This is a genomic window from Duncaniella sp., assembly GCF_029054785.1.
In the GTDB taxonomy this organism is placed as follows: Bacteria; Bacteroidota; Bacteroidia; order Bacteroidales; family Muribaculaceae; genus Duncaniella.
The window spans coordinates 1-47,862 of the sequence record NZ_JAIDEN010000028.1 but is presented as its reverse complement, the minus strand read 5'-3'; the positions used below and the strand labels follow the sequence as shown (position 1 = coordinate 47,862).

General features: G+C 55.0%; 36 protein-coding genes. 9 read left to right on the top strand and 27 right to left on the bottom strand.

Annotated elements, in window-relative coordinates; all coding sequences use genetic code 11:
- Positions 1–89: 89 nt before the first annotated feature.
- The 3 genes from K2H17_RS01900 to K2H17_RS01890 all read left to right on the top strand — a co-directional run bounded on the left by K2H17_RS01900 (position 90) and on the right by K2H17_RS01890 (position 2,902).
- Positions 90–713, top strand: a complete 624-nt coding sequence (locus tag K2H17_RS01900; RefSeq protein WP_300130739.1) for an HAD family phosphatase — start codon at positions 90–92, stop codon at positions 711–713.
- A gap of 287 nt (positions 714–1,000) precedes the next feature.
- Positions 1,001–1,933, top strand: coding sequence for a riboflavin biosynthesis protein RibF (gene ribF / locus K2H17_RS01895; RefSeq protein ID WP_300130738.1), 933 nt, complete (start codon positions 1,001–1,003; stop codon positions 1,931–1,933).
- 696 nt (positions 1,934–2,629) lie between these two features.
- Positions 2,630–2,902 (top strand): hypothetical protein, encoded by a 273-nt coding sequence (locus K2H17_RS01890; protein WP_300130736.1) that lies wholly within the window; start codon positions 2,630–2,632, stop codon positions 2,900–2,902.
- A 179-nt stretch (positions 2,903–3,081) separates the two neighbouring features.
- Here K2H17_RS01890 and K2H17_RS01885 read toward each other — a convergent pair whose 3' ends face one another.
- From K2H17_RS01885 to K2H17_RS01850, 8 genes are all read right to left on the bottom strand, one after another.
- The gene (locus K2H17_RS01885) at positions 3,082–3,726 is read right to left on the bottom strand and encodes an O-methyltransferase (protein WP_300130733.1); all 645 of its coding nucleotides are present in this window, start codon (positions 3,724–3,726) and stop codon (positions 3,082–3,084) included.
- Positions 3,723–4,145 carry a type II 3-dehydroquinate dehydratase gene (locus tag K2H17_RS01880; RefSeq protein ID WP_300130730.1) on the bottom strand — a complete coding sequence of 141 codons (423 nt, stop codon included), beginning with the start codon at positions 4,143–4,145 and terminating at the stop codon, positions 3,723–3,725. Before K2H17_RS01880 ends, K2H17_RS01885 begins: the two co-directional genes overlap by 4 nt.
- Before the next feature lie 39 nt (positions 4,146–4,184).
- Positions 4,185–4,472, bottom strand: a complete 288-nt coding sequence (locus tag K2H17_RS01875; protein WP_300130728.1) for a hypothetical protein — start codon at positions 4,470–4,472, stop codon at positions 4,185–4,187.
- A 4-nt stretch (positions 4,473–4,476) separates the two neighbouring features.
- Positions 4,477–5,511, bottom strand: a complete 1,035-nt coding sequence (locus tag K2H17_RS01870) for an NAD(P)-dependent oxidoreductase (protein ID WP_300130727.1) — start codon at positions 5,509–5,511, stop codon at positions 4,477–4,479.
- Positions 5,512–5,539: 28 nt separating this feature from the next.
- Positions 5,540–6,883, bottom strand: coding sequence for a glycosyltransferase (locus tag K2H17_RS01865; protein ID WP_300130725.1), 1,344 nt, complete (start codon positions 6,881–6,883; stop codon positions 5,540–5,542).
- A complete protein-coding gene (locus tag K2H17_RS01860; protein WP_300130724.1) occupies positions 6,880–8,295 on the bottom strand; it encodes a TIGR00341 family protein in 1,416 nt (471 codons plus the stop codon). The genes K2H17_RS01865 and K2H17_RS01860 overlap by 4 nt, the downstream gene beginning before the upstream one ends.
- Positions 8,296–8,327: 32 nt before the next feature.
- Positions 8,328–10,145 (bottom strand): Na/Pi cotransporter family protein, encoded by a 1,818-nt coding sequence (locus K2H17_RS01855; RefSeq protein ID WP_300130722.1) that lies wholly within the window; start codon positions 10,143–10,145, stop codon positions 8,328–8,330.
- A 108-nt stretch (positions 10,146–10,253) separates the two neighbouring features.
- Positions 10,254–10,679: an HIT family protein gene (locus K2H17_RS01850; protein WP_300130720.1), complete on the bottom strand. Its 426-nt coding sequence runs from the start codon at positions 10,677–10,679 to the stop codon at positions 10,254–10,256.
- Positions 10,680–10,972: 293 nt separating this feature from the next.
- On the opposite strand from K2H17_RS01850, the gene K2H17_RS01845 reads away from it, so the two are divergent.
- The gene (locus K2H17_RS01845; protein ID WP_300130718.1) at positions 10,973–11,644 is read left to right on the top strand and encodes an Abi family protein; all 672 of its coding nucleotides are present in this window, start codon (positions 10,973–10,975) and stop codon (positions 11,642–11,644) included.
- Positions 11,645–11,673: 29 nt separating this feature from the next.
- Here K2H17_RS01845 and K2H17_RS01840 read toward each other — a convergent pair whose 3' ends face one another.
- The gene (locus K2H17_RS01840) at positions 11,674–12,582 is read right to left on the bottom strand and encodes a helix-turn-helix domain-containing protein (protein ID WP_300130716.1); all 909 of its coding nucleotides are present in this window, start codon (positions 12,580–12,582) and stop codon (positions 11,674–11,676) included.
- A 193-nt stretch (positions 12,583–12,775) separates the two neighbouring features.
- Between K2H17_RS01840 and panB the strand changes: the two genes are divergently transcribed.
- Entirely contained in the window at positions 12,776–13,597 is an 822-nt protein-coding gene (panB, locus tag K2H17_RS01835; RefSeq protein WP_300130715.1) for a 3-methyl-2-oxobutanoate hydroxymethyltransferase, read from the top strand.
- Between the two features lie 642 nt (positions 13,598–14,239).
- On the opposite strand, the gene ftsZ is transcribed toward panB, so the two are convergent.
- From ftsZ to rsmH, 12 genes are all read right to left on the bottom strand, one after another.
- Positions 14,240–15,589 carry a cell division protein FtsZ gene (ftsZ, locus tag K2H17_RS01830; RefSeq protein WP_300130741.1) on the bottom strand — a complete coding sequence of 450 codons (1,350 nt, stop codon included), beginning with the start codon at positions 15,587–15,589 and terminating at the stop codon, positions 14,240–14,242.
- A gap of 167 nt (positions 15,590–15,756) precedes the next feature.
- The gene (locus K2H17_RS01825) at positions 15,757–17,277 is read right to left on the bottom strand and encodes a cell division FtsA domain-containing protein (RefSeq protein ID WP_300130713.1); all 1,521 of its coding nucleotides are present in this window, start codon (positions 17,275–17,277) and stop codon (positions 15,757–15,759) included.
- Positions 17,278–17,294: 17 nt separating this feature from the next.
- Positions 17,295–18,245 (bottom strand): hypothetical protein, encoded by a 951-nt coding sequence (locus K2H17_RS01820; protein ID WP_300130710.1) that lies wholly within the window; start codon positions 18,243–18,245, stop codon positions 17,295–17,297.
- Between the two features lie 85 nt (positions 18,246–18,330).
- Positions 18,331–19,716: a UDP-N-acetylmuramate--L-alanine ligase gene (gene murC / locus K2H17_RS01815; RefSeq protein ID WP_300130707.1), complete on the bottom strand. Its 1,386-nt coding sequence runs from the start codon at positions 19,714–19,716 to the stop codon at positions 18,331–18,333.
- Entirely contained in the window at positions 19,713–20,831 is a 1,119-nt protein-coding gene (gene murG / locus K2H17_RS01810) for an undecaprenyldiphospho-muramoylpentapeptide beta-N-acetylglucosaminyltransferase (RefSeq protein WP_300130704.1), read from the bottom strand. Before murG ends, murC begins: the two co-directional genes overlap by 4 nt.
- 59 nt (positions 20,832–20,890) lie before the next feature.
- Positions 20,891–22,231, bottom strand: coding sequence for an FtsW/RodA/SpoVE family cell cycle protein (locus K2H17_RS01805; RefSeq protein ID WP_300130701.1), 1,341 nt, complete (start codon positions 22,229–22,231; stop codon positions 20,891–20,893).
- Between the two features lie 44 nt (positions 22,232–22,275).
- Positions 22,276–23,634 (bottom strand): UDP-N-acetylmuramoyl-L-alanine--D-glutamate ligase, encoded by a 1,359-nt coding sequence (murD, locus tag K2H17_RS01800; RefSeq protein WP_300130698.1) that lies wholly within the window; start codon positions 23,632–23,634, stop codon positions 22,276–22,278.
- Positions 23,635–23,707: 73 nt separating this feature from the next.
- Positions 23,708–24,973 (bottom strand): phospho-N-acetylmuramoyl-pentapeptide-transferase, encoded by a 1,266-nt coding sequence (mraY, locus tag K2H17_RS01795; protein WP_300130695.1) that lies wholly within the window; start codon positions 24,971–24,973, stop codon positions 23,708–23,710.
- A gap of 71 nt (positions 24,974–25,044) precedes the next feature.
- On the bottom strand, positions 25,045–26,517 hold the full coding sequence (locus K2H17_RS01790) for a UDP-N-acetylmuramoyl-L-alanyl-D-glutamate--2,6-diaminopimelate ligase (protein WP_300130692.1): 1,473 nt from the start codon (positions 26,515–26,517) through the stop codon (positions 25,045–25,047).
- A gap of 78 nt (positions 26,518–26,595) precedes the next feature.
- Positions 26,596–28,680, bottom strand: coding sequence for a penicillin-binding protein (locus K2H17_RS01785; protein WP_300130688.1), 2,085 nt, complete (start codon positions 28,678–28,680; stop codon positions 26,596–26,598).
- Positions 28,681–28,743: 63 nt separating this feature from the next.
- Positions 28,744–29,058 (bottom strand): FtsL-like putative cell division protein, encoded by a 315-nt coding sequence (locus K2H17_RS01780; RefSeq protein WP_300130686.1) that lies wholly within the window; start codon positions 29,056–29,058, stop codon positions 28,744–28,746.
- Between the two features lie 43 nt (positions 29,059–29,101).
- Positions 29,102–30,016, bottom strand: coding sequence for a 16S rRNA (cytosine(1402)-N(4))-methyltransferase RsmH (gene rsmH, locus K2H17_RS01775; protein WP_300130684.1), 915 nt, complete (start codon positions 30,014–30,016; stop codon positions 29,102–29,104).
- 303 nt (positions 30,017–30,319) lie between these two features.
- On the opposite strand from rsmH, the gene K2H17_RS01770 reads away from it, so the two are divergent.
- From K2H17_RS01770 to K2H17_RS01755, 4 genes are all read left to right on the top strand, one after another.
- Complete coding sequence (locus K2H17_RS01770) at positions 30,320–30,898, top strand: non-canonical purine NTP diphosphatase (protein ID WP_300130681.1); 579 nt, start codon at positions 30,320–30,322, stop codon at positions 30,896–30,898.
- Between the two features lie 39 nt (positions 30,899–30,937).
- Positions 30,938–33,397 carry a hypothetical protein gene (locus K2H17_RS01765; protein ID WP_300130678.1) on the top strand — a complete coding sequence of 820 codons (2,460 nt, stop codon included), beginning with the start codon at positions 30,938–30,940 and terminating at the stop codon, positions 33,395–33,397.
- A 180-nt stretch (positions 33,398–33,577) separates the two neighbouring features.
- On the top strand, positions 33,578–34,102 hold the full coding sequence (locus K2H17_RS01760) for a hypothetical protein (RefSeq protein ID WP_300130677.1): 525 nt from the start codon (positions 33,578–33,580) through the stop codon (positions 34,100–34,102).
- 86 nt (positions 34,103–34,188) lie between these two features.
- Positions 34,189–35,154, top strand: a complete 966-nt coding sequence (locus K2H17_RS01755) for a type I phosphomannose isomerase catalytic subunit (RefSeq protein ID WP_300130675.1) — start codon at positions 34,189–34,191, stop codon at positions 35,152–35,154.
- Between the two features lie 537 nt (positions 35,155–35,691).
- Here K2H17_RS01755 and K2H17_RS01750 read toward each other — a convergent pair.
- From K2H17_RS01750 to K2H17_RS01725, 6 genes are all read right to left on the bottom strand, one after another.
- Positions 35,692–36,618 (bottom strand): hypothetical protein, encoded by a 927-nt coding sequence (locus K2H17_RS01750; RefSeq protein WP_300130672.1) that lies wholly within the window; start codon positions 36,616–36,618, stop codon positions 35,692–35,694.
- A gap of 162 nt (positions 36,619–36,780) precedes the next feature.
- Positions 36,781–39,033 (bottom strand): TonB-dependent receptor, encoded by a 2,253-nt coding sequence (locus tag K2H17_RS01745; RefSeq protein ID WP_300130670.1) that lies wholly within the window; start codon positions 39,031–39,033, stop codon positions 36,781–36,783.
- Positions 39,034–39,292: 259 nt separating this feature from the next.
- Positions 39,293–40,690 carry a pectate lyase gene (locus tag K2H17_RS01740; protein ID WP_300130668.1) on the bottom strand — a complete coding sequence of 466 codons (1,398 nt, stop codon included), beginning with the start codon at positions 40,688–40,690 and terminating at the stop codon, positions 39,293–39,295.
- 120 nt (positions 40,691–40,810) lie between these two features.
- The gene (locus K2H17_RS01735) at positions 40,811–42,811 is read right to left on the bottom strand and encodes a RagB/SusD family nutrient uptake outer membrane protein (protein WP_300130666.1); all 2,001 of its coding nucleotides are present in this window, start codon (positions 42,809–42,811) and stop codon (positions 40,811–40,813) included.
- A 19-nt stretch (positions 42,812–42,830) separates the two neighbouring features.
- Entirely contained in the window at positions 42,831–46,097 is a 3,267-nt protein-coding gene (locus K2H17_RS01730) for a TonB-dependent receptor (protein WP_300130664.1), read from the bottom strand.
- A 324-nt stretch (positions 46,098–46,421) separates the two neighbouring features.
- Positions 46,422–47,862, bottom strand: a 1,441-nt coding sequence (locus tag K2H17_RS01725; RefSeq protein ID WP_300130661.1) for a hypothetical protein, incomplete at its 5' end; no start/stop codon positions are given.

The window sequence follows — 47,862 nt, the reverse complement described above, 5'->3', positions numbered from 1 at the left end:
TATGCTCCTTCAATTCAGATCCATATCCACCTCAAAACTTTCGCTCAGATTTTAACTATTGTTATTAAACAACCTCTTATAATATTGCGATGATAAAGAATCTTCTTTTTGATCTTGGCGGTGTGATCATGGATCTTGACCGCAACTGTTGTGTGGAAGCGTTCAAGCGCCTTGGCATGAAAGATCCTGATGAATTCCTGGGTCTCTACGGCCAGAAAGGCGATTTTCTGGCTCTGGAGTCAGGCGAGATCGATGCCGATGAGTTTCACCGTCGCATACGTCCGCTTTTCGGGACCCCTTCACCCACCGACGCTCAGATCGACGAGGCTTTCAATGAGTTTCTCATCGGCATTCCCGTCGAGCGCCTCAAAGCCCTGCGCGACCTGCGCCGCGACTATCGCATCTGCCTTCTCTCAAACACCAACCCCATAATGATGGAAAGCAAGATCGCCGAAGAGTTCCGCAAGGAGGGTCGCGAGCTTGCCGACTATTTCGACGGAGTTGTGACCTCCTATGAAGCCCGTTGCTGCAAGCCCGGCAAGGAGATTTTCGACTATGCCGAGCGCACCTGCGGACTCGTCCCCGCTGAAACTCTGTTTTTTGACGATTCGCAGGCCAATGTCGACGCTGCCCGTTCCTACGGATTCAAGGCTGTCCTCGTCAGACCGGGCGACGAATTCTCCGATCTTCTGCGCGATTTCTGCGCTGAGTAGGGTGAATGTTGCAACACCAGGCATTCCCCCCCCGTAGGGACGCTTTTTAAAGCGTCCTCCGTCAGCTGAGAAACAACCGATTACAATGGAGTGGTTGTTGCAGAACTTGCCGCAATTGCCTTGGAATCAATTGCCTGAAAGAGGACGCTTTGAAAAGCGTCCCTACCGGACCCAATTATGGCGGTTTTGCAACATCCACCGAAGGCAATGGTGACAGAACATGCGGTCGCGCTCAGACGTTAAGTAACAAAACGAACAAACCCATCATCACCCCGATATATACTGAAATGAGAATCATAACCGGAAGTGACAGATCGACCCGACGCATCGCAGCCGTCGGGATGTATGACGGCGTCCATCTTGGCCATAAGTTCCTTATCGACTACCTCAGGCTCGAAGCCGCCTCGCGCGGACTGACTCCGTCGGTGATCACCTTTTCGCGCCATCCGCTGTCGCTCGTGCGTCCGCTTGAGGCTCCCGGTCTGCTCACTCCTCTCAACGACCGTCTGCATCAGCTCGGCGAAGCCGGAGCTGAAGATGTCATCATGCTGACTTTCAATGACAGTCTGCGCCGGAAGAGTGCCCGCGAGTTTCTCAATATGCTGCGGCGCTCCTATGGGATCGAGACTCTGGTGCTCGGTTTCAACAACCGTTTCGGCCATGACCGACCGGGTGCGTTTGAGGATTACAAGGCGATAGGTGCCGAACTGGGCATTGAGGTTGTGGCTGCGCCTGAATACCGTGGGGCGGGTTCGCCCGTAAGCTCGTCGGTCATCCGCCACCATCTGCTCAGCGGATCTCCAGAGAAAGCCGCTGAGGCCCTCGGACATCCTTACAGACTGCGCGGCATCGTCACCCACGGTGAGAGTCTTGGCCGCACCATCGGTTTCCCGACTGCCAATGTCAGTCCTTCCGATGCTGATTCACTCATCCCGAAGGCCGGTGCTTATGCGGCTTTTGTGACTACTCCTGACGGAGTTCGCCGTCAGGCTATGGTCAATATCGGTTTCCGGCCCACGGTCTCCGATCCCGATGCTCAGGGTCGGCTCTCGATCGAGGCCAATATCTTTGATTTCATCGGTTATCTTTACGATGAGGAGCTTTCGGTGGAATTCATCTGTTTCCTGCGCCCCGAAAAGCGCTTTTCGTCACTTGAAAAGCTGACCGAACAGTTGAAAGCCGATGCGGCCAAGGCCCGGAAAATCCTCTCCCGCACCTGAACCTTGTCTTTAAAACAATGCCGATTTCCTCCGTTTTTAGAATGATTCGTAAATCGGTGTCCTCAGCCGGACACCGCAACGGGGTTAACTGACTTCCCCGCGACACCTACGCTAATCGCTTCGGTGTCACGGGCTACGAAGAAATCGACGTCCTGCCGGACGTCCCATTCGCGATTCATCAGATCCGCCCTGGCGTCCGTGAGGACGCTGGTTTACTCATAGCCCCCGACACCGTGCGTTAGCGCATAGGTGTCGGGGGTAAATATGTCCCCAACAAATAAGATGTCCGTCAGGACATCGGTTTACCGTCGCGCCCCGCCAGTTTATTTCCTTGTATTTGCATTTGTTAATTTATTGATTGTTAAGCTTGCTATTTAATGCGAATTTAGTTATATTTGCGTTAAATTGTTATGCTTGACAATTCGTGCTTATGCTGTTAGTTGATTTGGCAACAGGAGCACAAGCTGCAATCAACAGTGTATTATTCTGGAACCAATTTGAATTGTAATGATAGAAGGAATTCTCCGGCTCATGACATACTTTATAGTAAGTGATTCGGCCGAAAAGCAGATAAAAAGGACGACACCAAACAAATACCTGCGTTTCTTCTTATGGCTGATTGCCGGAATGGGCATTCTTTATCTGTTTGATTTTATTGCAGGCTTGATTAAAAGATTTATTTAACCTATTCCTAACATGCTGGAACTTATACTCGTAGCTGTGCTTGCCACGGTCGCTTCTCTATTCATCGTTTATCACATCGGATGGCGCTTGTCTTCAGCTTTTGCTAAAAAGGCGCTTTTGCATGTCGTGTTTATAAGCACCTTCCTGGCATTTTATGTGCTGTTTGAAAAAACATTGTTTGAGTCCGTTGAAAGCGGCTGGTTGCACATTGATCTGTGGTCCTTGTTCGACAGATCGGATATGCCGGAGGCTTATCCGGTTAAAGGACCGCTCAAGCCTCTGTGAAGCTGTTGATTGAGACGTTTTTCGGCGGAGAGTCATACTGCGTCATCCGCCGTTGCCGGATACGAAAAAAGCTGTCATCCCGACAGCTTTTATTCGTTTTAAACCAATCATTATCACATTTCTTGTATATATGTTAAACACATGGGTGACGGAATGGTTCACGGGATAGCAAAATTTTTTTATTTCCTCTCCGATTTTCTGATCAGCGTCAGGCCGTCGCGCAGGGGGAGTATGACGGTTTCGAGGTCACTCCGCGAGGCCACATAGCTGTTGAATCGGTCGAGGGCGAGGGTCTGGGCATCGTGGTTTGTCTCCGTGTCGGTGACTTTGCCGTCCCAGAGAGTATTGTCGGCGATGATGAAGCCCCCCTGGCGCAGGCGAGGGAGGACTGCGTCGAGATATTCGATGTAGCGGCGCTTGTTGGCGTCGATATAGATCAGGTCCCAGGTCTCGTCGATGCTCTCTACGATCTCTTCCGCATCACCGATATGAAGCGTGATTCTGTCGCCGCCGGGAGCCGAGCCGAACAGTTCGGTCAGTTCCTCCTCCATCTCGTCGTCGATCTCGACGGTGTGCAGACGGCCTCCCTCGCGCAGACCTTCGGCCAGACACAGGGCGGAGTAGCCGGTGTAGGTGCCGAGTTCAAGGATGCGGTCAGGGGAGACCATTGCCGAGATCATCGACAGCAGGCGTCCCTGAAGATGGCCGGAACACATGCGGGGATAGAGATGACGCAGGTGGGTGCGGCGGTAGAGTCGGCGCAGATGGTCGGGTTCGGGCGAGATGTGGGAGAGGATATAGTCGTCTAAGGAATCTGTCTTCATTTCACGTGGCCCATGACAAAGGCCTGTGCGGCCAGGAAATAAGAATTGAGACCGAAGCCGGTGATTGTCCCGCGGCAGACGGGGGCGATCAGTGAGGTGTGGCGGATTGCCTCGCGCGAAGCGGTGTTGGAGATATGGACCTCGATGACCGGTGTGTCTATTCCTGCAATGGCATCGGCGATGGCCAGAGAGGTGTGGGTATAGGCTCCGGCGTTGAGGATCACTCCGTCAGCATCGGTGTGGTGGAGGAAGTCAATGATGTCTCCTTCGTGGTTTGACTGGAGGTATTCGATTTCGTCTCCTTCAAGCATTTCGCGGAGTTCGATGAGATATGACTCGAAAGTGCGCGAACCGTAGATCTTCGGCTCACGGGTCCCTAAGAGGTTGAGATTCGGACCGTTGATGATAAGAAGTTTCATAGGGGTGGTGACGGTTGTTTACAGATGGTTTGGCGGCTGTCAGAGGGCGGCAGCGGCTGGGTTTAGCACAAGGGTCCAGACGGCGGCTGTCGAGAGGGCCATGAGCAGCAGGAGGATCCAGCTGATGTATGATCTGCCTGGGTAGGCGCTCCATGCGAGCCAGCCAGACAGGAGCATATAGAAGGGATAGAGCCAGACGAATGTCTTGACAGCCTCATTGCCGGCGGGGATGTTGGCTGCGAGGACCGGAAAGGAGAAAGCCGGAAGGAGGAAGAGGATGATCAGCAGCGTCATCCACAGCGGTGGTCTTTGCTTGGTCGGACTCATGGCGTCAATTGTTTTTTCTCTTTTTTTCTTCTTTTTTCAGCCGTTGCTGCTCTTCGGTTTCAGTGCGGTAGGCTCTGACTGTGCGTCTGATGCCCTCGCTCAGGTCGATCTGCGGGTCGAAACCGAAATCGCGCCGGGCCTCGGAGATGTCACATGACCAGTTGCGCTGGGCCATGATGTTGTATTTGTCGGAGTTGAGAGTGACTGGCTGCATCTTGGCGGCGCCGTATTTCTCGGAAACCTTGCAGGCTATTTTGAGCGCCCAGAGAGGCAGACGTACAGGGATCACCAGGCGGCGTCCGAGTTCCCTGGCCACTATGCGGCGGAATTCTTTCTGCGAATAGGCTCTCGGTTCGGAGATGATGTATTTTTTGTGGACCGGAGCCTTTTCGATGGCGTCGAAGATGGCGCGGGCAAGGTCTTCGACATAGATGAATGTCAGCATCTGGCGGCGGAAGCCCACGCCGAAGTCAAAGTGGGAGTCGATGCTCTTGATCATCATCAGATAGTCCTGCTCGTGGGGGCCGTAGACACCGGTGGGACGCAGGATGATCCAGGGAAACTCCGCCGGGAGGGTCTGGAGGAGCGTTTCGGCCTTGATTTTCGAAAGTCCGTAGCGGGTGTTGGGCTGCGGGATCATCGAATTGGTCAGCGGGCTGTATGTTTTCTCATCGCCGGGACCGATGGCCGAGAGCGATGACATGTAGATGAATTTGGCGGGATGCTGGTTGTTGGTGATCAGCGCTTCGCAGAAATTGCGCAGATAGATGTAGTTGATCTGGTTGAAGTCGCTGAAGTTGACACACTTCGTGGCGCCGAGATTGTAGACGATATAGTCCCACGTATGATCCCTGAGCTGCTCGGTGAGCTTCTGAGGGTCATCGTAGTCAAGCGTAATGAATTTTAGCGCCGGATCTGTGAGATAGCGGCGCGAAGTGCTTTCGCGCACTCCACACCAGGTTTCATAGCCTCTTGAAAGGGCTTCACGGGCGATGAAGCCCCCGATGAAACCTCCGGCTCCTACGATCAGTACTTTCATCTTTTCGTTGATTGTCTAATACATTATATTATTTCTCCGGGCTGTCTGCCTGCTGTCCTCCGACTATCTCGGAGAAGAGGTCGATGTAGCGCCGGGCTATTACCGGAGAGGCGAAGCGTTCTCCGATCGACTCATGGAGTTTCTGACGCGGAATGTCGGCTTTCAGAGCCCACATTATGCCTTCGGCCAGATCTTCCGTATCCTTGCAGCGGGCGATGTAGCCGTTTTTCAGATGCTCGACCACATCGTTTCTGCCGTCGCCTCCGAACGTCACCGGAATTGCGCCTCCGGCCTGTCCTTCGACCAGTGTGCCCCCAAGAGTCTCGTAGAGCGAGGAGGAAAGGACCACTTTCGCATTGGCACACAGGTAGCGGATGGTCTTGAAATCGTTGACCATTCCGAGCCATCGGTGTGAGAAGCGCAGACGGTCGAAAGCATCCTTGTTCTTGAGGTGGCCGAAAAAGTAGACCGCGGTGGTCGAGGCAATTTCAGGATAGTTGTCAAATATGTGGTTCAGCGCGTCGATCGCGTAGTCAAGCCCCTTGATGGGATCGTCGAGGCGGGCGGCGCCGAAGATGATTATATTCGGTTTTTCTTCTGTGAACAGGCTGTAAAGCTTCCGGTCGCTCGTATGGTAGAACTGTTCGATCGGGAAGGGGTTGTGGATGGTGAGCACTCGCCTGTCATGGAGCAACGAGGAGTTGCGCGCGCATTCTTCGAGCCAGTGGCTGACGGTTACATAGGTTATGGGTACGTCGGACAGCAGTCGGTGTTTCTTTTTCCAGCAGCGGTGCGAGAGGTCGTCGGGCTTTCCTCCGCCGGCCAGGAACTGACAGTCGCCGCATTCACGCAGATAGTGGTCACAGCCGTGGGCATGGTGGCAGATTCCGGTCATGGCCCACATGTCGTGGAGGGTCCACACGATCTTTTTGCCGGCCTCATGGAGCTTGCGTATGCCGCGGACACCCATCAGCCCCTGGTTGATCCAGTTGAGGCAGACGATGTCAGCTTCCTTTACCCAGGGATGGTGGTGTACGTTGAGGGCGAATGATCCGGTGGAGACCTTGAAGAGCTGTCCGTAGTCAAAGCCTACTGCCGGAAGAATCCGCAGACGTTCGAGGCAGAAGGACATCGAGCGCAGGAAACGGGTGTAGATTGAGTCGACGGTCTTTTCATCGGAAGTTTTGGTGTAGACCACCATCCTGGCGTCGATTCCCTGCTGGCGCAGAGCCTGCATGAGTCTGAACGTGACAATGGCGGCACCGCCGAGAGTGTCGGAATGGTTGACAAGAACCACCTTCTTGCCTTTAAGGTTGTCAGGGAGTCTCCAGCCGTTGTCCTGGGGGAGCTCAGTGCTGTTGGTTTGTGTCATTTCTTATTTGAGGCAGTCTCTGAGTCCTTGGCTTTTCGGCCGGCGCGGAGAGAGGGGAAATCTATCTGATTTCCGACGTTGATCAGGGTAATGTTTTTGTCGCGCAGACGTGCTTTGAGGTAGTTTTGGAATTCAGTCTGCTTTTCGGCTGAGAGCGGACGGCTGTATTTTACCAGAGCCATGCTGACGGTGTCGAGCTTCTCGGTCGCGATGTTGCCGAAGACGGCCCGCGTGATGGCTATCTCCTCGACCTGCGGGAAGATCACCTTGAGTTCCGGAGCCATGCGGCCTGAGATTGTGTCGTTGATGCGCGCCAGGGATATCACGCTTCTGAGCGAGTCGATTGTCTGTTGCTGGGCTGTGAGAGATGTGCGGGCGAATTCATAGATGTCGCTCATGCTCGGCAAGCCGTTCCTGAGTTCCGACAGGTCGGGGGAATCGCCCTGGATTATGTTGAGTTTAGCCCCTTCGAGACCGTAGTTCTTGAGCTGTGAGGCCATTGCGAGCTGAAGGGAGTCGGCAGGAAGCACCTTGCCGATAAGGGTGACGGTGATGCTCTTCTCGCCGTGGCTGATCTCTGCGCTCTTGCTGAGTACCTGGGTTGAGGGGAAGTTGAACTGCTGGGCTATGAAGCGGTCGGCGTTGGCCGAGAAGCGCGACTGGCGCAGCATGTTATAGGTGAGGTAGAGCGAGGGAAGGAGTGTGAGGATGGCTACGGTGTAGACGATGCGGCGCACCCGGCGGGAGCGTTCGGGGTTGAGGGAGACCACGGGGTGGTAGTGCATCAGCTTGACACCGATGAAGGTTGCCAGGCCGATGAAGATCGAGTTGATCAGGAAGAGGTAGAAGGCGCCGAGAAAATAGTTGAGCTGGAGAGTGGCGAGCCCGTAACCGGCGGTACAGAGCGGGGGCATGAGGGCGGTGGCGATTGCCACACCCGGAATCACGTTGCCTTTCGATTTTGAGCCGATGGCGACGATGCCGGCACCTCCGCCGAAGAAGCCGATCAGGACGTCATAGATTGTCGGAGAGGTTCGGGCCAGAAGTTCGCTGTGGCCTTCGCTCACGGGGGAGATGATGAAATAGATCGTGGATGTCAGCACACTGAACATCGCGGCCATCACCAGATTGCGCATAGCGCGTTTCAGCAACTCGAAATCCTGCACGCCTACGCCAAGTCCGATGCCGATGATCGGTCCCATCAGCGGGGAGATCAGCATGGCGCCGATGATGACCGCTGTCGAGTTGGTGTTGAGGCCGAGCGAGGCGATGAAGATCGCGAGGATCAGGATGAGCATGTTGGTCCCCTTGAAGGAGACCCCCTCGCGGATGGCGCTTTCAGCTTCGGCCTGCGGCAGCAGATCGTCAGTCAGCGTGAAATAGTTGACAAAATATTTCTTCAGGGAAGGCATTGACTGTCAGTTTCAGGTGGGTAAGATTGGGTTCAGACAGCTTTTTTGCGGAACTGGTCTTTCACTTCATCGACCACATTGATGATGTAGTCGCCGATCTTTTCAAGCGATCCGATGATGTCCATGTAGTAGATACCGGCCTGATATTCGTAGTGATGGTTGTTGATGTTCTCTACGTTGGCCACACGCAGCTGATTGCGCATGTTGTTGATCTCGCGTTCCTGATTGTAGGAATTGATGATGTCGGACTGCTCGGCGGTCTCGAAGTTGCGCAGGAGCAGGAGCATGTTGGTCATGGCGGCCTCGACGGCGATGAACATCGAGTCGATGTTGCGTGAGATCTCGTCGTTGAAGGTCACATGGCCTTCCTGCTTGCGGATGAGGATTCTGGCCACTCCGTAACAGCAGTCGGCTATGCTCTCGATCTCGCTGACGATGCGCAGCATTGCGGCGATGCGGTGTTTGCCTTCGTTTGACAGACGGCCTTCCGAACAACGGTTGAGATAGTTGGCGATCTCGATTTCCATTCGGTCGGAGATCTCCTCGTATTTCTCCAGGCGTGAGAACTGTTTGGTGAATTCGTTGCCTGAACTGTTGTGGACTATGTTCTGGGCCATGCCGATCATCCGCTGGACTCTCTGGGCATAGACCACTATCTCTTTCTCTGCCTGAGCTATGTTGAGTTCCGAAGCGCTCATCAGACCGCCGGCGATAAACTTGAGCTGGAATTCTTCCTCCTCCTTGTGCTTGGCGGGGAGCAGCTTGACCACGACTTTGACATAGAAGCCTGTCAGCCAGATCATGATCGCACCGTTGATGAGGTTGAAGACGGTGTGGAACATCGACAGTCCGAAGGAGACGCTGAACTGCATCTGGGCTATCTTTGCGAGCACCGGATGGCCTGCGGGAAGACTGCCGTCGAAGATGCTGTTGTAGAGCTGCGGGTCGGATAGCTCGATGTCGTTGACGTATCTGAATATGTCGTCAGGATTACCCTGTCCGAGCCATTCGGTGATGTGGACGTTGAGACGGACAAAGGGGAAGAAGACGGCGAGTGTCCAGAGGATACCGAAAAGGTTGAAAAGCAGGTGGCCCATCGCCGTGCGCTTTGCCGCCACATTTCCGCTCATAGAGGCGAGCAGCGGTGTGATGGTGGTTCCGATATTGCTGCCGAGCACCACCGCGCAGGCAAGGTCAAACGAGATCCAGCCTTTCGTACACATGATCAGGACGATGGCGAACGTCGCCGCTGACGACTGGATCACAGCCGTGAGCACCACGCCCACCAGCATGAAGAGCAGCACTGATCCGAAGCCCATCGATGCATAGCGTTCGAGGAAGGCGAACATCTCAGGATTGCTTTGCAGGTCAGGGACATAGTCGCTGATCATGTCCAGGCCCATGAACATCAGGGCGAAGCCTATAAGAAATTCGCCGATTGACTTCTTGCGGCTGGCGTTGGCGAAGAGCAACGGAACCGCGCAGGCAATCAGCGGAAGAATAAATGCGGAGGTGTCGACCTTGAAGCCGAAGAGAGAGATGATCCACGCCGTGAATGTCGTTCCGACATTGGCGCCGAAAATAACGGCCATTGACTGGGCCAGAGTCATGAGTCCGGCGTTGACAAAGCTGACCACCATGACGGTCGAGGCAGAGGAGCTTTGTATAAGTGCGGTTATCACTATGCCGGTTAGCATTCCGGTGAATCGGTTTCGGGTCATTGCCGAAAGGATTGTACGAAGCCGGTCGCCGGCAGCCTTCTGGAGGCCTTCACTCATCACTTTCATTCCATAGAGGAACAAAGCGACTGATCCTAAAAGACACAGGAGGTCAAGGAAGCTGTAACTCATGTAGCAGGTCTATGATATGTGAAAAGTCGGGGAAAGCATCTGTCCCACAGGGGGTGGTGACATCGGTTGCTTTCTCCGACTGCAAATTTATAAAGAATATTTTAATTTTTATAGGGCCGCTTTCATTTTTGCTACCATGTCGGCATATTCTTCGTCGCTGAGGTAGACCTCGCCCGGATTCATGCGGAATGTGCCTCCGTAGTCAGGACCGTCGACATATTTCGGGGCCAGGTGGAAGTGAAGGTGGGAGAGTTTGTCGCTGTAAGCGCCGTAGTTGATCTTTTCGGGGTGGAACACCTGGTCCATTGCACGGGTCACGCGGGTCACGTCTTTCATGAAGGCGTTGCGCTCCTCGTCGCTCAGTTCGAACAGGTCGTTGACATGGCCGTCATAGGCCACAAGGCAGCGGCCGCGGTAGGTCTGCTCCTTGAAAAGGAAAACTCTTGACACGTCAAGCTTGGCGATTTCGATCATCAGATTGTGGAGAGTCTCGTTGTTGGTGCAGTAGAGACAGTCCTTGGGATCACTTTTCATATTTTGCAAAATTTCTTGGGTAAATAGATTTCGGTTTTGTAGAAGCAAAATTAGAACAAATAATCAGAATTTGCAAAACTGATCTTTTACGTCGGTCCGTTCATTTCATGTAGGAGGACTTGGTGTGGCGTCGCAGTGGAAAAGATACAAGAAAAGCCACCCTGGATTATGGGGTAGCTTAAAAAAACTAAACCCTGAGGTTTGTCCGAAGACAGGGACACTCAGGGGATTCCGTTGCAAAGTTAGAAATAGATTCGTAATTTTGCAAATCGCAATACGTTAAAAATCACGAAGTGAAATATTCCGAGTATGAAAAGGCGTTTTCTCCGGCACGCCTCAATAAATATTTAGTCGCTTGTGGCGGTAATACAGCCAAAGCACTGATTCTGTATAGGCATAACGTAAAGTTGTGCCAAAAGTTCTATGGCATATTGAACATCTTTGAGGTAGTGCTTCGTAATGCCATAAATGCTCATTATCAAAGCGTATTCAATGATGCCGAGTGGATGGAGAGTCAGATGCAATCCGGGGGTATGATTGAAAATGCGCCGCAGAAAAATGAGGTGCTTCGGATAATCGCTATGCTTCGGCAAAACGGACGATATACAAACGACCGTGTTGTTTCCTCTGTCTCTTTCGGCTTCTGGACACACTTGTTTACGCGACAGCCGTTTAGACTTGGGGGGCAGAACTTATTGCGCATATTTCCTAATCGCACTGCCGGATTGGGCCAAAGGGCGGTGTTCAACGAACTTCAGGAGATAAAGACTTTCCGCAACCGCATAGCTCACCATGAGGCTATATGCTTTGATGAGAACGGTAACATTGACATGGCGGGGACACAGAGCAAATATGCGCTTATACTCAAATATATAGATTTCTTAGGATATAAGAGTAGCCATTTATTTTATGGCATAGACATCTTGCCGGATTCCACCATTGCTAAAATCGAGGCATTGAAATAAATATAGCTATGAATTGTGCGGCGGCCCGTTCAGTTCAGGCTGAGGTGTTCGCGGTATTGGCGGGGGCTTTGGCCGGTCAGGCGCTTGAACAGGCGGGTGAAGTGCTGCGGATACTGGAAGCCCAGGTCATAGGCAATGATGCTGATGTCGTCGGCGCTGGTGGCCAGACGGTGTTTGGCCACGGCAACCACCTGACGTGAGATCATCTCCTGAGCGGTGTTGCCCGTCTCCTTTTTTACGAGATCGCCGAAATAGCCCGGAGTCAGGTTGACTTTCTCGGCAAAATAGGCCACAGAGGGGACGGTATCGGCGCGGCTGTCGCGTTCGAAGTAGGCTTTCAGTTCACGCTCGAAGCGGCTGACAATGTCGGAATTGACCTTGTGGCGCACGATGAACTGGCGGTCGTAGAAGCGGTGGAGATACTCCAGAAGCAACTGGATGTTGGCCGACAGCAGTGCAGCCGAGTGATGGTCCACCGGATGTTCAAGCTCACGTCTGATCTTGTCAAGACAGTCAAGGAAAATGCCACGTTCATCTTCCGAAAGATGGAGCGCTTCCATCTGCGAGTAGTCAAAGAAGCTGAAATCCGAGATCTTGTCGCCCAGAGGGGTGCCGTAGATCAGATCGGGATGAAACAGCAGTCCGACCACATCGGGCGCCACGACATCACGCTTCATCTCCACGTCGATCATCTGGCCGGGCGAAAAACTGACCACAGTTCCCTCCTGATAGTCATAATGGCGCCGTCCGTAGCGAATAGAGCATTCCACACCGTTTTTCAGAAACAGCGCATAGACTCCATACTTGACTCTGATGTGATTGACCGCCTGACTGGCCTGCTTCAGGTCTATGACCGTCACCAGCGGATGGAGCGTAGGCAGTCCGTACAGTTTGTTGTAATCGTCTATCGAATCCAGGTTGATAATCTTCTTTTCCATAAGGCAAATTTAAACATAATTTCCTTGCCTACATGCAAACACCGTGAATATTGGTAGGTAAGCCACGGAAAAAGGGAAACTGTCCGGACAACAGACAGATAAATTTTGTCGGTTTGAGGAATCTTAATACCTTTGTCGGCTGAAATCCGCCTGAGGCGGACGATTTCGAATATTTTTAAATTGGAATAAATATATGTCAACCTATACAGTTGAAGATCCTCGTAAGGTGACCACCCGCCGCCTTATGGAAATGAAGGCCAAGGGCGAGAAGATCGCTATGCTGACCTCTTATGACTATTCTATGGCCCGCCTGGTCGACGAGGCCGGTATGGATGCAATTCTTGTCGGTGACTCGGCGGCAAATGTGATGGCAGGCTATGGCACCACTCTGCCGATCACTCTTGACCAGATGATCTATCATGCGCAGTGTGTGACCCGCGGGGTCAAGCGCGCTCTCGTTGTCTGCGACATGCCTTTCGGTACCTATCAGGGCAATTCTACCCAGGCGCTTGCTTCGGCCATCCGCATCATGAAGGAGAGCAATGCCGAGGCTGTGAAACTTGAAGGTGGCAAGGAGATCATCGAGTCGATTGAGCGCATTATCTCTGCCGGTATTCCTGTCATGGGCCATCTCGGTCTGACTCCGCAGAGCATCAATAAGTTCGGCACTTACAATGTCCGTGCCCGCGAGGAGGCCGAGGCTCAGAAGCTTATCGAAGATGCCCTTTTGCTTGAAAAGGCCGGATGTTTTGCCATTGTCCTTGAGAAGATTCCGGCAGAACTTGCCACAAAGGTCTCTCAGAGCCTTTCAATTCCGACCATCGGTATCGGTGCCGGTGGAGGCTGTGACGGTCAGGTGCTCGTGCTTCAGGATATGCTCGGCATCAACAAGGGTTTCACTCCACGCTTCCTGCGCCGCTATGCCGACCTCGGAACAGTCATCGAGGATGCAATCGGCAATTATATCAATGATGTGAAGAGCTCGGATTTCCCCAACGAGAAGGAGCAGTATTGAGGCCGTCGGCAGGCAGTGGCGTTGCTATCACCACTGTATCGGTTGGCGTATCCACCAACATGTCATTATCCAGTGCCAAGACGCCTATTCTTCTCTACTGCCATTACCGGTTGTGATGAGCCGTTGGCTGCATGATGGCTTCAACGCGTATCGAAGTTGCGTAGCAGCCTAAAGAATCTGATGCGCCGGGGCTGCATAATGGCTTCAATGCGAAGCGAAGCTGCGTAGCAGCCTAAAGAATCCAGGCCACTGCAAGGGCGCCGTAGGTGTCCGCAGCTGTGGTTATCGATACCCCCTCCCCCGAAAAAGAGCGCCGTAGGTGCGAAACATGTGTTGACGTGTTTCGCACCTACGGCGCTCTTATAATGTTATGTAAATTCCATTTTACCACAGCTGCGGACACCTACGGCGCCCTTGCAGTGGCCTGGATTCTACCGACCGCTGACGCGGCCTGCCTTTTGAAGCTCTTGTCGCAAACCGGTCACAATCAATTGTCGCAAACCGATTACAATCAATTTCCTGCCGTAGAAGGGCCGGATTCCACGGCAATTGCGGACGCTTTAAAAAGCGTCCCTACTGCGAATCATGGTTTTGCAACAATCACCCTACCGGTAGAATGGTTCTGTAACACCCTGAATTTCTTTAGCCGAAGCTGAAGGTCTGGGGTGTGGAGCCGGGGGCGCTGTGGGTGGCTGAGAGGTTGGCGCTGCCGTCGAGGGCACCGTTGCGCACGTCGTCCACGATCTTGCGGTCGCGCTTGTAGGTCGGGTATTTTTCCAGAATGTCGCAGACGGCATCGTCGTCGAGCTGGTTGAGACCGAGAACGATTGTCGACGAGCGGTCTTTGCCTTCGGTCAGATCCTTGATTTTGGTCAGGCCGTATTCCTCGGCGAGGCGTTCGTCAGAGACTTCCGGTTCTTTGGGTTTTGCAGGTGCCTTGGGGGCAGGAGGGACTGCGGCGGGAGCGGCCTGACGTTCGGTGCCGACGGGTGTGGAGGGGCGTGAGCCGGGTGTTCCCATCGAGAATCCGAAGCCGCTCGAAGCGCCGCCCGACATGATTTCTTCCTCCTCCTCGCGCAGAGTCACATCGAAACCTGCCGCAAGAATGGTCATCTTCACGCCGTTGCCGAGGTTTTCGTCGAAGCCTACACCCCAGATCACGTCCACATCGGTGTTGATCGAGCCGATGAAGTCGGTGATCTCGCGTGTTTCGCTCATGAGGAACTTCTCTTCGGCGTTGGGGTTGAAGAAGAGGTTGAAAAGCAGCTTCTTGGAGCCGAGAATGTCGCGGTTTTTGAGAAGCGGTGAATTGAGGGCGTCGTGGATAGCCTTTGTCACTCGGTTTTCACCCTCGCCGAAGCCGGTCGAGATGATGGCCGCGCCGCCGTCGCGCAGAGTGGTGTCGACGTCGTTGAAGTCGAGGTTGATCAGGCCGTTGCAGGTGATCAGCTCGGAGATGGAGCGGGCTGCGATCGACAGAGTGTCGTCGGCCTTGCCGAAGGCGTTGAGGAAGTCGAGGTCGCCGTAGATCTCGCCGAGACGCTCGTTGTTGATGACGAGAAGGGCATCGACATGCTTGGCCATCTCGTCGGCACCAGCGATCGCCTTGCGGATCTTTTTCTGGCCTTCGAAGAGGAAGGGGATGGTGACGATGCCGATTGTCAGCAGGCCGCGTTCCTTGGCGATGCGGGCCACGACGGGAGCGGCACCGGTGCCGGTTCCGCCTCCCATGCCGGCGGTGATGAACACCATCTTGGTCTGGTCGTCGAAGAGGGCGGCGATTTCATCGGCGCTCTCCTCGGCGAAGTCACGGGCCTTTTCGGGCTTGTTGCCGGCGCCGAGGCCGTCGCCGATCTCAAGGGTGTGGGGCACACGCGAGTGGCAGAGGGTCTGGTGGTCGGTGTTTATATTTACGAAGGACACATTCTTTATGCCCTGGACATACATGTGGTTGACGGCGTTGTTGCCGCCGCCGCCTACACCGATGGCCATGATGTTGCAGGCGATATCCGAGCCTTCCTGGTTGCTCTTGAATGCAGAGGTGTCGGAGATGTCCTGATTATAGGTGTTGTTCTGATCTTCCATTTTGAGTAAGAATTTTTTAACAGCTTCTGGAGAGAGGTGCTATTGCTCTGCTAAGGGGTGTTATAAAGAATGTGTTAGTTGTCATTGTCGATGTCGTCGTCCTCGACCGGTTCGGTCATGAGGTTGACAAGCCGTTCGCGCACGTTGTTCCACAGCGAGAAACCTTTTTTCTTTTCAGGAGCGGCAGCGGGCTTTTCTTCAGCGGCGGCCTGCGCCTGTGCCTGAGTCTGCGGCTGGGGATAGTTGTGAGTGGCGTAGGTCGGTCTGGGAGCCTGCTGGGGCTGTTGAGGCTGCATCTGCTGAGGCTGCTGCACAGTCTGCTGAGTCTGTACGGGCTGAACGGGCTGCTGCGATTGAACGGGCTGTTGCGGCTGGGTGTAGAGCGGCTGCTGATAGCGGGGTTCTTCGGCCACAGGCACATAGAGCGGTTCCTGCATAACCACCGGTTCCGGACGGCTCAGACATTCCTTGACATCGCGGTCTTTGGCGGCTGCGGCGAGGATGGAGATGACGTCGACGTGGTCAGTGGCGTTGATGCGTCCGTCGAGTATGCGCAGACGGTTTACGGGACTGCCGTAGCGGACCTTCATTGTGGTGAGGTTCTCCAACCGGCGGTCAAAGCCGTTGAGTTTCGATCCGCGGCCAACGAGGATGATGCCTGCGGGCAGCTTGTCGGGAGTCAGTTCGGCATATTTTATCTGCTCGTTGATATTGGCGATGATCTCGCCCGCGCGGGCCGAGACATAGTTGTTGATCTGGCCGAAATCGGTCAGGCCGTTGGTGGGGAGGGCTGCCGGTTCGGGGGTGCTGAGGGCGTTGCCGCCGTCGATCTTAAGCTCTTCGGCGCGTTCTTCGAGATAGTTGAGCGCGGTGATGTCGCGGGTGATGTTGCGTGAGCCCATCGGGATTGTGACCATGTAGAGCAGCACTCCGTTCTTGTAGATGGAAACGGTGGTTGTCTCCGCACCGAAGTCGACGAGCATACAGCCCTGACGCTTCTCTTCGGGATAGAGCACAAGGTCGGCTTCGGCTATATGGCGGACGAACATGTCGTGGACGCCGAGATGGAGTCTCTCGTCAAGCACATGGTTGAGGTTTCTGACGAGCTGATTGCGGCAGCTGATCAGGTTCAGACGGGCCGAGACGTGGGAACCGAACATTCCGACGGCGCGGTTTGTCGGCGAATTGTCCACGCGGAACTCCTTGGGAGTCACGCCGACGATTGTGCGCTCGTGGATCTGATAGTTGAGCGCATCGCGGGTCATGTCGGCGATGAGTTCGCCCGTGATCTCCATTTCGTGGGGCAGACGGCGCTCGATCTCAATGCCCTGGGCCATCAGAGAGCGTCCGCCGACCGAAACATAGACACCGGTCACATTGCGTCCCGGCTCGCGCATCTCCAGACGCTCGATCACGTTGCGGATTGCCGTGGCCGTCTCGACCACGTTGCGTATGCAGCCGTAGCGCACTCCGTCAGAGAGTTTCTCCTCTTCGACAGATTTCACGCTCAGAGTGCCCTGAGGGTCAACGGTGCCGATCGCACCTTTTATTTTCGAGCTCCCGATTTCAAGAGCCACTATATATTTTTCTTCCATGGAGATGTATTGGGTTTTCAGTTGATTTTTTCAGTTTTTGGTTCCGTCTTTTTGGCGGCTGAGTTTTCTTGAGGGGTTTTCCTTGCGGCCGGAATGGGCTTTTCATTGTGGGCCTCCATGCCGGGTATGGTCTGTCCGGGGGCCACGTCGTCGCCCGCGAGCATCGTGCCGGTGTCTACGCTCTCGTCGTCGTCATACTGCACTGTCTCCACCTTCTGCGGTGCTCGCCGGCGCTTGGTGGCCACCAACTGTCCTTTCCATTTGAGCGAGAGGGTGTCATATTTCTCCCATCCCTGGAGGGGGAGCACCTTGGAATAGAATTTTTTCAGCCGTGAGAACTTGTCGTCGAAATGGGCGGGAGCGCCGAAGTTGATGACGTGTTCGCGGATGACGGGCACAAGGATGATGTCTCTCGGCGATTTCACCTTGATCATGGAGATGTAGGAGTTCCAGACCGAGTCATTGGAGATGTAGTTGAGCAGCGGGAGGAGCGATTCAGGGGTGAAGACCGAGTCGGAGGGATCGAAATGGCCCTCGATCACCGGGACATCCTTATGGAAACGGGCGTCGGCCTTGACGCGTTTGCCCGCGCGGTTGATGTAATACGACTCACCTTCGTCGAAGATTCTGGCCACAGGAATGATCGGCGTGGCCGTGATTCTTATTGTCCCGTCGGTGTAGCGGACAACTTCGGCATCCTCGATCTTGTCCATCTCGATGAGGCGGCGGCGTATCTGCTGGGTGTTGATGTTGCCCAGAGCCATTCCCGCAGCTTTGTCGGGGAGGGAGTCAAGCTCGCGAGAGAGTTCGGCGGCAGTGACAAAGTGTCTGTTTCCGTCGGTACCGGCAATTGTGATCTCCATGCCGCGGCAGGGTTCCATGTCCGCCTCGTTGGCGGTCACGGTCAGTGCGATGACCAGATAGGCCACAAGCAGCAGTGATGATATTATTGTGAGGTAGCGCGACATTCAGAGGATGTTTGATGACAAGAGCAAAAAATTGTCAGTGGTTTTGAGATGAATATTGTGTCAGGCGGGGACTGTAAGCGTAAAATCAATCGAGATTCTCAATGATGGCGGGGATGAACGTGTTGATGTCACCAGCGCCGAGTGTCAGAAGAATGTCAAAGTTACGGTTTTTCAGCGTTTCCACCAATTTTTCTTTGTTAATTAAGATTTTGTCTTCGCAGCGGACTTTGTCGAAGATGATCTGTGAGGTGACTCCTTCGATCGGCTCTTCGCGGGCGGGATAGATGTCGAGAAGCACCAGTGAATCGGCTCCTGAAAGAGCGTCGGCGAAGTCGGAGGCAAAGTCGCGGGTGCGGCTGTAAAGGTGGGGCTGGAATGCCACGGTCAGACGGCGGTCCGGATAGATTGCCTTGACGGATTCGATTGACTTGCGGACCTCTTCGGGATGGTGGGCGTAGTCGTCGATGATGACGCGGCCTGTCCCGTTGGCTTCCTTCAGGTGGGTCTCGAAGCGGCGTTTTGTGCCGCGGTAGCTGCTGATTGCCTCACGCACTACATCCGGTTCCCATGCTTCGGTCAGGCAGATTGCCGCGGCGGCTGCCACGGCGTTTTCGATGTTGACTTCGACGGGGACTCCGAGGTTGATGTTGCGGATTGTGCCGCGCGGAGTGATGAGGTCGAAGGTGATGGTGCCGTTGGCCCGGCGGATGTAGCCTGCATGGAAGTCGCCGCTGTCGCGGGAGTAGGTGTAGACTCTGACACCCTCCTGCGGACGGGGTTTGAGCTTGAGGTTTTCGTGGATGACCAGTGCGCCTTCCGGACGGATCAGTTCGGTGAAGCGGGCGAAGCTTTCGAGATAGGCTTCTTCGGTGCCGTAGATGTCGAGATGGTCCGGATCGGTTGCGGTGATGACGGCTACGGTCGGGGTGAGATGATGGAACGAGCGGTCAAACTCGTCGGCCTCGATGACGCTGAACGCCGACTGGGGCGCGAGCAGGAAGTTGGTGCCGTAGTTGAGCATTTCGCCTCCGAGGAAGGCGTTGCAGCCGAAAGAGCCGCTGTTGAGGATGTGGGCGGCAATGGATGAGGTGGTTGTTTTGCCGTGGGTTCCGGCGAAACACAGCGAGCGGCTGTTGCGGGTGATCAGACCCAGCACGGCGGCACGTTTCAGGACCTCGAAGCCGTTGTCGCGGAAGTAGCGCAGCACGGGCAGATCCTCAGGAACAGCCGGAGTGTAGACCACAAGGGTTGTTTCCGGATCGCGGAATGCCGCGGGAATGCTGTCGGCGCTTTCGTCGAAGCTGATTTCCACTCCTTCCGAGCGCAGTTCGTCGGTCAGAGCGGTGGATGTGCGGTCATAGCCGGCCACTTTCTTGCCGGTAGCGAGAAAATAACGTTCGAGAGCGGCCATACCGATTCCGCCTGCTCCTACGAAATATATGTTGTCTATTTTGGTGATATCGTGTTTCATTTCGTGTCTTTGATGGTATTGATGATTATATCTACAATTTTTTCATCGGCGTTTTTAAGCGCCATTTTGCTGATTTCAGCGCTGAGAGCCGAGCATTCGGCGGGGTTCGAGATCAGTTTTTCCAAAGTGGCCGGCAGGGAGTCCACAGCCTGGGAGTCGAGGATCATGACTGCCGCCCCACGAGTTGAAAGTGCTTCGGCGTTGTGGCGCTGATGGTCTTCGGCCACGTTGGGCGAGGGAATCAGCACACAGGCTTTGCCGAGGTTCTGGAGTTCGGAGATGGTGCCCGCACCCGCGCGCGACACGACAAGATCCGCCGCACGGTAGGCCACATCCATGTCCGAGATGAAGGTCGTGGCTTTTACGTTGTCATAGCTTTCGGCGAGTTTCTGGAACTGCGGCGCTCCATAGCGTCCGGTCTGCCACATCAGCCCTACCTCCTTGTCGCGAAGCATGTCAAGCGATGCGGCAATGGCCTCGTTGACAGTGCGCGCGCCGAGACTGCCGCCAACAGTGAGTATCAGAGGCTTTTCCGGATCGAAACCGAGTTTCTTCTTGGCTTCGGCCTGGGTGAGGGTGCAGTTTTCAAGATCGGTCCGCACGGGATTGCCGGTCTTGGTGATAACTTCCGCCGGGAAGAAGCGGTCCATTCCGTCATAGGCCACACAGATGGCTTTTGCTTTTTTTGCAAGAAGTTTGTTGGTCACTCCGGCATAGGAGTTCTGTTCCTGGAGCAGAGTGGGGACACCATGTTTCTGAGCCTGTTTGAGCACCGGTCCGCTCGCGTAGCCGCCGACTCCGACTGCAATGTCCGGACGGAAGTCGCGCACGATGCGGCGCGCTTTGCGCAGCGATTTCCAGAGCTTGAACAGTACTCCGAAGTTGCGCCAGAGGCGTTTGCGGTCGAAACCCGCTACCGGCAGACCCTCGATCCGGTAACCTGCGGCGGGAACTCGTTCCATCTCCATGCGTCCGAGGGCGCCTACAAAGAGGATTTCGGCCTCCGGAAAACGTCGCCTGACGGCGTTGGCAATCGAAAGAGCCGGGAAAATGTGGCCTCCGGTACCTCCGCCGGAGATCAGCACACGCTTTATTTTAATCTGTTCTTCATTCATGTGGCGATAAATAAAGAGATTGATGATCAGTGCATTCTGTGAAGTGGTCCGCTAAGATTCTACAACTGCATCTGGTTTTCAGCACCGAACTGTTCGGGCAGGGCGTCGATTTCGTCGCGGATGTCCTGTTTCTTGCCGCCCTGGCGTGTTGCCGTGCGGCTGATTGAGAGCATTATGCCGAAGGCTATGGCGGTTACGAGGATCGAGGTGCCTCCCTTGGATAGCAGCGGGAGCGGCTGACCGGAGACGGGGAAGACGCCGGTCACAATGGCGATGTGGAAGAGCGCCTGGAAGGCGATCATGACCGCCATACCAATGACAACAAGCGCGGGGTAGGTTCGGTTGCAGTGCGATGCGATTCCTGAGGCGCGTCCGAGCAGCCAGAGGTAGAGCATGAGCACCACAAGGCCGCCGATCAGACCGAGTTCCTCGACGATGATGGCGAAAATATAGTCGGAGAAGGCCAGTGGGAGGCGAGAGGCCTCGCGGGAGTTGCCGGGGCCTACGCCGTGGATGCCTCCGTGGGCCTGGGCCATGTAGGAGAGAATTTCCTGACGGTTCTTGCCTACTGCGGGGATGTCCCATTTGGGTATCGAGTCGTTGTTATGGCGCTGGATACGGGCCATCCAGGTGTCGAGACGCGATGGATTTTTCTTTGCGGTCCCATCGGCCACCATCTCGATCTCCTGCTCTGCATCAGCCGGGATATCCTTTGACCGCGAGTCACTCCAGTATAGATAGATGCCGAAAAGGGCGCCAAGCGCCAGATAGGCGAGCGTCAGCACAAACAGATGGGAGAATTTCACGCCGCCGACAATCATCATCGAGTAGCTGATGGCCAGAAGCAGCAGAGTATTTGTCAGGCCCTGTTCGATCAGCAGTCCGCTGAGCAGCAGGACAATCGCGCCGGAGTATTTTACGGCGTTCGACGTCACACCGACCTTTTTGGTATTGGGATTCCAGGTCATGACAAGGGCTATCAGCAGCACTGCCGACAGTTTGACCATCTCAGCCGGATAGATGCCTATTCCGAGTATGGTCAGCGACCGGCGGGCGCCGTTGACGATTTCGCCGAAAAACATGACGTAGACCATCATGGCCACGCTGACAAGTGCGAAACCGAGGGTGAAGGGGATAAAGTCGGAGTAGTGGCGCTTGGAGAGGAACCATACGACGAAGGTGCCACCGGCAAGCATCACAAGATGACGCAGAATCGGGCCCATCACTCCGATCGAGGAGCCTGCCACTTCGCGCGATGATGCGCTGTACAGCTCGATGATCGAGATGATGCAGAGGCCGATGAAGATGCCCCAGATGTGTTTGTCGGCTTTGGCGACGGCTTTGGGTTTGGCCGTTGAGTGTTCGCCGGATGAGGATATTGTCTGACTCTGGACTGCCATGAACTTATGGAGAGGATGGGGGATTAGGGATTCGGTTCTGTTTCTTATTTAGATTCGAGTTTGCGGACTTCGGCCTTGAATTGGCGTCCACGGTCCTCGTAGCTGCTGAAAAGGTCGAAGCTGGCGCAGCAGGGGGAGAGGAGCACGGTGTCGCCCGACCGGGTGATGGCTGCGGCTGTCGAAACGGCTTCTTCGATCGAATGGGTGTCATGGATCTCAGGAACTTCTCCGGTGAAGAAGTCGAGGAGTTTGGTGTTGTCCTTGCCCATGCAGATGATGGCCTTTACTTTTTCCTTGACCAGCGGAAGGATTTCGGAGTAGTCGTTGCCCTTGTCCTTGCCGCCAAGGATTAGCACGGTGTCGGCGGGCATTGATTCCAGCGCATACCAGCATGAATTGACGTTGGTTGCCTTGGAGTCGTTGATGTAGCGGACGCCGTTGACTGTCGCGGTGTATTCCAGACGGTGTTCGACTCCTTCGAAATCGCCGAGAGCGCCGCGGATCTCCTTCTTGTCGATGTCGAGCAGACAGGCCGAGAGGGCGGCTGCCATCGAGTTGTAGAGGTTGTGGAGGCCGTTGAGCGAGAGTTCGGCACGGGGCATTTTCAGGGATGTCTTCGGAGTGTCGATGATGAGCGATGCTTCGTCGCTGTCGTTGTCAACGTAGGCGTGGCAGCCCGGCTCGCGGTGTTCGGCAAAGGGATAAAGTGTGGCCTCGGTGCGTATGCGTTCGAGCTGGCTGGTGATGACGGGGTCGTCCTGCCAGTAGATGAACGCGTCCTGAGGGGTCTGGTTGTTGAGGATGCGGAACTTGGCGTTGATGTAGTTCTGCATCTTGTAGTCGTAGCGGTCGAGGTGGTCGGGAGTGATGTTGAGGATCACAGCGATGTTGGCGCGGAAGTCATACATGTTCTCCAGCTGGAAGCTCGAAAGCTCGATGACGTAGACGTCATGCTTCTCGCGGGCGACCTGGAGGGCCATGCTGCGGCCTACGTTGCCTGCCAGACCGACGTTGATTCCTGCGTTCCTGAGGATATGGTAGGTGAGCAGCGTTGTGGTTGTCTTGCCGTTGCTGCCTGTTATGCAGACCATTTTCGCATCCGTGTAGCGTCCGGCGAGTTCGATTTCGGAGATTACGGGGATGCCTTTTTCCGCGATGGCTTTCATGACAGGAGCTGTCGGGGGGATGCCGGGGCTTTTGACCACCTCGTCGGCCGCGAGAATGCGCTCCATCGTGTGGCCACTCTCTTCCCATTCGATTCCTTCATCGTCGAGCATACGGCGATAATGTGCGGCTATGGTTCCATAGTCGCTGAGAAAAACATTCATTCCTTTTTCCTTGCCGAGGATGGCGGCGCCGACACCGCTCTCACCTCCGCCGAGTATGACGAGATTTTTTGCCATTTTTATGCTGTTGTTAGCTGTCACTATATATTTATATGTCACTATATATTATATATGTGTAGTGCGACGGGTATTATCTGATTTTGAGGGTTACGAATGTGATCACTGCGAGGAAGATCCCGATGATCCAGAAGCGAGTGACGATCTTGGGTTCCGGGATGGCCCGCAATGGAGCCTGGATCAGGGCCTCGATGCCTGAATTGCCGGGTTTCTGGTAGTGGTGGTGGAGTGGTGTCATCTTGAAGATGCGCCGTCCCTTGCCGTATTTGCGTTTGGTGTATTTGAAATAGGCCACCTGGAGCATCACCGAGAGGTCTTCGACAAAGAAGATCGCACAGAGTATCGGGATCAGCAGTTCCTTGTGGATGAGGATGGCGAAGACGGCGATGATGCCGCCGATCGTCAGCGATCCGGTGTCGCCCATGAATACCTGGGCCGGATAGGCGTTGTACCAGAGGAAGCCGATCAGCGCCCCGATGAAGGCCGACATGAACACCACGAGTTCCGACGATTGCGGTATGTACATGATGTTGAGGTAGGTTGAGTAGATCACGTTGCCTCCCAGATAGGCCATGATCGCCAGGGCCACGCATATTATCGCCGAGGTTCCGGCGCAGAGGCCGTCAAGTCCGTCGGTCAGATTGGCGCCGTTGCTTGTCGCCGCCACGACGACGATGACCACGAATATGAACACTATCCATCCGCCGGCCTGGGCATAGTCGCCCATCCATTGGGTCAGGTAGGCATAGTCGAAGTTGTTGTTCTTGACGAAGGGGATTGTGGTCTGCGTCGACTTGACATCCTGACTTTCGCTTGCCATGATGGTCTCGGTATTTTCTTCCGAATAGGTGACAGGGATGATCTCACGCTGGGTGATGTCAGGGCTGAGATACATGGTCAGACCGACGATCAGTCCGAGACCGACCTGGCCGATGATCTTGAATTTCCCTTTCATGCCCTCCTTGTCGTGTTTGGCTACCTTTATATAGTCGTCACAGAAACCGAGGGTGCCGAGCCAGACGGTGGCTATCAGCATCAGGATCATATAGATGTTGCTCAGGTCGCCGACGAGCAGACAGGGAATCAGGATGGAGATGATGATGATGACTCCACCCATTGTCGGGGTTCCGGTCTTCTGCATCTGTCCTTCCAGACCGAGATCGCGGATGATCTCCCCGACCTGCATCAGTTGCAGACGGTCGATGATCTTGCGACCGAATACCAGAGCGATGAAAAGCGAGAGCAGCAATGCGGCGCCGGAACGGAAGGTGATGTAGGTCATCAGTCGCGATCCGGGGATATGGCTGTCTTGCAGAAGGTCAAAAAGATAATAAAGCACTTCAAATAAGTTTTAACTCTTGTTATTAAACACCCCTTTGGAGGGTTTTCGTCAGTTCATTAACACCTTTCCTACTGTTTGGGTTTGGATTCGGCGGCGATAATCTCGCGGACCACCTCACGGTCATCGAAGTGGTGTTTGACACCCTTGATCTCCTGATAGTCCTCATGGCCTTTGCCTGCGATGAGGATCACCGAGCCTTTTGAGGCGAGCGATGCTGCGGTCCTGATTGCCTGGCGGCGGTCAGTGATGTGGAGTGTGCGGGTGCGGGCTTCCTCGTCGAGACCTTCCTCCATGTCGCGGAGAATCTCTTCAGGCTCCTCGAAACGGGGGTTGTCGGAGGTCAGGATCAGGCGTTCGCTGCGGGCTGCGGCCTCGCGGGCCATGATTGGGCGTTTGCCTTTGTCGCGGTTGCCGCCTGCGCCGACCACGGTGATGATCTCGCCCTGACGTCCGATCACCTCGCGGATGGCGTTGAGCACGTTGACAACAGCGTCAGGTGTATGAGCGTAGTCCACGATCGCAGTGTAGCCTTTGGGCGAGTGGAAGGCCTGGAAGCGTCCGGCCACGGGAACGAGACGTGACATCTCGCGCAACACATCCTCCTTCTCCCATCCGATCAGGATGCAGGCGCCGTAGACGGCTGTGAGATTGTAGGCGTTGAATTTGCCGGTGAAGAGGAGTTCGACCTCATGTCCGTTGAGGCTCAGAAGAGTGCCGTCGAGACGCGATTCGACGATGCGCCCGCGGAAGTCGGCCTCGGAGCGCAGCGAGTAGGTCAGACGGCGTGCGCGGGTGTTCTGGAGCATGATCTCTCCCACTTTGTCGTCGGCGTTTGTCAGCGCGAATGATCCGGCGGGGAGCATATCGAAGAATTTCTTCTTGGCGGCGAGATAGGCTTCGAATGTCTTGTGATAGTCAAGATGGTCGCGGGTGAGATTGGTGAAAATTCCACCCTCGAAGTGGAGTCCGGCTATACGCTGCTGGTCGGCTGCATGGGAGCTTACTTCCATCGCGGCGTATTCACATCCGGCTTCGACCATGCGGTGGAGAAGCTCGTTGATGGTGAGCGGGTCGGGGGTTGTGTGGTCGGTCGGATAGGCTGTGTCGTCGACGTAGTTGCACACAGTCGAGAGCAGCCCGGCCTTGTGGCCGAGCAGACGGGCCATCTCGTAGATCAGAGTGGCGGTTGTCGTCTTGCCGTTGGTTCCGGTGACTCCGACAAGTTTCAGTTTGCGCGAGGGGTTGTCCCACCACTGTGAGGCGAGATAGCCCAGAGCGACCGGCGAGGAGGGGACAACGATGTAGGTGACATGCGTCGAGAGGTCTTCGGGAAGTTCCTGACAGACGATGGCAGTGGCCCCTTTCTCGATGGCCATGGGGATGAACTTGTGGCCGTCGACGCTGACGCCTGGAACTGCCACGAAGAGAGTCCCTTCACTCACTTGACGGGAGTCTGATGTCAGGCCCGAAATCATTTTTTCGTCGCTGCCGATGACTTTGATGGTTTGCACCGGAGCGAGCAGTTCGTTGAGCTTTTTCACCTTAGATTATATATATGTAGTGTTTGACTATTGTTTCAGTAATTTGTCTGTTTGGGAGAGGAGTAAGAGGAAATTTTTTCAGTTGGCGAGCACGAGCCGGATGCGGGTGCCTTTCGGGGGATGAGATCCGGCGCTGTGGCTCATGGAGCGTACATAGCCGGAACCGGAGTATTCAATGTTGTAGCCGGCGTTCTCAAGTGCCACGACTGCGTCCCGGAGACCGTAGCCCTTGACATCGGGGACTCCACCTCCGGGTGCCGGTGGTGCCGGATTGCGGAGGGTGCGGCGCGAGGGGATGGAGAAGTCGGCCTTGACTTTTTCGTATGGATTCTTGCCGGGAGTGGCATAGAAGGTGGGCGCGTTTGCCGAGGGGGTGTTCTCGCGGTAGTCCGAACTGTTGCCAAGCAGGCCGCGGGAGTAGAGTTTGAGAGCCACGTTGCGCAGCACCTGGCCGGAGGTAGTCGCTGCGCCGAAGAAGTTTTTGGTCGGATGGCAGGTCAGCACGACGCAGGAGTACATCGGGTTTTCCGCCGGGAAGAATCCGCAGAAAGCCAGACGCTTTTTCCCCTGGTTGTAGGCCCCGTTCTCGATCATGTAGCAGGTTCCGGTCTTTCCGGCTATTCTGACAGTGTTGTTGCGCAGGAAGCGTCCGGTTCCGTGGTCACCCCAGACGACGTTTGTCAGCATCTCGCGCACGATTTTGGCAGTGCGCGGCGAGCAGGCGCGTCCGTTGCCCATGAAGGTGACGGGCAACACCGAGTCAACCGCACCCTTTATCTGCTTGACAAGGCGCGGGCGCACGAAGACACCGTCGTTGGCGATGGCGTTGTAGATTGCCAGGGTGTAGAGCGGCGGAATTTCAGTCGCATAGCCGTAGCTCATTCGTGAAAGGGCTATGCGTCCTCCGCGGTCAGAGGGTATGCTGTCGAAGCGCGGCGGAACCTCGCCTGCGATTCCTGTGTTGAGCGGTTCGAGGAAGCCGAGTTGCTTGACGCGCGAATAAAAAGCGCCGGGGTTGTCATTGTATTTCCGGGTGATGATGCGGGCCATGCCGATGTTCGACGACTGTTCGAGCACATCGCCGACGCGGATCGAGGTCGAGTGGTGGGCGTCGGTGATGGCGCGTCCGCCCGCATAGGCCCATCCGCTTCCGGTAGGCAAAGTTTCGTTCAGATCGGTGACAATGCCGTCTTCAACGGCGATCATCATCGAGAGGGTCTTTACGACAGATCCGGGTTCATAGCCCATCACTGCGCGGTTGCGGGCCTCGATATAGCCCGGTCCGCGGGGATTGCGTTCAAGATTGGAGATTGCCTTGATGTCGCCGGTCTTCACGTCCATCAGCACTGCCACACCCCAGTCGGCTCCGCAGGTGTCGAGGACATTGTTCAGCTCGCTCTCGACAATGTCCTGCATGTTGATGTCGATCGTTGTGACGATGTCGCTGCCGGGGACAGCCGGGACATCGGTCCAGTCGGTGATCTTCTTGGTCAGGTTGATCATCTTGCTGTAACCGATCTTGCCGTAGAGGAGGGAGTCAAGGGCTTTTTCGAGGCCTGAGATGCCGTGGATCTCCTTGCTTTCGGTCGTTTCGCCGACACCGCCGATGCTTCGGCGCGCCATGTCGCCGTAGGGGTTGAAGCGGCGCATGTATTTTTCAAACGTCAGACCCGTGCGGTTGCGGTTCTTGACGCTGAAAAAGGGCAGTGTGCGCATGGTCTCCATATCGGCGTGTGAGAGTCCGCTCAGGAGCTTGTAGGCTCTCGGACGCTCGTCGCGTTTCTTGTCAAGCGGTGCGAGAAGGTGTTTTTTCCAGCCTTTGGCATCGCGGACGGGGAAGAGCCGGGCCATGTCGGCGGCAAGGAAGTCGATTGTGTCGCGCAGGAGTTTCTCGTTGAATTTCTCGGCGCGGTAGTCGAGTCGGGCGGTGTAGAAGTTCAGGTTCGTGGCGAGGACACTTCCGTCGGAGGCGAGGATGTTGCCGCGCGGGGGCACTATGACTTTGCTTTGGGTCAGCAGGGCGTTTGCGCGTTCGTTCCACTTGTCGGCGTCAATGACGGTGTTGTCGACGAGTTTCGATACGATCTTCGCCGACAGAAGCAGAATGAACACGATCACGAGTCCATAGCGCAGAAGTATGTTGCTTCGGTTGTCCTTTTTCACGATGTCTGAAGAAAATTGGGAGTTGAGAGGTGGGATGGATCGGTGGATAGGTTCGGCAAGGGGTTACTTTGGAATCTTGTAGGGAGGCTGTGACTGCACTTTGAGATTCAGGTGGAGGGAGTCGACCATCTGCTGCATGGACGTCTCACGGATGCGCCCCATGAAGGCGCTGCGCTCGCGGGCTTTCTCGTTGTTGACGATCTCAAGGGTGCGTTCGAGAGCGGCGATTTTCTCCATGTTTGTCTGGCAGGTGTATTTGGTCGTTATGTAGACCATTATCACCACGATGCAGATGAGCACCGGGAGCCAGTGGCGGGCGAAGAAGTCGCTCGACAGCACCTGGCCGCGGAAGAGGCGTGTGATAATGGATGCTTTCATCTTTCTGAGGGGGTATATGAGGGTTGAGATGTTGTTCTTTGATTCAGAGTTTCACGGCCACGCGGAGTTTTGCGCTGCGCGAGCGTGGGTTGCGTTCGGTTTCTTCTGCCGAGGGGACTATCGGTTTTCCGCCCAGAGGCTTCAGGGGCGCCGTGATCTTTCCGAAGAAGTCTTTTTCGACATTTCCGGCGAAGTTGCCTGTTTTCATGAAGTTCTTGACCAGGCGGTCTTCGAGGCTGTGGTAGGTGATGACCGCGAGCCGTCCGCCGGGCTTCAGGACTTTCAGGGCGCCTTCGAGCAGGGCTTTCAGTGCGCTCATCTCGTCGTTGACCTCGATGCGCAGAGCCTGGAAGACCTGGGCGAGTTCTTTTTTCTCTTTCCGGGGGTCGATGTGGGGGCGGATTGCCTCGGTCAGGCGTCCGATTGTCTCGATCCGCTCCTCGTTGCGGGCTTTCACGATCGAGCGGGCCATCTGGCGGCTCTGTTTCAGCTCGCCGTAGATGTAGAGGATTTCGGCAATCTTCTCTTCCGGCAGGTTGTTGACCAGGTCGGAGGCCGAGCGACGGGCCAGTCGGTTCATCCTCATGTCCAGAGGTCCGTCGAAGCGGAAGGAGAAGCCGCGTTCCGTGTCGTCGAAGTGGTGGAACGAAACACCAAGGTCGGCCAGCACTCCGTCCACTTCATCAACGTCATAGTAGCGCATGAAGTTGGTGATGAAGCGGAAGTTGGAGTAGACCATCGTGAACCGCGGGTCTGACGGAGCGCGCCTGACAGCGTCCTCGTCCTGGTCGAAAGAGTAGAGATGGCCCCCTTCCGATGCGTCGAGGTTCTCCATGATCGCACGTGAGTGGCCTCCGCCACCGAAAGTGGCGTCGACGTAGATTCCATCAGGCCGTATGTCAAGGGCTTGGATGGTTTCAGGCAGAAGGGCGGGTATGTGGTAGACTTCTTCAGGCATGTGCGGAGTGTGTCGGCAAAATGGGTTAGCGTTAGAGGGTGTAAAATTACAAAAATTTGCAAAACTAAACAGTAAAAAAGACGTGAAAAAATCAAGAAGTTATTAACATTTGATGAAGGTGTTGAAAATCAGCCTCTCGCTGTATTTACAAATGCAAATTAGCGCCGGGGTCCGCGTTGGCGCGGCTGACCGGCGCTGCCGGTGGGAGGCTGTGTTGTGAGATCGCTGTGAAAATGCCCTCTCCGGATGCTAAAATCAACGGCTGAAAGCAATAACGGAGCCCTTTTGACGTTAAATAATAATATGCAGGAAATAGTATTTGCCACAAATAACCAACATAAGCTCGAAGAGATCCGCCGCATTGTCGGCGATAAGTTCAGAATCTTGTCGCTCAGTGACATAGGCTGCCATGAGGACATACCGGAAACCGCCGACACGCTCAGCGGCAACGCTCTCATGAAAGCCCGCTATGTCAGGGAGCATTACGGCTACGACTGTTTTGCGGATGATACCGGTCTGATGGTCGATGCTCTTGACGGTGCTCCGGGAGTCTATTCGGCCCGATATGCAGGTCCGGGCCACGACAGCGCGGCCAATATGGCTCTGCTGCTTAAGAACATGGACGGAATCAGCGGGCGCTCGGCCCGTTTTGTGACCGTCATAGCCCTTCTGGCTGACGGGTGTGAACACCTCTTCGAAGGGAAGGTGGAGGGTGAGATCCTCACCGCCCCGCAGGGGAGTGCAGGATTCGGCTATGACCCTGTGTTCAAGCCGAATGAAAGTCCTGTCAGCTTTGCCTGCATGAGTCCTGACGCAAAGAACGCCATCAGCCATCGAGGCCGTGCCACGGCGCTTCTTCTGGATTTCCTGCTGAAACGCTGACCCTTCTCACCTCTCCATGAATTTCAAAACACTCCGCAAATGATAAGAAAACTCATCATATTTTTCTTCTGTCTGCTGCCTCTTGGCCTTGCCGCCCAGCTTGCCACCGGCAGCTGGAAGGTCTACGGCGCTTACGGCGTTCCTGACAAACTTCTGGAGACTCCCCATTTCATCTATCTCCTTACCAGAGGATCGCTCCATTCCTACGATAAGGACAATGACGAGAGCCGTTCCTTCCTGCCTGGCGAAGATCTGAACGACCAGCATATCAAGAATATTTTCTATAATGAGCAGGGACGTTATCTGACTGTCTGCTACTCAAACGGCAATATTGATCTGCTTTACGATGACGGACGTCTGGTCAATCTTCCTGACATCCGCGATGCGAACCTGACGGTGTCGAAAGTGATCAACGACGTCAAGTTTGACGGTGATCTGATCTATGTGGCCACATCGTTCGGTGTCGTAGTGTTCCGCGAGAGCACAGCCGATGTGAAAGAGTCGGGAGTCTACAACGTCAACATCTCGGTGATCGGCCTGACACGGGACCATCTTATAATCTATCCCCTTGAGGGAGAGATGGCCCACCATTTCCTTGCCATCGAAAAAACTGCAAGACTCCATTCGATCAGCCGTTACACGTCGGTCGGAGTGCTGTCTGACAATTTCATCGAAATGACTCCGCTATCCGATGAGCCGGACGAGAACGGATTCTTTCATTTCCTTGTCCGTGACGAATTCCCTTATCTTGGCAAGATCGGAATCAGGTGTGGCGACAATCCGGCGGTCGACCCGTTTTTCGTGGCCTCGCCTGTCCCGTTCTGTTTCCGTGGGAAAGATGCCGCCTACTATGTCTGCGACGGCAAGATCTATGAGGCCCGGCTTCCCTGGACCGTGACTGAGATTGCGACTCTGCCGGAACCATTGGCTGACAATCTGATAGTCTTTTCCTCGGACCTTTCGTCAGTCTGGGCGGCAGGCACGGACGGCCTTGGCCACTATCGTTTCGAGGCCGACGGAACTCTGACGGTCCTGAGAGATAAATTCCGTCCGTCAGGAGTGACCACGTTCTCGGATATATCCTGCTTTTTCCCCTCGACTGACGGGCGCGGATTCTTCATCTCCAATCTTGGCATCAGTGGCTATAAGCCTGTCGGTAAAGGCGATTTCTTTGACACGGTGTTTACCGGCAATTTTATCAGCAACGGTGAAATCGAGGATATACCCATCACCGGTCCGATGACGATCAAAAATTCTCCGGGTGTCTCTTCGGCGTCAAAATACGGCTATAACCACATTTTCGCACCTTCATTCGTCCTTGAAGATCCGGATGACCATTCGATCCGCTATATCGGTTCAGGTCTTGACGGCCTTTTCGTTGTGAAGGACGGCAAGGAGCTTGCGAAGTTCGACGAGAACAGCAGCATATATAAGAACGTCAACTGGGCATGGCGCACTAATGACGCCTGCTTTGACGAGGAAGGCAATCTTATTATAGGTGTCTACACTCAGAATATCAACGCATCGCCTCTGGCAGTGCTTCCGGCTTCCGTGCGCCGCTCCAAAGAGCTGAAGGATATAAAGAAAGAAGACTGGATCAATCTCGACATCGGCAAGTTCATCTATGTGCGCGATGTGGACCTGCTCGTGTGCAAGCATTCTCCGATGATCTTCATGATCGACGTGCAGCACAACGGCGGTTTTGCAGCGCTGCATCACGGAGGAACCATGACTGATCCTTCGGATGACCGCAATGTGGTGGTCAATACAATGATAGACCAGGACGGCAAGTCCTTCGCTCCAAACTTTGCAAAATGCCTTGTCGAGGATCATCGAGGAAGGGTCTGGTGTGGCACAACCTCCGGAATCTTTGAAATCACTAATCCGCTGGGCGTCTTCGCTTCCGATTTTAATATCAACCGTCTGAAAGTGCCTCGTAATGACGGCACTAACCTTGCGGACTATCTGCTTGAGAGCGAGGAGGTCAACTGCATAGCTGTCGATCCGGCCAATCGGAAGTGGGTCGGGACGATGAACTCCGGGGTCTATCTTGTGAGTGAGAACGGTGATGAGGTCATTGCAAATTTCAATACCTCGAATTCTCCTCTCGCCACCAACACGATCACGGCCGTCTATGCCGATCCGAACAGCAATTCGGTGTTCATCGCCACGCTTCAGGGACTTTATGAATATGCTACCAGCACATCCCCTGCCCGTCCGGACTATTCAGATGTCTACGCCTACCCGAATCCCGTAGAGCCGGGCTATTCAGGCTGGATTACGATCAAGGGCCTGATGGACAATTCACTCGTCAAGATCATGGATTCCGGAATGCACCTTGTCTATCAGACGCGCTCGCAGGGCGGAATGGCTGTCTGGGACGGCTGCACTCTTAACGGTGCCCGCGTGAAAAGCGGTGTCTACTATGTCCTGGCATCAACTTCCGACGATCTTTCCTCCGAGGGGGATGTCGTGACGAAAATCCTCGTGGTGAATTGATCGGTTTTTAGTCAAGTACTGAGCCTCTTAGAGAACAAGACGCTTATGAATGGCGTTTTCTAAGAGGGTGTTTCAGCAATTTGCCAAAAGAGACGCCAAGGCTCAGATGACTCAGAGGTTGTTATCAGACAATCTCTTAATAAATTTGATATTAACTCTTGATTTTAACACCCTCCGAACATGGAAACTCTGAAATATAAAGATGATACTGACCGAAGCTACGGTGCGACCGGAATGGCCATCGGACTGCTGATTTTCGACGGCGAGGATATGCTTGCCTCTATTAACATCGACAACGATCCGAACGACATGGTCGAGATGTCGCCGGATTTTTATTTTGCCGGCAATCCGGGTGTTTCAGCAAAAACCGCCTGGAATCAGCTGCTTAAGAACTACAATCTTGGGATCGGTATGCTGATGTCAAACTTCCTCTGCCGTCATCTCGTCTCTGCGCGTCAGGCTCTTCCCGCAGCTCTCCGCGATCTTATTCATCAGGTCGCAGTCGAGGAGGGCCATGAGGCATGTTCGCTTGAGGATGACGAGATTGACCGTCTGTTCGAGAAGAACATGGCCTATCTGACCAAAGTCTTCTCTCATCGTGGTGTCCAGTCAATCGCCCATGACTTTGCCGCCGAACTCCTCTCGCGCCGCTCGCTCTCGCGTCTTGATGTGCTTGAGCAGCTGGAGGCTCTCAGGGTGCTCTGATGCGTGACTTCCGAACTTTATCTGCACATTACTGCACAGACCATTCATCACACACCATTCATCACACACAAATAAATGCTACAATAATGCTCGACAGACCATTACATTTTACGCCTTACCTCAAATCAGTCATCTGGGGAGGTGAACGCATTGCCCCTTACAAGGGGATAGAGACCGATCAGACTTCGATAGGTGAAAGCTGGGAACTCTCGGCAGTCCCCGGCCATGTTTCTGTGGTTGACCGCGGTCCTTTCGAGGGGCGCTCGCTCACGGATCTTATCGCTGCCTATAAGGCTGACCTTGTCGGCGCTGAGATCTATGACCGTTTCGGCACTGCGTTTCCGCTTCTGATCAAGTTTATTGACGCGAAAGCCGATCTTTCGGTCCAGGTTCATCCTGACGATGAACTGGCCGCCATGCGCCACAACTGTCCCGGCAAGACCGAGATGTGGCAGATCATGGAGACTGCTCCTGAGGCTAAAATCTACGTCGGACTCAAGGAGCCGATCACTCCTGAGGACTATGAGCGGCGTGTGGCCGACAATACCATCATGGATGTCATTGACGCCTATGACTCAAAGCCCGGCGACACTTTCTTCCTTCCTGCCGGACGCATCCACGCCATCGGCGCAGGCAATCTTCTGGCCGAGATTCAGGAAACAAGCGATATAACCTACCGCATCTATGACTATGACCGCCGCGACAAGGACGGCAATCCGCGCGAGTTGCACACTTCCCAGGCCCGCGATGCCATCGACTATACGGTCCATTCCGACTATAAGTCGCATCCCGAAGGTTCGCTCCTTGCCGATTGTGCCCATTTCGTGACCCGCAGGTTTGTGCAGGCTGATGGCTGCGTTGACATTCCGCGTGACCGCGATTCGTTCACCATCATTATCTGTCTTGACGGCGAAGCCGAGATTTCGTGGACCGGGACCGATGGTGCGGAAGGTTCTCAGAAGATTTCACGTGGTGAGACATGGCTTTTCCCGGCTGTGCTTCGTGGCCTTGTGTTTTCCGGAAAGGGCGAGATCCTTTCGGTTCAGGCCTGATACGAGGCATTGCCTGACGGTAAATCGGCATCCTTGACAGGACGCCTTTATTTTTTTGAATGCTTAACCCGTGACACCAGCGCTGCGCTTTGGTGCCACGGGCTATGAGTAAACCGACGTCCTTCCGGACGTCACATTCCTGATCCTGGATTTCAGTGTCCGTAAATGGTATGCCTGATCCGGATAGCATCATGCCGGATTCGGTGTGATTTCCACGCCTATGTCATGCCCCGCCATCTGCGGTCCTCATGATCCGCGTCATTGGATTTTTGTGTCCTTTAGGACACTGATTTATCGTAGCCCGCGACGCCGTGCGTCAGCACAGCGTCGCGGGAATATGATATACCACCCCAATGAAATGTCCGTCAGGACATTGATTTACCGTCAAGATTGGCAAAACCGAAGTCTGATCCGAGAGGCTGTCGCCGACAAATGACATATATGAGATATTGGGGTGGTATAGAAAAACATCTGACGGCATCTGAATCTGAAATTCGGATACCGTCAGGCATTTTAAGGTATTTAAAGGAAAAAGGATCAGTCCTTCTTTGTGTTATAGAGGAGATAACGCAGTGACGCAGTAACGTTATATTTGTCATTGTCACCGAGATTGCACTTGAAGCGGATTGTTGCGCCGCGTTCGAGATTACCGATCACAGACAGATCTGTCATTTCAAGACCTTCGGCAGGTTTGTCGCCGGAGGTTCCGGTGAAAATGCCAAGCGGTTTGTCGGTTCCGGCAACAATTGAATATCCATCAGAGGTAAATGTGAAAGGAACGTCCTTGACCATGAAAGTCAGAGGATTCATGCTTTCGGCATATTTGCCGTTGTAGACCTGAATGGTAGCAGTACGCTTCTCCTGATTGAGAAGTACGATGTAATATGTATCTGCCTGAGCCTCAAGATTGTCAGCATTGGTATAAGTCTTATCCGGATTTTCAAGATTGATTGCGGCAACCGGGCCGATGTAAGCGTTGCGTGTGGCGTAGGTTGTCACGTAGTAGCGCGGTTCATTGTTGATGTCGAGCTGATAGCGGATATAATAGACAGGACCAAGTTTGCGGCCGAAATAGGCACGCAGATTGAAGTTATCGAACACATAGGCTGAGGCACCTGCGTTTTCAGGTGTGATGCTGCGGCCCGTGGTCACAATGAAACCGTCGTTCTGATCCTGTGTATATTTCATTGTCGGGAATTTGAACGAAAGAGCGGAAGCTCCCTGGCTGAGAACTACGTTTGAAAGAGCGATTTCGACTTCTCCGTTGTTCGGTGTGTATTCCAGATTATATGTCGGGGCGCTTGCAATGAATTCGCTGCCTGTCTGGAGGTCGATCACACGGTTGAAGCATTCGCCTCCGCCGTAGTTGTAGGTCAGGCGCTGATCATCTGACGAACTGCCAAGGCAGGATGTCAGAGCAAGAGTGCTGACCAGCATTGCTGCTGAAAGAAGATATTTCTTCATAATGGTTTTATTGGTTGGTTGTATTATAAAGGCTGTGATAATAGTCTATAATTTAACGCTGTGGGTGCTTGCTTATTGTTGTTTGCGGCGTTTGCTTTAGTTAAAAAAACACAACATCGGCCAATTATCCCTGAGGCTCCCGATTTGCTCTGCGCATCCCAATCAGATAGAGGGGAAGTCAAGTCTCAGAGTCAGACCTCCGCGGGCGGGAAGTCCGCGCTGGAAGAAGCTGTTGGACATTGATTCGAAGCGGAAGGTGTTGAACTTCTTGTCGGCGAGGTTCTTGCCCCAGATTTCCAGCGATCCGGCGGGGAATTCGAAGCGCAGGGTGGAACCGAATTCAGTGTAAAATGGCTGTCGCCAGAGGTTGGCCTCGTCCCAGTAGATTGAGCCTGTCCCGCGCATGTCGGCAGAGAGGCTGACGGCGTTGAGCCAGCTGAGGGTCAGTGGCTGACGGTAGGTCGCGCCGACGAAGAGGGTGTTGGACGGTGCGTAGGGCACTCGCTTGCCCTTGAAATCTTCGATTCCGTCGGAGAAACGGCGGAATGTGGCGTGGGTATAGCCGTAGGCAAGGTTGAAGTTCCAGCGGGTGGTCGGACGGTAGTTGAGAGTGAACTCGCCGCCCATGCTGCGGGTGCGGCCTGCGTTGGCCATGATGCGTCCGGTTGTCGTGCCGTCGGGGAACATGGTCAGCTGCTGGTCGCGACATTCGATAAGGAAGAGGGCAAAGGTGGAGTAGACACGTCCCTGATCCACGCTGAAATGGCCTCCAAGCTCGTAGTTCCAGGAGATTTCAGGCTTGTATTTTACCATCCGTGCAACGTCGTATTCCACCGGACGTCCCAGCTCTTCCATCAGACGCTGTTGCAGGAAGTCGGAAAACATCTGGGTGTTGAAGCCTCCTGATTTATAGCCTTTTGCCACGGAGAAGAACACTGCGGAGTGTGGAAGGTTGTACGTTACGCTGACTTTCGGCAGAAACTGTGTGAAGTGCTGCGAAAGGCGGTCGCTGTTGTCGATCTTGATCTCCTGGGTGCGGAGGGGTATGTTGCCGCGCCACATGGTTGCCGAGGCATCGGCATAGCTGTGATAGCGCAGGGCTGTGTGTTCGTAGTCGAAGCGCAGACCCAGGGCGAATGACAGGTTGCTGATGTCGTAGGAACTCTGGTGATAGAAGGCTATTCCTTTTGTCGGGTTGTGGAATTCGGATCCGAGCAGCAGTTCCGGCTGATCCCAGCCCAGTCTCATTCCGGGGGGTAGGATGGAGTTGACGTTGTCGAGGATCAGGCTGTTGATTCCGTCTTCCTTGAAGGTCACTGGAGCTGAGATGTCGGCGTGTTTGTAGAAGCCGAATATGCCTCCGAGCCATCCGTAGTCACCCTTGTTGCCGCGGATGACGATGTCCTGTGTGATGTTGCGGTCATGCTGCCGCTGCGTGAGGGTGAAATAGCTCTGTGGCAGGAAGTCCTGGTCAAGAGTCATGTTGTCGGACAGATAGTTGAATCCGGTGATCGAGGCGAGGGTAAAGTTGGGAGTGGACCATGTGACGGTCAGGCCGTCGGTGAATGTCGTGCGGCGGTAGAAGGTCGGGTCGTTGTAGTCGATGCGGTCGGTCTCTGCCGAGGCATACGGATAGCCATTCTGATGAGCGTGGCCGTAAGAGGCGACATTCTCGATGCTGAGGGCGTCGGAGGGGCGGAAGACTGTGCGCCAGCGCAGTGACTCGCTGTGCTCGCGGTCGGCCCGCGAGCCATCGTAGCTGTTTCTGAAATAGCCGTTGCGGCGGTTGCCGTAAGCGCTCAGTGACGAGGCCCATTTCGAAGAGAAGCGGTGGTAGTATGAGAGGCCGAGGCGATAGTTGCCTTGAGTGGCGGCACCGGCGAGCACACGCATTCCCTGATAGTACATCGGGGAGAGTGTGTAGATGTTGATGAGGCCTGCGATCGTGTTGCGGCCGAAGAGGGTCGACTGCGGACCGCGGAGCACTTCGATCCGCTGGATGTCAGGCGAGTCGAAGTCGTAGGCGTCCTTGTTGAGATAAGGGACGTTGTCGACGTTGAGTCCGACTGCCGGCTGGTCGATTCGGGCTCCTATGCCGCGTACATATATAGAGGAGGTCATACGGGAGCCGTAGTCCGGCATGAAAAAGTTGGGAGCGAGTTCAGAGACCCCTTTGAGTCCGGCCACATCGAAGCGTTCGAGTTCGTGCTGCCGCAGGGTGGTGACGGTGACGGGCTGGCGCAGCAGCGAGCGTGCCTGCTTGATTGAGGTGACATTGACCTCTCCGATATGCAGGGTGTCGGGACCTTCTTTGAGGTGGTTCGGTGAGATTTCTCCGGGAACTGTCGAGGCTGAGACACCTGTCAGACCTAAAATTGAAAAGATGATTGAAAATACGTTCAGACGTAGTGTCATGATGAAGGGAATATGTTACCTTGGAAATTCGAAATATGATGGTGTTGCTGCTGCGAATCCTGTCACAGGCTCCATAAATAAACAGGAGTCATGCAACACTCACTCGAAATTTGAAAGAGAGTGCAAAGGTAGCAATAATTATTCAACCAATTTTAACAGATGATATTAAATAAACATTAAATATATCTTCACAATTCACGTCTGATTTATGTGCAATCGCTTGAAAAACAGGTCTGTCTATCCGCTGTCCGCTGATCATTCAGGGACGGAGCAGGGAGTTGAGATAGATTTCGACGTTTGTGTAGGCAGGGTCGAGTGTGTAGGCCGAGGCATCGGAGGGATCTGACGGATTGAGTCCGTGGTCAAGTTCCCATGCGTCGGGGATACCGTCGCCGTCGGTGTCAGTCTGCGGGGCGGCGCTGCGAAGCAGGGGCCAGCCTCCGACCTGCGAGGGGGTGTCGATGATGCCGTTGTGTCCGTTTTCGCCCAGACCGAGGCTGACCTGGCGGATGACTTCGCTGTCATAGCTGTCGCGCACGAAACTGCACCCTGCGTCGGCCATGACACGGCGGTAGGCTTCCTCAGGCTTGTCTTCGTTTATGGCCATATAGGGGAAAGGGCTGCTGACGAGGCAGGATGGGCTTGCGCTGCCTGGCTGGGGGATGGCTGCGGGGCTGATGCCTGACTCCGGCGGCGCGCTGCGGCGGTGGCGCATGTAGGGGCGTCCCTCGCGGTCTGAGACAGCCAGGCGGTTGTCTGCCGAGGCGGCCGGGTCGCCTTCCATGATGTTTCCGCTGACATAGTAGCGTCCGGTGGCATCGTCGGAGACGTCGAGCAGGCGGCGGTGTTCGGAAGCCGGACCGGGTTTGTAGTAGTTGGCGACCATGTTGATTTCGGCGTGATGGCCTCCTCCATAGGCGGTCTTGTATCCCCAGTTGTAGACCACATTGTTGCGGAAGTCGACCCATTTGGTGCCGTCGACCGAAGAGAAGCGCGGGTTGCGGCTTGCGTGGTTGGCGAGCAGGTTGTGGTGGAAGGTTGCCTTATAGCCGCCCCAGATTCCTCCGAAGCCGTGGCTTCCTTTGGTGTGGACAGAGCTGTTGAGGCTGTGGCTGACCAGGCACCACTGCACGGTGAGATTTTCGGTTTTGTAGATCGACAGACATTCGTCGATGCTCCAGCTGACCGAACAGTGGTCAAGGATTACGTTGCGCTGGCCGTAGCGTCCGCCCCCGATTCCGTCGCTGTCGAGATTGTGGCGGTCGCCGGGGCGCACACGGATGTGGCGGACTATCACTTCCGAGGCATTGACAACGAGGGGATAGTCCTTGAGGCAGATTCCGTCAGCCGGGGCCGACTGTCCGGCAATCGTGATGCTGTCATTGTTGATCCGCAGTGGGGAGAGCAGCTCGATTGTCCCGTCGACATCGAAGGTCACGATCCGCGCTCCAGAGGCCTCGACGGCTTCACGCAGGCTGCCCGGACCGCTGTCGTTGAGGTTGGTGACTTTGATCACCCTGCCTCCGCGCCCGCCGCGGGTGTATTTGCCGTAGCCTTCGGCGCCCGGAAAGGCGAGAGGTCCGGCTTCGGAAGCTTCGAGACTGAGGGTGCCGGCGAGAGTGGCGAGTATAAGCAGAATATTTTTGTGCAGTGTCATATAGCCGATAGAAAAAAGCGGACGGCGGAACGGAGGCAGATGAGTGCCGCCGGGATCCGCCGTCCGAAATTGAGGTTTATTATTATTTAACGGTTCCGTTCGTTGGGATTAAACACCCTCTTAGTATCCGGGGTGCTGCTGTCCGGCAAGACCGGGGTTGACATCCATGATGTTGGTCTGGTGGAAAGGCATAAGCTCGGTCTTGTTTTTGGTGAGACCGTAGAAGATGCCGGTGCCGTTCGAGTTGGTGATCCAGGCGTTTTCGTCGGCCACACCGTCGATCTTCACGACTGACAGGTTGCCCTTCTGGGTGGAAGTGTTGATGCTGAACATGTTGAGCAGTGTGTATTCCACTTCTTCCACTTTCTGTGCCGATGCAGGCACGAGGCTGCGGCTGAGATATACCTTGCCGTCTGCTTCGAAGAGCTTGCATTTCACTGAACCGGCGGATGCAGAGTTCATGGTTTTGAGTTTTGTGACATCATCGTCGCTGAGGCCGATTGTGGCAAGGTCGGCATCGGTGATCTCGATGTGGTCGAGAGCGATTGTCGGATCCTTCAGAGTGGGAGTCACGTCGATCTTGAAAGCCCAGTAGGGAGCGATGTCGGCATAGCGGCCTTCACGCTTGCAGAGCTGGACGAGTTTGTCTTTCTCGGCCATGAGAGTCTCGTACTGGATGCCCCAGCGCGGGAGGTCGGTGCGGCGCAGGCCCTCGTTGTTGAGTTCGAGCTTGCGTTCCTGAATGATGAAATCGAGGAATTCGTCATGTCCGGTGGGGATGGTGCCTACCTTTGACTCATCGTTGCGGAAAGCGCGCATACGCACTTTCTTGACAGCCTTGACAGCCTCGTCGGTAGCGCCGTTGTGGAGCTCGTTGAGAGCCTCGGCATACATCAGGAGGACGTCAGAGTAGCGCAGCATCGGCCAGTTGATGTCGCGTTTCGAGTCAGAAGTGCCTCTTTCGGATTTCCAGTTGATGCGATATTTTCCGACGCCCATGCCGGCATAGGTGTTCATGCGGTATGAGTCGCCTGACGAAGCGAGCACGAGTGCGTAGTTGCAGATGGAGACGTCGCGGCGCTGGTCGCCTTCCTCGAATTCGAAATAGAATGTCGGAATTGACATCATCTGCGAGCCGCATTTGCCGATTGTGGAGCTTGAGCCGGTGCCGGGGATACCGTTGGTGTAGCCTGTGCGGCAGTCGATTGAGTTTGCACCGTACCAGCCGTATTCAAACATTGTCTCTTTGTTGTACTGCTTGAGGGCGAGATCGCGGAAAACCTGGTCATAGTTGTCGAGAAGGTCGTTTTCGCCTTTCAGGATGACGGCCTCACAAGCGTCGGCTGCGATCTGATAGAGTTCGCGGACGCGGGCATCGTCGTCGCGGCGGGCGATGCGCACTGTCGAGTTGTCATAGGGGACTTTGTCGAGGTCCCAGCGCAGGGAGTAGCCTGCGGCATAGAGAGCTACGCGGGCAAGAATGCCGTAGGCTGCGTTTTTGGTGAAGCGTTCGGGTGTGGAGAGGTAGCTTTCGCTGCGCCAGGGGAGGAGCTCGGTAGCCTCCTGGAGGTCTTTGATGCACTGGTCATAGATGACGTCGCGGCTTTCGCGCGATGACTCGAAGGTGGTGAGTTCCGAAGTCGGTCGGATCGAGAAGGGGACGTCGCCGTAGAAGCGGATGAGGTTCCAGTAGGCGTAGGCTCTCACGGCAAGCGCTTCGCCCATGAGGCCGTTGACATGGATGCGGTCAGCTTCGGTTGTGACGGGGACCTTGTTGAGTTTGCTGATGCAGACGTTGGCATATTCGATCGACTTGTACATCGAGGTATAGACGTTGCTGAGCATACCGGTGAGGTTGGTATAGTCATAATTGCTGACGTTATACTTCGAGTTGCTTTCCTTTGAGGCGCTTTCGTCGGTGCCTTCAAGGAGCTGATAGCCGAGTTCCTGATGGTGGAGTGATGCATAGCATCCGGCCACGGTCATGTCGGCGCGGCTGATTGTCGCGAATACCGATTCGCTGTCGGCTTTCGATTCCGACGGCATTTCGAGCCAGTCCTCGCATGAAGTGAGTCCGCCGAGCACCGCGGCAGCCGCCAATATGTTGAATATCTTTTTCATGATAGTTTCTGATTGGGGTTTAGAATGAAAGATTTACACCGATCACCCAGCTCTTGGCACGGGGATAAGAAGAGTTGTCGATACCGGGGGTCAGGGCGCTTGAAGACGCTGCGACTTCGGGGTCATAGCCGGTATAGTCGGTGAAGGTGTGGATGTTGTTGGCTGTCGCATAGAAGCGCAGGTTGCTCAGGCGGATCTTCTGGATCGCTTTCTTGGGCAGGGTGTAGCCGAGAGTGATCGTGTTGAGGCGCAGGAAGGAGCCATTCTCGATGTAGTAGCTGCTGTGGTCCGAGATGGCGGTTTTGTTGTTTTCCGAGATGTTCCACATCAGCTTGCCGCTGTGCTGGCCGGGGTTGAGTTCTGCCAGACGGGCGAGGTTGGTTGTGGCTTCGCCTGTGGCGGGGTCGATCAGGGTGAAGCGACGGGCCATTGTCGAGATGGTGTTCTGGTTGGGGAGATACGGGCCGATGAAGCGCTGGGTACTCATGTTGAACACCTTGTTGCCGTAGCTGAAGTTCATGAAGACAGAGAGGTCGAAGCCTTTGTACATGAATGTGTTGGTCCAGCCGCCGGTGAATTTGGGAGCCGCGTTGCCGATGACGGTGCGGTCGTTGACGCTCCAGACGGGGTTGCCGTCGGCGTCGGTCTCGCCTGCGATTGATTTATATTTGGCGTCGCCGGGACGTACGGTTCCGTTGAAGCCTTTCAGGCGTGCCACTCCGTCTTTGAGCTTGTAGGTGCCGTCGGCGAGCTGATCGAAGTCGTCGGTGGTATAGATGCCGTCATAGACGAGACCGTAGAACTGGCCGAGGGGTTTGCCGGGTTCGATCTTGAAGCCCATGCGTGATTCGTAGTCCTTGATCCAGGCCTTGTCGCTGTTGGCGTAGAGGCTGAGGACTTTCGAGCGGTTGAACGAGATGTTGAAGTCCATTGTCCAGGTGAAGTCGCGGGTTGCGATGTTGACGGTGTTGAGGACGACTTCGACACCGCGGTTGCGGATCGAACCGATGTTCTGATACTGGGTGGTGTAGCCTGTCGAGCTGGGGATCTTGTTTTCGATCAGCAGGTTGTCCGACTGGTTGTTGTACCAGTCAACCTGAAGATTGACGCGGCTGTTGAAGGCCGATACGTCAAGACCGAGGTTGACAGTCTTGGTCTTTTCCCATACGAGGTCGGGGTTGCCGAGGACAGTGCCGGGCACGTAGGTCGGGAAGTCGGAGGGGCCGTTGCCGTAGTGGCCTGAGCCGTACTCGGTGGCATACATGTTGTTGGCTATCTTGTTGTTGCCGGCAACACCGTAGCCTGCGCGGAGCTTGAGGTTCTGGATGTAGTCACGGGCCGGTTCCATGAATTTCTCCTCTGAGATGCGCCATGCTGCTGAAACAGAGGGGAAGCTGTCCCATTTGTGGCCCTTGGCGAATTTCGAAGAACCGTCGCCGCGGATTGTGGCGTTGATCAGGTAGCGGCCTTCAAAGCCGTAGGATACACGTCCGAAGACTGAAACCAGACCGATGCGCGATTTGGTCGAAGTCCACTGGTAGGGAGTCGAGATGCTGACGTCGTTCAGGCCGAAGTTGCCGTCAGGGAAGGAGCGGTATTCGTTCTTGAGGTTCATGGATTCCCAGTGGGAGGTTTCCTGGCCTACGAGCACTGTGAAGTTGTGTCTCTTGTCGATGTCGAAGGCATAGTTCAGGGTGTTGGTGATCTGCCAGTTGGAATCCTCGTAGTTGTTGCGCTTTCCGTAGCCGTAGGGGCTGTTGTTGGAGTGGGCTGTACGGGTTGTGCCGTTGTCCCAGTAGTCTTCGCGGGTCTGGGTCCACATGTAGCTGCCTGCCGTGCGGAAAGTCAGGCCTTTGATGATGTCGATCTCAAGGCCGGCGTTGACGGTTGCCATGCGCTTGAATTTCTTGTTGTCGATGGCCTTGTTGGTGAGGATGGGGTTGTTGGTGTCGTAGCTTGCGCTGCCGGGCATTGCGAGATATTCGTCAGCGAGGTCCTGGTGGAGGAGCTGTTCGTTGGTCCAGCGCTCACCGCCGGTGACGGGCTGAAGGATGGTCTGCTTCAGAGTGCCGCCGAGCGAGCCGCCGCCTTCGGTTGTGGTCGACTGGAGGCTGGTGGCGAAGTTGAAGCGCACGTTGTCGAAGATCTTGTGGTTGAGTTTGGCACGGACGCTGTTCTTGCTGTAATTGTGCTTGTCCATGATGCCGTCCTCACCGGTGTAGTTGTAGCTGACCATGAAGTTTGTGCGGTCGTTGCCGCCGGTGATGCTGACATTGTGGTTCTGGGTGATGCCGGTCTTGCCGAACACCTCGTCCTGCCAGTCGATGGCCTGGCGGTTGCGGTAGTTCTCGGCTATGCGGGAGTAGGCACCGGTGTAGAAGTCGGGGTCGTTGATGTTGCCGCCGAAAATTCCGGTGAAGCTGTCGAGATTGCCGCGGAGGGCCTGGTATTCATACTGATAGCGCACATAGTCTTCCACTCCGAGCAGGTCGAGCTTTTTGCCGAGGCGCGAGAAGCTGACGTAGCCGTTGTAGCTAACCTCGCTTTTGCCGGATTTGCCTGATTTGGTGGTGATGAGGATCACACCGTTGGCACCTGCCGAACCGTAGATGGCTGTCGCCGAGGCGTCTTTCATCACGTCGATTGTCTCGATGTCGTTGATGTCGACGTTCTGAAGACCGGATTCCATCTGGAAACCATCGACGATGTAGAGCGGTTCTGAGCCCTGGGTGATTGATGTTCCGCCGCGGACGGTGATGTTGATGTCAGCGCCCGGTGCACCGCTCTGGGTGATCACATTGACACCGGCAGCCTTGCCTGTGAGGGCCTGTGCGGCTGTGGTGACGGGCATTTTTGCGAGTTCGGCACCGCCTACCGACGATGTTGCGGCAGTGAGGTCCTTGCGGCGTACGGTAGCGTAGCCGATGGCCACGACTTCGTCAAGCATGGCCGCTTCCGGTTCGAGGGTCACGTCGATCACGCTCTGGCCCTTGACCGCTATTTCCTTGGTCTGATAGCCGATGTAGCTGAAACGCAGGGTTGCGTTGGCAGGTACGTTTTTAAGTGAATATTTGCCGTCCACGTCTGTGGCAACACCTGTTGTTGTGCCTTTGATAATGACGTTGGCTCCGATCATCGGTTCGCCCTCGGTGTCAATCACCGTGCCGCTTACCGACAGAGTCTGTGCATTGACAGAAAATGCTGTCACAGCTAAAAGCAGAAGGATGTACAACCGTCGGAATGCACTGAGGCAAACGGTTGAAACAAAACAATGCTTGTCTCTCATAATGGTACTGGTTAAAAGAACAATTAGAATATAGCACTTATTGTGCTGTTATTTTTAAGGTATGATGGTATTAGAAAATGCAGAATAGTTCCGAAACAAACAAATTGTGCGCAAAATTAGATAAAATTAGCCAAATTACCCCCCCCGAAAAGTTAAAATAAGTTAACAGAAGGGGCGGATTTTCGTCTTGCTTATTGTATTTTGTACATATTCAATGCCGCCTCCCTCAAAATACAAGAAGCGGAAAAACTGCCGCCACCGTCATGCGTGATGACCGGTTACATGCAGTTTTTCCGCTTTGTGCTGTTGTGCCGGGAAGTGTGGTCAGGGAGTGTCTTCAGAGGGGGCTTTTTCCGCGAGTGACTGAAGGTCGACGGTGATGGAGGCGGGATAGAGGCGCCGGGGGTCGAAGTAGCGGGCGCAGCTGTTGACGAGGTCGCTGAGACGGGGTGTGAGGCGTCCTTTGAAGACTTCTTTGCCGTTGATCCGAAGGCGTATCTTTTTGTTGAGGTTGACGAGACTGTCGTTGAGATAGACGGTGAAGCGTCCTGTGGTGGCGGGGACGGCGGTGCGGGTGAAGCGGAGGCCGATGGGGAAGCCGAAGCGGCTGTCGGACTCGGCGACGGTGTAGCTGACGAGGCTTACGCGGATGTCGATGGTGTTGCCGTCGATGTCCATGCGGTAGGTGGTGCGCGAGTCGCTGTCAGTGTTGCTGCGGGTGTCGACCCAGAGGTTGTGGAAGCCGTCGCGGTAGATGCCGTCCATCTCGAAGTTTTCCCAGATGACGTGGTGAGGGTAGGGGTTGCGCCGGTGGGCGATGAGCCAGGGGGTGGTGTGGGAATAGTCGATGGAGTGGCCGCGTCCGGGCTGGATCTCGATATGGTGGACGTAGCCGTCGGGGTGCAGGGCTCTGATGGAGTCGAGGGCTTCGCCGGTGATCTGCGTCAGGCGGTTGCGCAGGAAGCCGCTGTCATGCTCGCCGGTATGGAAGGTGAATGCGGTGTTGCGGAGGTTTTCGACGGGGGCGTTGACGAGAGGTTCGCCTCCGGCCATCGGTCCGGCTCCTGCAAGGTAGTCGGCGTAGAACGAGGCGAGACGCTGGCTGCCGTAGCCTCCTTCGGAGATTCCGGTGATGTAGATGGCGTCGGGGTCGATCGAGTCGGTGCGCAACATGGCTTGGCGCAGGAGTTTGCGCCAGGCCCATTGTTTGGATTTCTGCCACCAGCGGTAGTATTGTCCGGTGTTTGGTATCTGCGGGATTACGTAGAGCGACGGGGCGTCGTCGAAGCTGCGGGCGAGTTTCAGGCCTGTGATCCATTCATGGTATTTCGGGCCTGAGCCGTGGAGGTAGATGATGAGCGGGTATTTCCCTCCGTTGCAGTCCGAGGGTGTGCCTTTGGTGCCGAAGAAGAATGGCATTGTGGCATCGGGTTCGAGGTCGGCGGGGAGATGCCATCTGAGGGCGTGGTCGTTTTTGAGGGTCGGGGTGAAGCCGTCGAGCGGGGAGAGCACGGAGGGGAGTTTCTCTTCGTCGAACCCGGCGTTGGCCTGCTGCCATTGCTGCCAGATGCGGGCGCTGACTTCGGCGATGTGGCGGGGGCTGATGGTCAGGCCGGAGGCAAAGGCGGTGGTGTCGCCCCGGAGAGTTGCGGCGAAGTGGTCGTGGATGGCGGTGTAGTCGATGTTGTCGGGTTTGACGTCGGTTTTGCCTGTGGCTCCGAAGGCCGGGAGGGCAAGGACGAGAAGGAGGTGCAGGAGGCTGAGA

Bases quoted from the DNA above. Each gene is read 5' to 3' on its own strand.
- K2H17_RS01900 (WP_300130739.1), top strand. From the start codon at position 90: ATGATAAAGAATCTTCTTTTTGATCTTGGCGGTGTGATCATGGATCTT.
- ribF (WP_300130738.1), top strand. From the start codon at position 1,001: ATGAGAATCATAACCGGAAGTGACAGATCGACCCGACGCATCGCAGCC.
- K2H17_RS01890 (WP_300130736.1), top strand. From the start codon at position 2,630: ATGCTGGAACTTATACTCGTAGCTGTGCTTGCCACGGTCGCTTCTCTA.
- K2H17_RS01885 (WP_300130733.1), bottom strand. From the start codon at position 3,726: ATGAAGACAGATTCCTTAGACGACTATATCCTCTCCCACATCTCGCCC.
- K2H17_RS01880 (WP_300130730.1), bottom strand. From the start codon at position 4,145: ATGAAACTTCTTATCATCAACGGTCCGAATCTCAACCTCTTAGGGACC.
- K2H17_RS01875 (WP_300130728.1), bottom strand. From the start codon at position 4,472: ATGAGTCCGACCAAGCAAAGACCACCGCTGTGGATGACGCTGCTGATC.
- K2H17_RS01870 (WP_300130727.1), bottom strand. From the start codon at position 5,511: ATGAAAGTACTGATCGTAGGAGCCGGAGGTTTCATCGGGGGCTTCATC.
- K2H17_RS01865 (WP_300130725.1), bottom strand. From the start codon at position 6,883: ATGACACAAACCAACAGCACTGAGCTCCCCCAGGACAACGGCTGGAGA.
- K2H17_RS01860 (WP_300130724.1), bottom strand. From the start codon at position 8,295: ATGCCTTCCCTGAAGAAATATTTTGTCAACTATTTCACGCTGACTGAC.
- K2H17_RS01855 (WP_300130722.1), bottom strand. From the start codon at position 10,145: ATGAGTTACAGCTTCCTTGACCTCCTGTGTCTTTTAGGATCAGTCGCT.
- K2H17_RS01850 (WP_300130720.1), bottom strand. From the start codon at position 10,679: ATGAAAAGTGATCCCAAGGACTGTCTCTACTGCACCAACAACGAGACT.
- K2H17_RS01840 (WP_300130716.1), bottom strand. From the start codon at position 12,582: ATGGAAAAGAAGATTATCAACCTGGATTCGATAGACGATTACAACAAA.
- panB (WP_300130715.1), top strand. From the start codon at position 12,776: ATGTCAACCTATACAGTTGAAGATCCTCGTAAGGTGACCACCCGCCGC.
- ftsZ (WP_300130741.1), bottom strand. From the start codon at position 15,589: ATGGCCATCGGTGTAGGCGGCGGCGGCAACAACGCCGTCAACCACATG.
- K2H17_RS01825 (WP_300130713.1), bottom strand. From the start codon at position 17,277: ATGGAAGAAAAATATATAGTGGCTCTTGAAATCGGGAGCTCGAAAATA.
- K2H17_RS01820 (WP_300130710.1), bottom strand. From the start codon at position 18,245: ATGTCGCGCTACCTCACAATAATATCATCACTGCTGCTTGTGGCCTAT.
- murC (WP_300130707.1), bottom strand. From the start codon at position 19,716: ATGAAACACGATATCACCAAAATAGACAACATATATTTCGTAGGAGCA.
- murG (WP_300130704.1), bottom strand. From the start codon at position 20,831: ATGAATGAAGAACAGATTAAAATAAAGCGTGTGCTGATCTCCGGCGGA.
- K2H17_RS01805 (WP_300130701.1), bottom strand. From the start codon at position 22,231: ATGGCAGTCCAGAGTCAGACAATATCCTCATCCGGCGAACACTCAACG.
- murD (WP_300130698.1), bottom strand. From the start codon at position 23,634: ATGGCAAAAAATCTCGTCATACTCGGCGGAGGTGAGAGCGGTGTCGGC.
- K2H17_RS01780 (WP_300130686.1), bottom strand. From the start codon at position 29,058: ATGAAAGCATCCATTATCACACGCCTCTTCCGCGGCCAGGTGCTGTCG.
- rsmH (WP_300130684.1), bottom strand. From the start codon at position 30,016: ATGCCTGAAGAAGTCTACCACATACCCGCCCTTCTGCCTGAAACCATC.
- K2H17_RS01770 (WP_300130681.1), top strand. From the start codon at position 30,320: ATGCAGGAAATAGTATTTGCCACAAATAACCAACATAAGCTCGAAGAG.
- K2H17_RS01765 (WP_300130678.1), top strand. From the start codon at position 30,938: ATGATAAGAAAACTCATCATATTTTTCTTCTGTCTGCTGCCTCTTGGC.
- K2H17_RS01760 (WP_300130677.1), top strand. From the start codon at position 33,578: ATGGAAACTCTGAAATATAAAGATGATACTGACCGAAGCTACGGTGCG.
- K2H17_RS01755 (WP_300130675.1), top strand. From the start codon at position 34,189: ATGCTCGACAGACCATTACATTTTACGCCTTACCTCAAATCAGTCATC.
- K2H17_RS01750 (WP_300130672.1), bottom strand. From the start codon at position 36,618: ATGAAGAAATATCTTCTTTCAGCAGCAATGCTGGTCAGCACTCTTGCT.
- K2H17_RS01745 (WP_300130670.1), bottom strand. From the start codon at position 39,033: ATGACACTACGTCTGAACGTATTTTCAATCATCTTTTCAATTTTAGGT.
- K2H17_RS01740 (WP_300130668.1), bottom strand. From the start codon at position 40,690: ATGACACTGCACAAAAATATTCTGCTTATACTCGCCACTCTCGCCGGC.
- K2H17_RS01735 (WP_300130666.1), bottom strand. From the start codon at position 42,811: ATGAAAAAGATATTCAACATATTGGCGGCTGCCGCGGTGCTCGGCGGA.
- K2H17_RS01730 (WP_300130664.1), bottom strand. From the start codon at position 46,097: ATGAGAGACAAGCATTGTTTTGTTTCAACCGTTTGCCTCAGTGCATTC.